The sequence below is a fragment of the Longimicrobiales bacterium genome, from assembly GCA_028823235.1.
GTDB lineage: Bacteria > Gemmatimonadota > Gemmatimonadetes > Longimicrobiales > Gaopeijiaceae > UBA2589.
In genome coordinates this window covers 1-57,671 of the sequence record JAPKBW010000008.1, presented here as the reverse complement: position 1 = coordinate 57,671, position 57,671 = coordinate 1, and the positions used below count along the sequence as shown (strand labels likewise).

Below are 57,671 nucleotides of genomic sequence, written 5' to 3'. Positions count from 1 at the left end.
AGCTATATACGGAACAGTGTGAAGGTCACCGTCGATGCGGTAACGGGTGATATCAACTTCTACCGCGTCCCGATTGAGGATCCGCTAGCGGACGCCTATGCCCAAGCCTATCCGGGATTGATGCAGGATATGTCAGCCATGCCGGCCAGACTCCGAGCCCACCTGAGATATCCCCGAAGCCTCATGGATCTGCAGAGTCGCGTGCTTCTGCAATACCATCAGGAGACGGCCGCCACATTCCATGGCCAGCAGGATGTGTGGGGCGCACCTCAGGAACTCTCGAGCACGGCGAACCCCGTGCCGTACGTGCCTGAGTACGGGATCTATCGCCTTCCCGGGGAGGAATCCGCCCGATTCCAGCTTTCGACCGTCTTCGTCCCGGCCGGTCGAGAGAACCTGACTGCGATCATGGTTGCGCGGACAGACGAAGACGGGGTACCGGAGACGATCCTCCTGGATGTACCTGTTGCGGACCAGGTCATGGGCCCACGCCAGGTCGAAGCGCTGGTGGAACAGGACCCCGTGATCTCCCAACAGTTCTCACTCTGGCGAAACGGCGGCAGTGAAGTCTGGACAGGGCATTTGCACGCAGTGCCTGTGGGGAACCGGCTCCTGTACATGGAACCCATTTTCCTCGCGGCCGAGGAAGATGCAATTCCCGACCTTGCTCGCTTCGTAGTGAGTGATGGGAGCGGAGTCGTAATGACGGAGTCGCTGTCGGCAGCGGTAGCGCAACTCGCTGGCAGGGAAATCTTCACGCAAGATTCGGCGACTCCTGTCGGGGCCGACTTTTCGGGCGATGCCGTGTCCGGCAACCCGGAAGCCTGGCCGGCCGAAGCGCTCACGCTTCTCGAGCGTGCCGAGGCCCGTGCCCGAGAAGGGGACTGGGAAGGGTACGGTCAGGCCCTGGAAGAACTGCGGTTGCTGTTGCAGCAGTTCCAAGGAGTGAACCGCTGAGACGCGACAGACGAACGGTTCTCCCGTTTCGCACGACCCTTCTGCTATAGAGCTTCCGCCTTGGGGCTGGCGTTGATCACCCCTCAGGCCTCTGGTAGCTTTTTGTGCTCTCCGGGCCAGGCCGCCGGCCGAACCGACCCTTTCTCGTATACTCACAGAGACCGCATGGATATCCACGAATATCAGGCGAAAGAGTGTTTCGCCCTGGCCGGCATCCCGGTGCCTCCCGGGCAGATCGCGACGACCCCCGACCAGGCCGAGTCTATCGCGAATGAGTACGCGTGCGCTGTGATGGTGAAGGCTCAGGTCCATTCTGGAGGCCGCGGTAAGGCCGGCGGAGTGAAGTACTGCAACAACGCCGCAGAAGCGCGTGAACATGCAACCAACATCCTCGGTATGGACATCAACGGCCTGACGGTGGAAAAGGTGCTCGTCACGCCAGCCGAGGATATCGAGTCGGAGGCCTACGTTGGTGTCTTGATCGACCGAAAGCGCCAGTCGGCCACGTTCATGGTGTCACCTGAAGGCGGAGTGGACATCGAGGAAGTCGCCCACACGAATCCCGATGCGATCCGTAAGCTCGCGGTCGACCCGAGATACGGGCTGCTTCCGCATCAGGCTTTCTGGCTGGCAAATTTCCTCTACGAAGATCCGGCGCACATCAAGAAGGCCACCAAGGTCATCGCGCAGCTCTATGACTCCTTCGTGGACTCCGGCGCCTCGATGACGGAAATCAACCCCCTCATCACAACACCCGCGGGTGATATCAAGGCCATCGATGCAAAGATGACCATCGACGGAAACGAGCTGTTTCGGCGTCCCGCGGTCGCTGCCATGCGTGATCTTTCAGCCGAGCCTGCGTCCGAACGGATCGCTCGCGAGGCGGGGCTGTCCTACGTGAAGCTCGACGGTGATGTAGGGTGTTGCGTAAACGGTGCAGGGCTGGCAATGGCGACGATGGATCTCGTGAAGTACTACGGGGGCGAACCGGCCAATTTTCTGGACATCGGCGGGTCATCGAATCCGGACAAGGTTGTCTCCGCGCTCGAGATCATCACGTCCGACCCGAACGTGAAGTCGATTCTCTTCAACATCTTCGGTGGGATCACCCGCTGCGACGATGTCGCCAACGGAATCGTGGCGGCCACGAAACGTATCGACATCAAGCCGCCCATCGTGATCCGTCTGACGGGAACGAACGAAGAGCTCGGCTTGAAAATCCTCGAAGAAGCAGGCTTTTCGGCCTACACGTCGATGGACGACGTCGTAGAAAAGGCCGTCGAGCTAGCGAAGGCATAGGCGAAACCATGGCCATCTTTATTGATTCCGATACCCGACTCGTCGTTCAGGGCATTACCGGCCGCGACGGCTCGTTCCACACCCGCCAGATGATGGAGTACGGGACGCAGGTCGTCGCTGGTGTCACCCCGGGGAAGGGCGGTCAGACGTTTGAAGGCCCGGGCGGCAAAACAGCTCCGATTTTCAACTCGATGGACGAGGCGGTTGCACAGACTGGTGCGAACACTTCGGTCATCTATGTGCCGCCGGCATTCGCGGCGAATGCCATTCTCGAAGCCGTCGACTCAGGCGTGGCACTCGTGGTCGCGATCACCGAGGGCGTGCCGGTGCTGGACATGGCACGCGCACACGCGTTCGCCCGGGACAAGGGAGTCCGAATTCTAGGGCCGAACTGCCCAGGCCTTTTGTCGCCAGGGAAGTCGAAGGTTGGCATCCTGCCGGCACAAATTACAGCCGAGGGACCGATAGGCGTGGTGTCGCGGTCGGGGACGCTGACGTACGAGGCAGTCTTTCAGTTGAGCAACGTCGGGCTGGGTCAGAGCACCTGTGTGGGTATTGGTGGTGATCCGCTGATTGGGACGAACTTCATAGATTGTCTCGAAGCCTTCGAAGCGGACGGGGACACGTCGGCGGTCGTAATGATCGGCGAGATTGGTGGCACCGACGAACAAGAGGCAGCTGCGTGGGTGAAGGCAAATATGTCCAAGCCGGTGGTCGGTTTTATTGCAGGTCAGACGGCACCTCCAGGCCGCCAGATGGGGCACGCCGGTGCGATCATCAGTGGATCCTCAGGAACCGCTGAAGAGAAAATGAAGGCTTTTGAGGACAACGGCATTTCGGTCGCGAAGCGGCCTGCCGATATCGTGGGCCTGATTCAGGAAGCCCTCGCATAGGTAAGGGCACGGGCACCCCGAGGATCGGTCGCACTAGGCGCTGGGGACTGAGGAAGGTCAGAATGGAAGCACTCATCAATGAAACGCTTCTCGTGGAGCATGCCGTGGAGCCGGCGCAGTTCCGGGTCTACGCGGACACACCGCTTTCCGAGGTAATCGGCCTCATGGTTCGAAGAGGAATTCGTGCGCTGCCGGTGGTCGGAGAGCGCTATGAGGTCTTGGGTGTCATCACGACGGGTGATGCCCTGAGTCACATACTCAAAGAGGCGCCAACCTATAAGATGGGGACAGACGGACCGATGGCGGCTCGTGATGTCATGACGCGCTCAGTGCTGTGCGTGTCAGAGACACAGACGCTCGGCGACGCCGCCCGGAAGATGGTGGACCGAAATGTCGAGCAGCTTCCCGTCGTTCGCGATGGAGAGCTCATTGGGCTGGTTACGCGTGATTCAATCCTGAAGGCGATGCACGCAGTATCATCTGACAACGACGAACCAACAGGTATTTCATGAGCCTTACATTGGCAATCATTAAGCCCGACGCCGTAGGCTCGGGCAAGGCGGGAAAGGTTCTCGCTCATCTGGAGGGCAGGGGCTTCACAGTTCGTGCACTCCGCCTGACGATACTGAGCCAGGCCCAGGCCGGGGCGTTTTACGCAGTCCACCAAGGCCGACCGTTCTACGACGAACTGGTTGAGTTCATGACCTCAGGTCCAGTCATTCCCATGGTGCTTGAGGCAGATGATGCGGTTACGAAGCTTCGCGGAGCGATCGGGGCAACGGATCCGGCTGAAGCGGAAGAGGGAACCGTCCGGAAACTCTACGCGGAATCGAAGGGGCGAAACGCGATCCACGCATCGGATTCCGATGAGAACGCTACAATTGAGATCGAATTCTTTTTCCCGACCCACGAACAGCTGGGGATCCAGGGCTCCTGACGCCCGGATTTCCCTAGACTTTCAACGGGTTATTACTAGCTTTTACGACTATGCTCAAAGTTGACCTTGGGCTGTTGGACCGAGAGGGGTCCGTTAGCTTTGCGGCCAGTGTCGCAGCGGATGACGGACTGTGGAGTGAGACGAGAATCCGTTGGGCGAGTGACGTTGATGTGCAGTTGGAGGCGACGCTCGCTGGAACGGGTCAGGTCGTGGTCAGAGGCAGGGTCCGAGGCGCGCTCCACCTAGAGTGCACGCGCTGTCTTCAGCCAGTGGAATCGCAGTTTGCGGGGGGGCTCACTCTCGTGTTTCAGAGCGAGGAGTCAGAAACTGATGACGAGGACACCGGAGCGTATTTGTTGGACCCGAAGGGCTCCGAACTTGATGTGAGTGAAGCGGTGCGAGAGGAAGTGATTCTCGCCATGAATCCATACGCAGTTTGCAAACCGGATTGCCAAGGGCTTTGTCCCATGTGCGGTACGAACCTGAACGAAGGTTCGTGCGACTGCACAGAGGAGAAGGTCGACCCTAGATGGGGTGCTCTCCGGAATTTGAAGAGCGAGTGAAACGATGGCCGTACCAAAGAAACGCACGTCGAAGCAGCGCAAGCGGAAGCGGCGCACCCATATCAAGGCCGAGGGCGTAACCGTCCACGCGTGCCCCAAGTGTGGTGATAACAAGATTCCGCACCGTGTCTGCCCGAGTTGTGGGCACTACAAGGGCGAACCCGTTCTCAAAATCGACCTGGACTGATTCGAGCTTCTTCGGAATGTCGGCAGGATGACCGACGCATTTCCTCCGAAGGATCATCGCTGAGCCCCGGACGCGGAGTACCGCCTTGCGTATAGCACTGGACGCGATGGGTACCGACCACGCCCCGCGACCTGAGGTCGCGGGGGCCATTCAGGCACTCCAGGAGTCAGCAGCTGACGCCGAAATCATACTCGTGGGCGACGAAGGACTGATCCGCGCAGAACTAGCAACGTACGACGACGTCCCGACGGGTATCCGTGTACATCATGCACCGGACCGCGTCTCACCCGAGGACTCGCCCGCATCAGTAATTCGCCGAAAGCCCGATTCGTCGATCGCGGTGGGCCTGAAATTGCACAAGGCCGGGGAAGCAGACGCTTTCGTCAGCGCAGGCTCCACCGGAGCGGTCATGGCAGCCTCGCTGTTTACACTTCGGCCTCTTCCTGGTGTGGATCGCCCACCCGTTGGTGCGCTACTACCAACCGCCGGCGAGCTCTGTCTTCTGCTGGATGCCGGTGCCAACATCGGGTGCAAATCCCACCATCTCGTGCAGTTTGCTCATCTCGGGAGCGTGTACGCCCGTGACGCGATGGGCTATACAAATCCAAGAGTGGGATTGCTCAATATCGGCGTGGAGCCCAGCAAGGGAAGTGTCCTGACGGTTGAGACATACCAGGCTCTTCTCAGTGTGGATGGCATCAATTTCATTGGGAACGTTGAAGGCCGAGACATCGTGCAGGGAGAGTGCGATGTGATCGTCTGTGACGGATTCGTTGGGAACATCCTGCTGAAGTTCTATGAATCGGTCGCCGAACACATCGTAGGTCTCTTGCGCGACGAGATTGGCGAGGCCAAAGATCAGAAACTGGACTTGGACCATGTCTTCCGGGTCCTCGATTATGCCGAGTATGGTGGAGCACCCCTACTAGGCTTGGGAGGCGTATCCATTATCTGTCACGGCAGTTCTCCGCCAAAAGCAATTCGGAACGCGCTGGCGGTCGCCGCACGAGCCGTCCGGGCCGGATTGGTCCAACACAGTGTTGAGGATTTGAAGCCATGAACACACCGACCCCAATCGTAGAAATCGTCGCCACCGGCCGTTTTCTCCCGGACAATGTGGTGACCAACGCTGACCTCGCGAAGCAAATGGATACGTCCGATGAATGGATCCGGACGCGCACCGGCATCAGCGAACGTCGAATCGCTCCGAAGGGGCTTACCACGGCGCAAATGGGGAGTGCTGCCGGCCGTCAGGCTATGGAACGGGCAGGCGTGCATCCGGGCGAGGTCGACCTACTCATCGTCTCGACTGCGACGCCCGATCGATGGCTGCCCTCCACCGCGTGTGACATGCAGCCCCTCCTCGAATGCAACAACGCCTTCGCTTTCGATATCCAAGCGGCCTGCACGGGACACATCTATGCGTTGAGCATGGCCGAAGGGTACCTCGCGGCGGGCCGCGGCGATGTCGCACTAGTCATCGCTGCGGAAAAGATGAGCGCGATCATCGACTGGACGGATCGTACGACAGCCGTGCTGTTCGGAGATGGCGCGGGCGCTGCGGTCGTCAAACGATCGAATGGCTCGGGGCGCGGAATTCTATCTTCCCATCTCCAATCTGATGGAAATCTGGCGGATCTACTATATCGACCCGGTGGAGGGGCCGTCGATCCGGTCAGTCAGAGTGTGCTCGACGAAGGCCGTCACCTCATGAAGATGCTGGGTCGTGAAATCTTCAAGAGTGCGGTCCGAAACATGGCGGAGGCATGCGATCTCGCGCTACAGAAGGCCGGCATGACGGCTGATGACATCGATCTACTGGTGCCGCATCAGGCCAACATCCGAATTATCGAAGCCACCGCAAAGTACTCGGGCATCCCGATGGAGAAGGTGTTCGTTAATGTGAACAAGTATGGCAACATGAGTTCTGCGACCGTCCCGATCGCGCTGGACGAAGCAATTGAGCAAGGCCGAGCCGGCCCTGGTTCGAATATCCTCACGGTCGCATTTGGGGCTGGGCTGACGTGGGGAGCAATGACGCTTCGCCTGTAGGCTCGTCCCGACATAATGTCTCTCGCACTGTTCTCACTTGGGCACGGACCTCTATACAACGTCATGACTCAGGCTCTTGCGCGAGGTCAGTCAAAGGCTGCCGCGGTCCTCGAGGAGGAAGCCACTGAAGCCAGTAGGGCCAAGCGGGCGATTCTGCTCAAGGGTTCGGGCGCCTTTCAATCGGCACTCATGACGCCGCCGGCAGATAGCCTTCGTGCTCATCTAGCTGAGCATAGACTTCCACACCCGAGCATTTTCGTTGGTCTCGAACGTCGCGACTGCACTCGTTGTGACTGGCGCCGCAGTAAGAGACATGCTCATCATGCTGCTAACCTCTCCCACTCAATGGAGCGGCTTGGTCGCGACTATGGTGGATGCCAGAGTCGATCGCGTTATGGAAATTGGACTACCAAGGTCCTGAGCGGACTGAATCGCAGAAACTCCGAGGGAATCCTCCGCATTGCACGACGGGAACCTGACGACTTCGACGGCCTGGAGGCCTGAACGTGAGCACAAGAGAACTTGAAGGGTCTGTCGCTCTAGTCACCGGCGGCTCGAGGGGCATCGGTCGGGCCATCGCACAGTCACTCGCTGAGGGTGGAGCTCGTGTGGCGGTCGTCGGACGAGGAGGCGCGAACGCGCAGGCGGCTGCGAAAGAGCTTCCCGGGGTCGGGCACGCCGGCTACGCATGTGATGTCGCGGACCCGGGGCAGGTCGGAGTTACACTCAAGGCTGTTGAGGAGTCACAAGGCGTCGTGGGGATTCTGGTGAACAACGCCGGAATAACACGAGACAACCTCCTCATGCGGATGAAGGATGAGGAATTCGATGAAGTAATCGCTGCCAACCTCAAGGGTTCCTTTAACTTCATTCGCGCGGTAACACGAGGAATGATGAAGAGGCGGGACGGCTCAATCATCAATATTACCTCCGTGGTCGGACTCACTGGCAACGCAGGCCAGGCAAACTACGCCGCTTCGAAGGCCGGAATGGTCGGGCTGACCAAGAGTGTCGCGAAGGAATTGGGCTCCCGGGGCGTGCGTTGCAACGCCATCGCACCGGGCTTCATCAAGACCAGCATGACCGATGAACTCACCGAGTCTCAGGTTGAAGCGCTTCTGGCGCAGATCCCACTGGGCGCCTTGGGTCAACCTGATGATATTGCTAGGGTTGTGCGGTTTCTCGTAGGGCCCGGTGCGCGCTACATTACCGGCCAAGTATTGGCGGTAGACGGCGGGATGGTGATGTAGTCTTGCGGCACCGTCATTTGTCATTACGCACCGCGCGAAATTCATATTGCCAGGAGGAAGCACACATGAGCGAGCCCAACGACGCGAGGGTCCGTGAGATCATCATCAATGAGCTCGGGGTCGAGGCCGAGAAGGTGACTGACGAGGCTGCATTCGTTGAGGATCTAGGGGCGGATTCGCTCGACACGGTCGAGCTGGTCATGGCGTTTGAGGAAGAGTTCGGCATCGATATCCCCGACGAGGACGCCGAGCAGATGCGTACCGTTGGCGATGCGATCAAGTACCTCAAGGAGAACGCACCGGAGTAGTTCTCCGGAGCAACAGTTCTCCAGGGTTTTCAAAAGCAGGACATGACGATGGGTAACGTATCCGCGAAGCGGGTCGTCATCACCGGGATGGGCGCGGTTTCTCCCGTCGGTGGCGACCTTGAGACTACGTGGTCGAACCTGCTCGCCGGAGTAAGTGGCGGGGGGCCGATCACACATTTTGATGCAACCGACGACTTCGCCTGTCGCATCGGGTGCGAGGTGAAGGGGTTTGACCCCCTCGACTACCTGGACCGGAAGGAGGTCAGGAGACACGATCGAGTGTCTCAGTTCGCCGTCGCAGCGTCGGCGCAGGCCCTGGAGGACGCAGGGCTTGAGACTCTGCCGTCCGGGACGGACCCAGAACGGTTTGGTGTGATTTTTGGCAGCGGCATTGGTGGTATTTCCACGTTTGAGCAGCAGCATCGGAAACTGATCGAGGGCGGCCCGGGTCGTGTCAGCCCGTTCTTCATTCCGATGTTCATCCCGGATATCTCTGCCGGGCTGATCTCGATTCGTTGGGGCCTCAAGGGTCCGAACTACGCCACCGTGTCAGCGTGTGCGTCCTCTGCGCACGCTATCGGAGACGCAATGCGGCACATACGCCATGGTGACGCGGACGCGATGATCGCGGGTGGAGCTGAGGCGACCATTACCCCCATGACCTTCGCCGGATTCTCCTCGATGAAGGCAATGTCTACTCGGAACGAAGATCCAGCCGGAGCCAGTCGACCCTTCTCAGGCGACCGGGACGGATTCGTCATGGGAGAGGGTGGGGGTGCCGTTGTGCTCGAGTCGCTAGACCACGCTGAGTCGCGCGGCGCGAACATCCTGGGTGAATTGGTTGGGTACGGACTGAGCGCGGATGCGCATCACATCACAGCGCCACCGCCGGGAGGGGATGGGGCTCAAGCTGCGATGCGAATGGCCCTCAAGTACGCAGGCGCCACGGCTGATGATGTTGATTACGTCAACGCCCACGGAACTTCGACGATGGCTGATGCGATTGAAACTGAGGCAATCAAGGCAGTTCTTGGGGACCACGCGTCCAACATCGTAGTCGGGTCGACGAAGTCCATGACAGGGCATCTTCTGGGCGCTGCAGGGGCCCTCGAGGCGATCGCTTCCTTGATGGTTTGCCGGACTGGAAAAATTCCACCGACGATCAACTTCTCTGAGCCGGACCCGGCATGTGACCTCGAGTACGCACACGGGGGCATGATCGAACGCCCTGTCGGACTGGCTCTGACGAATTCGTTCGGCTTTGGCGGGCACAACGTTTGCCTGGCGCTCCGAGCCTGGGAATAGGGGGGACTGGCTGCCGATGACGGATATCCGAGTCGGCACAGGCTACGATTCGCACCGGTTCGACGTTGCGCGCCCGCTCGTGCTTGGTGGAGTGACGATCCCTGATCACGCCGGCCTGGCTGGCCATTCGGACGGGGACGCTTTGGCGCACGCTTTGATTGATGCGATTCTGGGTGCGGCGGGAGCGGGTGACGTGGGGAGTCATTTCCCGCCCTCGGACGACACATGGAAGGGTGCCGACTCTATCGGGCTCCTGAGGCGCGCCAGCGAGGTTATCGCGCAGGCGGGGTGGTATGTCGTGAACGTGGACGCCACCGTCGTATGCGAGACACCGAAGATCGGCCCGCACCGGGAGCAGATGGCGGCCCGACTCGCGAAGGCGATTGGAATCGAGTCGACATGCATTTCGATCAAGGGCAAGACGAACGAAGGCATGGGGTGGATCGGTGCGAGCGAGGGCCTCGTGGTTCACGCGGTCGCTCTCGTTCAACGCTGATCGATACGCACCGGGAGGAACGGCGTGGCTGATTTCATCGCGTGGATGAATCAGCTGCCCGATGTACTCGTATACTTGGTCCTGTTCGGGGGGGCGGCGATCGAGAACATCCTACCGATGATTCCCGCAGACACCTTCGTAGCACTGGGGGGATTCCTCGCGGGAGCAGGCGACCTCGACGTGCGCTGGGTTGCAGGCGGGACGTGGGCGTTTAACGTAGCGGGCGCACTTGTTGTCTACCGCATCGCCCATTCGCACGGCCCGACGTTCTTCCAGCGCGGACCAGGGTGCCACATTTTTCGCCCCCACCAGATGGAGCGAATTGGCCGGTTTTACGAGCAGTGGGGGATGCTGGCCATCTTTGGGTCACGCTTCCTTCCCGGCGTCCGTGCCGTCGTTCCGGTATTCGCCGGGGCGACACATCAGCCGTGGATCCGCGTCGCCGTCCCCGTCGCTGCGGCATCCGCGATCTGGTATGGCGGACTCGTCTCGCTGGGCTCGATGGCGGGACAGAACCTGGACTCACTGGCAAGACAACTCGATGGAGTGAATCGAGTCCTGGCAGGCTTCGCCGTGATTATTTGTTTCCTGGGCGCGTGGTGGTGGATGCGGACCCGCAGGCATCCAGATGAGTGAATTGCGAGCCTTCCGAATGGAGCAATTCCACGACTATCTGACCTTTGAGCGGGGGCTGTCCGAGCGCACCGTCTCGGCGTATCGGCGAGACCTCAACCGGTGGCTCGCATCCATGACGGAGCAGGGGATCTCGGAGCCGGGGTCGGTCAGCGTTGCGGCGTTGCGAGCGTGGGTGTTCGCGTTGAAGGACGAAGGCCTTGCCGCTACGTCGATACGACGAGCCCAGTCTGCCGTGCGGACCTATTTCGGCTTCCTGTTGGCTGAAGGGGCGATCTCGGCGGACCCGACCGACCGACTCGATTCACCGAGGGTAGCCCGGTCATTACCGGACTTCCTGAGCCCGGAAGAGACGGACCGCCTTCTCGACGCACCGGATGAAACCAAGGCGGTGTACTGGAGAGATCGCGCGATCTTGGAATTCCTCTACGCCACCGGAGTTCGCGTCTCGGAACTCACGGAACTTCCGATCGCATCGGTCGACCTCGAGGAGGGGTTTGCAGTGGTATTCGGTAAGGGGTCCAAGGAACGCCTCGTGCCGATCGGTGGACCCGCACGTCGCGCCCTTGAGCGATACTTTGCTCTAGTTCGGCCGGGCCTCGATCAGGGGCAAGGGGCGGGGCTCGTATTCCTCAACGCCCGCGGACGTCCGATCCGACGAGAGTCTGTCTGGGCGATCGTACGAGACTCCGCTCGACGTGCGGGAATCACGCGGAAAGTCTCACCCCACACCTTGAGGCATACGTTCGCGACGCATCTGGTCGAGGGAGGCGCCGATCTCGCGGCCGTCCAAGAACTGCTGGGCCACGCAGACATCTCAACCACGCAGATCTACACCCACTTGAATCGCGCATATCTGCGTGATCTGCACCGCAGGTTTCACCCGCGAGCATAAAGAGTCCGGCGCTACCTGCCGCCTGACCCAGGGGCCTGTGTTGCACCCGGCGCGGCGTCAACGGCCTGGATTAGATCACTCTGCGACTGAGCATTGAGGAGCAGCTGGATCGCCTCGGTCAGCACAGGATCCCGCTCCGCGCGGAAGCGTGCCTCGACCGCGATGTCATCCATTCGCTGGGCGGTCGACATGTGCATGCGCCACCGCAAATAGGCATTAACGTCATCACTTTCTAGTAGTGAGCCTTCGAGCCCTTCATCGACAAGGGAAGTCAGAAAGTCCTCGAATTCTGAATCGGTAATTCCCGGCCCCTCGTTTGCTGCCCGGCGAACTGTCGCCGTCGCGAGTCCTGCCTCGGCAATCCTGAGCCCCAGTGGGAACTGGGCTTCGTTCGAGGCACGGATGAAGTCCTGTTCGGTGGTCTTTAGCGTGTCGTCCTGGATCTCGAGATCCGGAAAAACCCCGCCTGCGTTGATCAATTCACGACCCTCGCCGGACTGAATGCGTGGCGCGTTATCGAGATCCTCTTCGAGCGGGACCATCTGACGGTCTCGCGGACGCTGCAAAGACCGTCCGAGCGGCGTGAGCCATGATCCCGTAGTGAATCGCAGTTTCCGGCCGTACGGAAGATCCATTACGGTCTGAACAACGCCCTTTCCGAAGGTCCGCTGGCCTAGGACAATCGCACGATCATAGTCTTGGAGCGCACCGGCCAGAATTTCAGCACCGGAGGCTGTGAACTCATCAACGAGAATCACAATCGGGAGGTCAGGCACGAGTTGCGGCCAACGGTCTCCGTACGATTCCGTTTCGGGCGTTTCGGCACTGCCCCCAGGCGCGCGTTGGACGGTACTCGCCAGCGTAGAACCGGTCGGCAGAAAGAGATCTGCGAGCATGAGGGACTCGTTGAGGAAGCCCCCGGGATTCCGACGAAGATCGATAATCAGTCCCTTGCGGCCCTCGAGCTCCGCGAGCGCCTCGTTCATCTCCCGGGCGGCGTTGCGAGCCACTCGGTCCATGATGACGTACCCAATGTCCTCTTCAAGAATGCCCCAGGTCACAGCCGGCACGTGAACCGCGGCACGAGTGATGTCATAGGTGATCGGCTGCTCATACCCCAAGCGCTTGATGTGCACCTCAACACTGGTGCCAACAGGGCCACGGATGGTATCCGCGGCCATACCGGTATCCCAGTCAGTCGCGTCGTAGGCGTTGACCCCGACGATGACGTCGCCGACAGCCAGCCCGTGCTCACTCGCAGGGAACCCTCGGAAGACCGCTGTTACCGTGATCTCGTCGTTCAACAGCGTGATCTGAAGACCGATGCCCGAGTAATTCCCGGTGGTGTCCTCTTCCCATTCCTCTGCGTCCTGCGGCGTAAAGAGCTCCGCATACGGATCGTCGAGGGCCTCGATAAGGCCGTCGATTGCCCCCTCCCAAAGGAGGGAATCACTGAACGACTCCATGTGCATACTGGAGATCGCGTCGACCGCGCTCACGAGAACCTCCACCTCTGGCGGACCCTCGCCCATCGGGCGCGTAAAGTCAGGGACACTCTGCGCGGTGACGGCTCCCGTAGTGAATAAGAAGGCAAATGTGACGGATGCGGCGAGTCGCTTGATCATCCAGCGCCCTTCATGTCGACGATTTGTAGGCAAGTTTTTTAACCCCGCTTCGGCCGGGGTCGTTCCGTGACCTGCACTGACACGGACGAACTCGTATCTTTCACCTCCGTCGAACAGAGCGAAAGGACCGAATGCCAGCCCCGGCGATGAATCGAGACTTGGTGCGACCGCCATTGAGGCTCGCACTTGCGCAGTTCAAGCCCGACAAGGGCAATGTTGAGGGAAACCTCCGTCGTGTATCCGTTGTCGCGGGCAAGGCTCGTGCACGGGCGGACGTCGTAGTCTTTCCTGAGGCGGCCCTGTCCGGATACTTCCTCGAAGGAGGAGTGACCGAGGCTGCGATGACGATCGAGGAGCTCGTCACCGGGATAGGGCAGGCAAGGGATGGCGCGCCCGATATCGTGGTCGGCTTCTACGAACGCTGGAATCGGCGTCTGTATAACAGCGTCGCCTATCTCGAGCCCCGCGAGGGTGCCTATCAGGCTCGCCACGTTCACAGGAAGATGTTTCTGCCCACCTACGGCGTCTTCGATGAGGCGCGTTTCGTAGAACCAGGAACGGATATCCGGGCGTTCGACACGCGCTTCGGGCGTATGGGCATGCTGATCTGTGAGGACGCATGGCATGCGCTCCCCGCAACGATCCTCGCTGTCGGAGGGGCAGAACTGATCCTGGTTGTCAGTGCATCACCCGCTCGAGATTTCACGCCCACGAAGGGCGGGCGACCGCTCAACCTCGAGCAGTGGGACCGACTCGCCTCCGCGACTGCCATCGAGCACGGAGTGTTCGTAGCGGTTTCGCAACTTGCCGGGTCCGAAGGGGGCAAACTGTTTCCCGGCGGGTCAGTGGCGGTCGCGCCTGACGGCCGGAACCTCGCGCGAGGGCCGCTCTTCGAAGAGTCAGTCACGATTGCCGATCTCGATGCAACCGAGATCGATCGCACGCGCGCGGCTACTCCGCTCCTGTCCGACCTTGAGCAGATGTTACCCCACCTCGAACGCTCGCTTCGAACCGCGTGCGATCCTGAGCCACCACCTGAGGATTTTGAAAAGCCCGACAACCTCCCCACGGGCCCTAGGACTCTCAGCGGATCGGGCGCGAGCGCCCCCGACCACCCATCCCGTCGGGACCCGGCGATCCTGACTCTGGATACGGAACTCGTTGAACGCACGCTCATTGAGTTTATTCGGGAAGAGGTGCGCCGCCGCCGGGGTTTCGGGCGCGTCGTGGTGGGGGTGTCGGGTGGAGTGGACTCAGCGGTATCGCTCTATCTGGCCTGCGCCGCTCTTGGGCCTGAAAACGTGTACGGATTTCGGCTCCCGTACCGCACTTCAAGCAGCGACAGCCTGGATCACGCGGCTCTCGCGCTCGAGGCGACGGGAGCGCATGAGCGGACGATCGAGATTTCGGAGTCGATCGACAGGTATGTCCAGACATATGAACCCGATGTTTCGGCGCTTCGGAAAGGGAACCTCATGGCCCGCTTACGCGCCGTGATTCTCTTCGACCAGTCCGCGAAAATCGGCGCCCTGCCCCTCGGGACCGGGAACAAAAGCGAGCGCCTGCTCGGGTACTTCACTTGGCATGCCGACGATTCTCCGCCGATCAACCCGATCGGAGATCTCTTCAAGACACAGGTGTGGGCGCTCGCAAGACATCTTGGCGTCCCCGACCCGATCATAGACAAGCCTGCCACGGCGGATCTGGTAAAGGGGGTCAACGACGAAGACGAACTCGGGGTCTCGTATCGCGATGCTGATCCGATCCTGCACTGGATGGTGCGGGGCCATGAGGTTGAGGATCTGCTTCAGATGGGATTCGATGCGGAGGCCGTCGAATTGGTCCACAAGCGATTGGGGTCAACGCACTGGAAGAGAGAGCTTCCTACTGTCGCAGTGCTGTCCTCCAGCGCCATTGGAGAGTTCTATCTACGCCCGGTCGACTATTAAGGTCTCTAGCTTGAGGGATTGGCCGCGTGGAGCTAGCTGCCTGCCGAGACCATCCGACACAGCTGTTCGAGAATGGGGGCCGGCGTCAGTTCACCGTCGATGATCGACGCGAGTTCTTCTTCTCATCTCCAGTGCGCTTCGAGTTCCGCCAGCTCCAGTTCGAGCAGCTGCTGCTCATTGGCATCGTTGACGGCGATCTCGAGGGCGATGCCTTCCGTTCGGCGGAGATCTCCAAGTCCCTTTCCATCCCGCACCACGATACGCGCGAGGTCCTTCGGCGGACCACCTTCCTGAATCAGAATGGCGGTCTCAAAAATGTGGTTCTCGGTAACCTAGGGAGCTCGAAGCGACCGCATGCAGCGCTTCCCACGAGGATCGTGTCTAGATCCAGTCCATTCGATATGGAACGCTCGCGCTTTTGGGGGATTCAGTTTCATTCTGAGTCCTTGATCAGCACGCACAAAAGACCGCTCGTCAAACACTTTCTTCAGCTTTGATGCTGTCTGCCCACTGGTTGACCCTGCACCCTGCCTCACGATAGCTTTCCAGGCGTGATTTTTGTTTCTACGCTCCGCCTCTCCGGCCTCGGAAAAGTCAGATGAGCGGCCAGGTTCTCGGCATTGTGCCCGCCCGGCTCGCCTCTACTCGGCTCCCCAACAAACCGCTCTACCCGCTCCTCGGTCGACCTCTGATCGAATGGGCTTGGCGCTGTGTTGAGGCCATGTCTGTACTCGATCACGCGGTGATCGCTACGGACTCAATTGAGGTTGCGGATGTGTGTCGCGCCTTGGGCGCGCCCGTTGAAATGACCGACCCCGTCCATCCGTCGGGCACGGACCGAGTCGCCGAGGTTGCTACGCGTCCCAAATATCGGGACTTCGACTTCATCGCGAATGTTCAGGGTGATGAACCACTGTTGCAGGAGGCCCACCTGCGCCGAGCGATCGACCTGGTTCGGAACGACGGGTGGCAGATCGGCACCTGTGCAACGCCCATTCTCACTGAGGAAATGCGAACGGACGCCTCGGTGGTCAAGGTGGTTCGAGCGGCGAGTGGCGGAGCACTCTACTTTTCCCGTGCGGCGATCCCTCACAAACGAGACGACAATCCGACACAGACAGAGCTTAAGAGTGAGCCATTTCTGCGCCATATCGGTATCTACGCATATACCCGGGATGCCCTGGCGGATTGGGCTGCACTCGCACCGTCACAACTGGAACAAATTGAACTTCTCGAGCAGCTGCGACCGCTCGAAGCAGGGCTCCGCATCGGCGTAGCAATCGTCGGTGCAGCAGGGCATGGCGTGGACACACCGGCCGATGCACTGCGGATAGAGCACATACTGAATCCATTGAGCGCACCCACCACCGCATGACGGACACCATGACCGACACGCAGAACAGGCCAACCAAATACATCTTCGTCACAGGTGGCGTGGTATCCTCACTGGGCAAAGGGATCGCAGCCGCCTCGATCGGGCGCCTGCTCAAGGAACGGGGTCTGAGGGTGACCCTCCAGAAGTTTGATCCGTACATCAACGTCGACCCGGGCACGTTGTCGCCGTACCAGCACGGAGAGGTCTTCGTGACGGACGATGGCGCCGAGACGGACCTGGACCTCGGGCACTACGAGCGCTTTATCGACGAGTCGCTCTCGCAGGACAACAACATCACCACGGGCCGGATCTACCAGAACGTTATCAACAAGGAACGTCGGGGAGACTACCTAGGATCGACGGTTCAGGTAATTCCGCACATCACAGATGAGATCAAGGCTTCGATCAGCCGTCTGTCGGATGAACACGACGTTGTCATCACGGAGATCGGTGGAACGGTTGGTGACATCGAATCGCTCCCGTTTCTCGAAGCAATTCGGCAGTTCCGAGCCGACGTCGGCCGCGAGAATGCGATCTTCGTACATCTGACTCTCGTGCCCTACCTCGCCGCGGCCGGTGAGTTGAAGACCAAGCCGACCCAGCACTCAGTCCGTGAGTTAATGGAGATCGGAATTCAGCCACACATCCTGATCTGTCGTGCTGAACAGCCTCTCTCCAAAGAGATCAAACGAAAGATCGCCCTCTTCACCAACGTAGAAATTGATGCGGTGCTCGAGTCACCCGACCTTTCAACGATTTATGAGGTCCCACTGGCCCTGAAGCGCCAGAGAGCCGACGACGTGATCCTCGAGCGCCTCGGCCTCTCTCCCATGCCACAGCCCAATCTCGACAGCTGGACGGACATGGTGCGCCGGGTGCAGCACCCGGCCTCCGGGGAGGCACGCATCGCCGTGGTCGGGAAGTACACGGAGCTCGTCGACGCATATAAGTCGGTGCAGGAGGCTCTCATTCACGGCGGCATCGCTCACGATGTGAAAGTCACGATCGAGTGGCTCCTGTCCGAGACCTTCGAGGACGGAGAAGGACTGGAGCGTCTGGCCGACTTTGACGGCATCCTGATCCCAGGTGGCTTCGGCCCCCGCGGAGTCGAAGGCATGCTTCAGGCGATCTTGTATGCCAGAGAGCAGCGAGTGCCGTTCCTTGGAATCTGCCTCGGCCTCCAGTGCGCGGTCATCGAGTTCGCCAGAAACGTGTGCGGAGTTCTGGAAGCGAATTCCTCTGAATTCGCAATGGATGGACCCGACTCGGTGATCGCTCTATTGGACTCACAACTTCAGGTGACGACCAAGGGAGGCACGATGCGCCTGGGCGCGTACCCGTGCGCACTCACCGAAGGCAGCCGGGCCCGCGACATCTACGGAACGGAGGAGATTTCCGAGCGCCACCGTCATCGGTTTGAGGTTAATAACCACTACCGCGACCTACTGGCGGAAAAAGGCATGACCTTCAGTGGTACATCACCAGATGGAGGCCTCGTAGAGATGATCGAGATCACCGATCATCCTTGGTTTGTAGCGGGTCAGTTCCATCCGGAGCTGAAGAGTCGGCCCACGCGTCCACATCCTCTCTTCGCTTCGTTCATCGACGCGGCATCACGGCATGCCCGCCGAGACAGCACTGCACCGGTCGATCAACCGGTGGGCGCTTAGTCTCCCTCGGGGCGCGACGACATGTTCGACCGATTCCTACTCATCGCGGGGCCATGCACCCTCGAAGACGACGGACTCAACCTCGAAGTCGCGAGAGAACTTGTCGCTTTGGCCGCGAGCACGGGACTCGACATCGTTTTCAAAGGCTCTTTCGATAAGGCAAACCGGTCGACATTCGAGGCCCCGCGCGGACCAGGCCTTACCAACGGGCTGACTCGACTTGAGCGGGTACGAGCAGAGACTGGACTGGCCGTACTGACCGACATCCATGAACCCTATCAGGCGGAGCCCGCAGGTGAAGTGATGGACGTCCTGCAAATTCCGGCATTTCTCTGTCGACAGACAGATCTGTTGGTGGCTGCCGGGCGAACCGGAAAGGCGGTCAACATCAAGAAGGGTCAATGGATGGCACCAGAGGAAATGACAGCGGCCGCGCACAAGGTGCGCCAATCCGGTGCATTTGACATCGCAATCACCGAACGCGGGACGATTCACGGGTACGGGGATCTCGTCGTGGATATGCGCTCTTTCGCTCGCCTCAGGGCTGCGACAGGCGCGCCTGCCATCTTCGACGGCACGCACTCCGTTCAGCGTCCAGGAGCTGCTGATGGGGCCAGTGGGGGTGATCCGACCCATATCCCCGCGCTTGTCCGCGCCGCCGTTGCTGCTGGATGCGACGGACTCTTTCTCGAAACCCATCCCGATCCTGCCAGGGCGCCCTCGGACGGCACGAATATGCTACCGCTCACGGAGTTGCCTAGCCTAATCGAGGACGTCCTTCGCATTCGTGCTGCTCTGAGCCTTCCGGCGGTATCAACTGGAGGTGCACAGTCATGAGCGTGCAGGCGAACCCGATTGATGCGATCCTAGCTCAAAAGATCCGACTCGTGATCTTCGACGTAGATGGAGTGCTGACCGATGCAGGTTTATACCTGGGTGAGGCTAGCGACGGCTCAACTCTGGAACTGAAGCGCTTCGACATTCAGGACGGTGTCGGTATCAAGATGCTCGGCTGGGGCGGCATTGAAGTCGCGATCGTTTCGGGCCGCGTGTCGGAAGCGACCGCGCTGCGAGCGCGGGAACTCGGCATCGACGAATGTCACCAAGAGCCGGACGCTCACAAACTCAAGGTGGTCGAGAAGCTCCTGGAGCGAAAAGGCGTCAACTGGGACGAGGTCGCCATGATCGGTGACGATATTCCGGACCTGGCCGTCATGCGCCTAGTCGGACTCAAGGCGGCTGTCAGAAATGCGACCGCGCCGATCGTCGCTGTCGCGGACTGGCAGGCGACGCGGTCAGGTGGGCACGGGGCAGCACGTGAATTTTGCGATGCTCTGCTCGAAGCAAGGGGTGTACTGAGCGAGATCATTGAACGGTACGTCAAAGCGCGATCTGTCACATGACGAGCTCGGCCGAGATCGACGTCAGCCGCATGGTAGAAGAGGGTCGACGGGTACTGAAGCTGGAAGCCGCAGCGGTGGCTGCCTTGTCAGATCGACTCGACACAGACTTCGCCGACGCTTGTCGACTGATCGCAAGGGCAGGTGGACGTGTGATCACATGTGGCATCGGCAAAAGCGGTCACATCGCCCGGAAGTTGGCGGGGACGCTCACGTCGACTGGGTCGCCGGCGATTTTTCTTCACCCGGTCGAGGCCCTCCATGGCGACCTCGGCGTCGTAACTCGTGACGATGTGGCGCTCGTTGTATCGAAATCCGGCCGGGCAGGCGAAATGGATGGACTCCTCGGCTATTTCAGTCGACTCGGCGTGCCGATTGTCGCACTTGTCGGGGCAGCCGAGAGCCCACTCGCCGCGCAGGCAACCGTGGCCCTCGACTGTTCGGTAGAGGAGGAAGCCTGCCCAATGGACCTCGCACCGACCTCGTCCAGTACGGCCGCTCTCGCGATGGGCGATGCGCTGGCGATTGCCGTCCTGCAACTCAACGGCTTTAAGCCCGACGACTTCGCTGCGCTTCACCCCGGAGGCGCGCTGGGGCAGAAACTGTCCGTCCGGGTTACCGACGTGATGGTCTCCGATACCTACCCCTCACTCAGCGACTCATCGGTGATGCGAGATACGATCGGCCCCCTGGCCGAGATGCGCGGCACAGTGCCGATTGTCGATGAGACCGGAGCCGTATGCGGCGTAGTGACAGCCGGTGATCTGACTCGACTCATGGAGCGGAGTGCAGATTTTTTAACTTGCCCCGTACGAGACGTCATGACCCACGGGCCGAAGACGGCAAATCCAAATGAACTCGGGTCGGCTGCAGTGAGTAGGATGGAGGCGCACGGAATCATGGCTCTTCCAGTGGTGGGGGGTGACGGGAGGTTGGAGGGCATGATCCATCTGCATGACCTGATGAAAGCTGGAGCAGTGTGACCCAATGATGACGCGACGAATATCCGCCCCCTCGGCCGTACGCGGTCTTACCGTACTCGTTCTGGCAGGTGCACTCAGTGCCTGTGACCGAGACCTCGAGACGCCAGTGGCCGACGCAGAGTTACAGGCGATGGAGGCGGACTATGTGGTGTTTGGCATGCTCAGCTACGTAACCGACAACGGTGTACGTTCGGGTAGGATGGAAGCAGACACCGCCTTTGTGTACGAAGAGACATCAACCGCTCTATTGCGGCAGATGGCCCTCGTCTTCTATGACGAGTATGGAGCCGAACGTGCTACTGTCAGCGGGACCGATGGCGAGTGGAACCAGGCGACGAATCGCATGGTCGCCCGTGGTGGCGTCGTCCTGCTGATTCATTCCGACTCCAGTCGGATCGAGAGCGCCGAGATCTATTACGATCAGGCCATCGACAAAGTTTGGAGCGACTTGACGACGGTCCGGACAATGAAGGACGGATCGGTTTTCAGCGGCACGGCCTTTGAATCGGACATGACGTTTCAGAATCTGGCGATCCGCGGAATGCGTGGCGGGCTCCCGCGGAACCGGTAACACACTTACCTCGGCCTCTCTGATGATCATCCCATGCCGGCCGGCCTCGCGTCGCCTCCTCCTCTACGCATCGGTGCTGCTCGGCGCGCTGTTGGCAAGTGATGTCACCGTCGCCGCGGCTCAGATGGACGGATGCGAGTTCGGCTCTAAAGGTCGCAATGACGGCATCTTGCGGACGTTGCCGCAGATTGGACCGGTCTGGTATATCGGCGGGCCCCACTTCGTTTGTACCGACGGTGTCGAAATCTTTGCTGACTCTGTCGTCTCCTACGAGAACCGGGGGATGCAGGATCTCATTGGTCGGGTTCGCTACCTTGCCCCCGGGCGTGAGCTTCGAGCGGACGAGGCGCGGTACTTTCAGCGCGAAGGCCGCCTCCAGGCCAACGGCAATGTTTCGATTCGAGACGGTGAGGGCGGCTCCACAATCGATAATGGGGACCTGGTTCTCCTCCTGGTGACGGACTTCCGTGACGAAGAGGAGATGACCGTCTCGACCGCAGCCAACGGAATTCGCCCCGTGGCACGACTTGCTCCACCGCCCCTGATCACTGAGCTGCCCGAGGAAGTCGCAGAGGGTGACAGCTCGGCAATCACCGAGGTACGCCCCCCGGTTCCGGAGGAGACGGCCTCGACTGAGCCGTACCGGGTGGTCAGCGATCGAATGTTCCTTCGCGGGGGTGGATACTTCGCCGCGGCGGGTTCCGTCGAGATCCAGCGCGACTCGCTCTTTGCCTGGGCCGATTCTGCGGAGTACGACCAGGCCGGCAGCGGGTTGAATCTCGAGGGTGGTGGGCGAGTCGAGAGCTCGGCCTATCAGCTCGAAGGTCGATCCATTCTAATGGGGTCGCCAGGTGCTGCGACCAATGAAGTCCGGGCGACCCGTGACGCGAAGCTGATCGCTACCGACCTCGAGTTGACCGCGGCCCAGATCAGGATGTTCCTCCGGGAGGGCGCGCTCGAGCGCCTGGTGGCCACGTCGCTACGCCGCGTCGATGGCGAGCGCTCCTCCTCCGATGCCGAACGTCCGGAGGCGATCATCAAGACGTTTCGACTCACGGCTGACTCCCTGGAGGTCATCGCCCCGAACGAGCGTCAGGAACGAGTGTTTGCATCCGGATCAGCGCGCAGCGTCTCCTCGTCGGGGGACTCTCTGAACGTCCCATTGCTCCCCGATGTCGCGCTTCAGGACTGGCTCGAGGGGGACACTATTGTCGTCACTTTCGCACCTCGCGATGAAGGAGCCGACGACGGCCAGATGGACGTGCAGCACATCGTCGCGCTCGCTGGTGCTCGCAGTCTTTACCGACTTCCGCCCAACGATTCTAGTGCGGTAACTGGAACGGATCCCCCCGCAGTGCACTATGTCACCGGCACAGAGATCCGGATCGACATGGATGCGGGTCAAGTATCTGCGATGCAAGTGGTGGGGCAGACGCGCGGGGTTCATCTAGAGCCATTGATCCTCCCCCCTCCGCCGGCAGATACGGCTCTGGTGGGACCCGACTCCGCTGGCGCGGCAGCCGACACGTCAAGAGTCATCCAGGATACCACAGCGATCGACACTGTGAGTTCCGACGATGCGGTAGAGATTCAAAGCAGTGGGTCGGGCCAGGAGCCTCATCCGCGAGAAGAACGATCTGAACCAGCGAAAGAAACGCCCCCGCGCGAGGATGCACCGTGGACACAACGTTAGAGCCGAGTGATATGCACGAAGAAAACGCACCAGCGACTACGGACAGTCACGTCGACTCGACCCCGGTCGCCGGGGTGGAGCAACACGCCGGCTCCAGCCGGGTCTGGGCAAAGGGACTGACCAAGAGCTATCGCAATCGCAAGGTGGTGGACGACGTCTCAATCGAAGTGAATCAGGGTGAGATCGTCGGATTGCTCGGGCCCAACGGGGCGGGGAAGACAACGACCTTCTACATGATGGTCGGCCTGATTCCCCCACAGGCAGGGAGCGTGCACCTCGATGATGAGGACCTCACACGGACTCCCATGTTCAAGCGGGCCCGAAAAGGGCTCGGGTACCTGGCGCAGGAGCCCTCGATTTTCCGTAAGCTGAACGTCGAAGACAACGTGCTCGCGATTCTCGAAACACTTGGACTACCCAAGGCTGAGCAAAACGCGCGTCTCGATGAGCTACTTGGCGAACTCGGACTTTCCAATCTCAGGAAGAGCAAGGCGTACGCGCTCTCAGGAGGGGAGCGCCGCCGACTCGAGATTACCCGTGCGCTCGTCCAGCGGCCGAAGTTTATGCTGCTCGATGAACCCTTCGCGGGTATCGACCCAATCGCCGTGCATGACATCCAGGAAATCGTACGAGGCTTGAAGGATCGCCAAATCGGCGTCGTCATCTCAGACCACAACGTTGAACAAACATTGGAGATCGTGGACCGCGCATACATCATGTATGAAGGTCGAATTCGCGTGAGCGGTACAGTGAGCGAACTCGTGTGGAATGACGAGGTCGCAGAGATTTATCTTGGCCCCGCGCTGACCGCACGGATGAGAGGACGTTTCCCGCGTTCAGGAGGAGAACAGAGATAGGTCCAATCCGTGCATTAGGGAAAAACGGACGGCACAGCACTCGCACGTAGAATCGAATGAGCGGTTTCAACGCGAAGCTCTATCAGGGCACCCAACTCCGGCAAGAGATGCGGATTAACCCACGCCTTTATCAGGCGATGGAGTTGCTCTACATGCCCCTACTGGACCTGGAAGCACATCTGAAGGATCAGCTCGCGGAAAACCCACTTCTAGAGATGGTCGAGGCAGACGAAAGTCAGGAAGTCGAACTCAAGGAAGACACGCCCGACGAACCGATGAGCGACGATTCTGTCGACTGGGAAGAGATTCTCCTCGACGGATTCGATGTTGGCGGGCGACGCCAAGAGTATGAGCACCGCGAGTTCTTCGAGCCCACGCCAGTGGACGCGCAGGACCTGCACGACCATCTGCACGGTCAACTCCGGCTGCTCTCGCTGTCGGAGCGGGGCCTCAGGCTGGGGGAAGAGTTGATCGGTAACATCGATGACGCGGGGATGCTCGCTTGCACTCCCGCGGAAGCCGTCGTCGGCGTGAACGAGTGGCTGGAGGATTTTCGTGCCACCGCTCTCTCGCCCGCTTGGCAGATTTCGAATGAGGTCGCGAGATCGGACGAACTGGCTGAAATCGAGGCGAGATTCCGACCCTACGAAGTCGTCGAGGCCGAGCGGCTTCTCCTAGTCATTCAGACTCTTGACCCACCGGGGGTGGGCGCCAGGGATGTTCGTGAGTCAATTCTGATTCAACTGCGCCTGCGCGGCGAAGAGGATTCCCTCGCTTATCAGATCGTAGAGGACCATTTCGACGCCCTGATCAACCGCCACTTCGCAGAAGTCGCGAAAACGCTGGACGTCACCCACCTCGACGTCCAGGACGCAGCCGATTCGATCAGCAACCTCGATCCGAAACCCGGGCTCAAGTACTCGGTCGACCCGGACCAATGTGTGATACCTGATCTGATCGTTGAAAAGATCGATGGGGAGTATATGATTTTCGCCAACGACACGAGCCTGCCACGTCTTCGGATCTCACAGTCGTACCGGGACGTCGCAAAGGACCACCGCCAGTTCACAGGCGCGAACAAGGAGTTCATCTCGAGCAAGCTGAATGCGGCTACATGGATGATTCAGGCGATCGAACAACGACGACAAACCATGCTCAAGGTGATGACTTTCATCGTCGATCGGCAGCGCGAGTTCTTCGAGCGAGGGGTCCAGTACCTCAAGCCGCTGACATTGCGAGAAGTCGCGGACCACATCGAGATGCACGAATCGACCGTCTCAAGGGTCACCAACAAGAAGTTCGTTCAGACCCCGAGCGGCGTGTATTCACTGAAGTACTTCTTTTCGAGTGGTCTGACGACCGCGAGCGGTGAAGACATCTCAGCGCGTGGCGTCCGGGACAAGATTAAACACATGATCGCCAACGAGGACTCAAAGAAACCGCTCACCGACCAGGCGATCGTGGAATTGCTCAAGCACGAGGGCGTTAAGATCGCTCGGCGCACCGTCGCCAAGTACCGCGATCAGCTCAGTATCCTGCCGGCTCGCATGCGGAAGCGCATCTGACCATGAACGAGCACGCTGACGAGACATCGCTACGCCGGGACTTTACCGTCGTGGTACCCGCCTTCAACGAGACTCCGGTGATCCCTGACCTGGTCCGAGAGCTTCGGGCTACCTTCGAGCGTCATGGGCTCGAAGGCGAGGTCATCCTCGTGGACGACGGGTCTACGGACGGCACAGCTGACCTGGCCGAGGCCGAGGCGTTGGACTGGCCTGAATTCCATGTTCTCAGGCACCCGACGAATCTGGGGAAGACCGAAGCATTGGTCACGGCGGCAGAGGCGGCATCCGGTCGGTACATCGTACTCTTCGACGCGGACCTCCAGCACACTCCCGATGAGATCCCTCGCTTTCTCGAGAAGCTCGATGAGGGCTGGGACATCATAACCGGACGGAAGACCGGAAAGTACGGCAAGCGTGGCGTGTCCACGATCTACAACCGTCTATCTCGGCGCATCTTCGATGTACCGGTCTCGGACCTGAATTCCATGAAGGCATTCCGGGCCGAGGTGCTCGACGGAATTCTCCTGAGACACGACTGGCATCGGTTTTTTGTCGTGCTTGCCCACGCTCGCGGCGCATCCGTCTCAGAAATCGACATCGAACTGCACCCCCGTCGGGCCGGTGTGGCGAAGTATCAGGGCTCCTTCCGCATCCTCGTCGGACTGCTCGACCTCGTGGCCGTGTGGTTTCTGCTGCTCTTCTCCCGAAAGCCCCTGCTGTTGTTCGGAGGGTCGGGCATCGCACTGGCCGCGGCGGGGCTATTCGTCACCGCGGTAACCATGTATCTCAGATTCCTCCACCCGATGCTCGGGTTCGACGCATACATCCCACCCATGGGGTATCGACCACTGCTGTACCTGGTCATGCTCCTCGAGACCCTCGGCTTCCTCCTTTTCGGCTTCGGCCTTGTGTCCGAGCAGATCGCGCAACTGCGTGACGAGCTCGAAGCGGCACGAAAGAAGGTCCTCTGACAATCACTGAACACCGTGTCCTCGTGGTCGTCGGAACCCGCCCCGAGGCGATCAAGATGGCACCGGTAGCCGCGGCCCTCCGAACGTTTGCACCCTTGGTCGAGACCCGAGTAGCCCTCACAGGACAACACACGACGCTGGTCGACCAGGTGCTCACGGCGTTCGACCTCGAGCCGCAGTATGACCTGGGCATCATGAAGGAGGGGCAAAGCCTCTACGATGTCCTCCACGGCGCCATGGACGGCCTGCGGCGCGTGGTGCAGGAGTTCCGACCGAACGTGCTATTGGTGCAGGGAGACACGGCAACTGTGTTCAGCGCAGCTCTCGTGGGCTTCTTCGAAAATGTGCGAGTCGGGCACGTGGAAGCGGGCCTTCGGAGCGGGGACAAGCGCGCCCCGTTCCCTGAAGAGGCGCTCCGGCATATGACGGATGTGATCGCAGATTACCATTTCGCGCCAACTGCCCGGGCCCGGGAGCTTTTGCTCCAGGAGAACACGCCCCACGATCGCATTTCTGTGACTGGCAATACGGTTGTAGACGCGCTACGCGGTGTGTCGGCGATGAACCGACCGACCTCCAACGCGACACTGCGTGAGGTCTTGGCGGAGGAGACGCGGCTGATTCTCCTCACTGCGCATCGGCGTGAATCGTTTGGTGAGCCCCTCCGAGAGCTATTTGGAGCGGTTCGTGCCCTCGCGGACGAGTTCGAGGACGTTGCGATCGTCTACCCTGTGCATCCCAACCCGAACGTGCAGGGCCCGGCCCAGGATTTGCTCGCGGGACACCCCCGAATCCATCTGACTCCACCCCTGGACTACTTTGACCTCGTGGGTGCTCTTAAGGCAGCCGATTTGGTCCTGACCGACTCAGGGGGGATTCAAGAAGAGGCCCCCACCTTTGGCACACATGTGCTCGTCCTTCGGGAGGTGACCGAACGGCCAGAGGGAATCGAAGCGGGGGTCGCGGAGCTGGTGGGCACGAATCGAGACAAAATTTTGGAGCGCGCCCGGGCCGTCCTCGGTGGAGAAAGGCTAGCGCTGGCAGAGAACCCCTACGGCGATGGTCGGGCAGGGGAGCGAATCGCAGACATCATTGTTTCAGACCTGACGGGTCAACCCAGAAAGACCACCGACTGGAACCGGTAGGCAAAGCTTCGTAGGCCTAGCATCCGGCCCGCCGGATGCTAGGCAGGCAAGCGGTGAGTGCTAGAGCAACTTGAGATCTCCCTTATCCGGCGTGCCATAGAAGTCCGCAGACCCGTGCTCCTGCGGGATGCGAGACAAGAACTCCGGCGTGGGTCCAGCCTAGGGACGCGAAACCGAGCGGAGCGCTAACCCTCGGATACTTCCAAAAGCGTCACCAAGGGTCCATCGACTTCCTCGACGAACGGGGCCTCGCTCCGTTCGTCGGTTTCGACCTGCCACCGGGCAGCTTGATACCGCCGTGGAGCCCAACCTCCTGTCCACACGGAACGGCTCGGGCACAGTTCACGTGGTTGGGGTGGCCTCCCGCAAAGATCGCACCGCGCCGGAAGTGCAGCAGGGGCGTGGGATTACGCGTGTTGATCCGCTGCATGACGCCGGGTACACTTCAACCGACAGCGAGAGTTTTCCCCGGCGGCACCGTCGTGAAAATCCTGATGCATTGCGTGTACTATCCGCCCGAGGTTGGGGGCCTCGAGAGTCACGTCCATTTTCTCTGTCGTGCCCTGGTCGAGCGCGGGCATCAGGTCGACGTCGTGACCTCTCGTTCGATGCCCGAAACGGACCCGTTCGAAGAGCGAGACGGGGTCAGCGTTTGGCGCACCTGGTTTCCAGGAAAGTCGACCAGCGGCTGGATCGCGCACGCGGCGGGGTCACTGCCTAGAGCCATAGCGGCATCTCGAGGCGCAGATGTCCTACATGCCCAGGCATTTCAGTCTATCCCGCCACTCCAGACCGTCCGAGCGATACGTGGCACCCCCCTCGTTGCGACATGGCACACGTCGCATTTCTTGAAGCTCGCTATGCGCCCGGGATGGCGCGAACTACTCGGGCGCATGGTCTCGAGTGTCGACGTGAATTTGGCTGCTAGCCGCGAGATCGCGGACGTCGGAGAGCGCCTGGCCCCCGGCCATCGTGTCGAACCGGTGACCAATGGCGTCGAGACATCGATCTTCGCTCCGGTCGCCGCTTCGCTGCTACCGCCCATCGGTAGGCGACGACGTATCGTCGTCCCCCGTCGTCTGTTCGAGAAGAACGGCGTGGAGTATGCCGTCCGAGCGCTACCGCTGATCGCAGAGCGCTTCGATGTTGAGATGGTCCTAGTTGGTGACGGGCCGGAGAGAGACGCCCTGGAGAGGCTCGGTGGCGAACTCGGGGTAGGGGAACGGTTGCGATTTCTGGGTGTCCAGGCCCACCGAGACATGCCGGGAATCCTGTGCTCGGCAGAGCTCGCGATCTTCCCCTCCCTAATGGAGGCCACCTCCGTCGCCGCACTCGAGTGCATGGCGTGTGAGGTGCCCGTCGCGGCGTCTAACGTTGGAGGTCTTCCCGAAATCGTGGATGCTCAGGTGGGGACACTGTTCGAGCCTGCGAATCCTGAGGACCTCGCTCGCGAAGTGTCGGTACTCTTAGGGCGAACCGACCTTCCCAGCCTCGGCAAGCAGGCCAGGCAACGTGTAGTCGAGAAGTGGAGCAACGCCCGGCTCGCTGAACTTCACATCGAGATCTACGAAGAACTCATTCGTCGCCGGCGGACGGCCTAGGCAAGATGGCGAAAAAGAAAGGCACCTCAGAGAAGGCCTCCGACCGCCGACAGGGTGGAATCGAGCCTCAGCCGATTCCCAGTATTCCGAGATGGGTCCCGGTGGCAGCCTACGCGGCCATCGCGGTCTTTCTCTTCCGGGCGTTCATCTTCAGCGATGAGATGCTGTTTGGCTCTGACACCGTTGTCGGGATGGGCTATGTCGTGCGGGATCTTTATGCGCAGGCGTTGCATTCACTTGGGAGGATACCGGGGTGGGCTCCGCATATTTTGGGCGGGATGCCGTTCCTGGAATCCTTGAGTGCCGGAGACTCACTCTATCCGCCGTCACTCCTTCTTCTCCTAATTTCTGCTCCCCATCGTGCTCTCGGGTGGAAGCTGGTCCTACACATTTTTCTTGCGGGATTGTTTTTCTTCGGATGGGTCCGGGCGATTGGGGGCACGCGGGCGGCGGCGTTCCTGGGTGGCGCTGCCTATATGCTGGCGCCGTTCATGGTGAGTTTCGTCCAGCCTGGGCATGACGGCAAAATTTTTGTCACGGCGCTGACTCCGCTGCTCTTCTGGGCAACAGAGCGCCACTTCGCAAAGCCAGGCCTGGGATCGATCGGCGGTATCGGGCTCCTAGTCGCGTTGATTCTGTATACCACCCACTTCCAAATGGCCTACTTCCTGTTTGGAGGTGTGGGACTGTTCGGGATGTTTCGATCTTTCCAGATCGCCCGCGGCGCGGATGACCTTGGCAACGCTCCCGGATCGAAACTGCCCGGGGAAGCCGGAACGTCGAGGCGCAAGGCGGGCGCAATGAGGTTCGCCCTCTTTCTCGTTGCCGCTGTTCTCGGTGCGACCGGGGCAGCCTATCAATTTTTCCCGGCCGTGGACTACGTTACCACCTACTCACGCCGTATTCAGACGACGGACGAGACCGCCGGGAGAAGTGGAAAGACCTGGTCGAGTTCGTACTCCATGAATCCGGAAGAGGCGATGTCTCTCATCGTCCCCGAATTCGCTGGCAATATGGCTGGTGGTAACGCCTGGACTACTGGTACCTACTGGGGGCGTAATGGACTGAAGGACAACCACGAGTACGCCGGGCTGGTCGTGCTGTTGCTGGCAGCGGTCTCTTTCTTCGGCGGGGCTCGGCGACACCTCAGATTCTTCTTCGTGGGGTTAGGCCTTCTTTCCTTCACCTTTGCACTCGGGGCGAACACCCCCGTGTGGGGCATCCTGTACGCATTGCTCCCGGGGATCTCCCTATTCCGCGCCCCGGGGATGGCGATCTTCCTCTTCGGCTTCGGGACGATCACGCTGGCATCGCTGGGCGTCGACCGCATCCTGCAGGTCACTGCGGCGGGCGACAACCACGAACTCGCTCGCATCCAGAGGGTTCTCTGGGTAGGAGCCGGCAGCGTAACCGTCATTGCCTTCCTGATCGCGAGCGGCGTTTTCACGACGGCCTGGACCACGATGGTATACAGCTCCATCGGGGAACGGCAGCTGCAGGTGCTGTCTGCTCACCTTCCCAACATTGTACTGGGGGCCTCGATCGCTGCGCTGCTTGCAGGCGCCACAGCCGGAGCAGTTTGGGCACTCGGATCGGGCCGTGTGCCGGTCCGCGTTGCCTTCGCGATTCTGGTCGCCCTCGTCGTCGTCGACGAGGCGCGGGTGGACTCCCCTTTTATCGGGACGATGGATTACTACGGGTGGTCACAGCCGGACCCGAACATCCAGGCGATGGTAGAGCGGGAGGAAGGCGGGGAACCCTACAGACTGTGGTCTCTGTCGAGGTCGAGCCAAGACGTAAATCCCGCCATGCACGGGGTGGAGTTGGCGGCCGGCAACCACCCGAATAACCTATCCAGGTACCATGAGTTGATCGGCATGGTGGGGACGAGCGCTCCGGCGAATCTCGGCAACCTCAACATTCGGAAGATCCTCAATGTTCGCTACATCCTGTGGCCTGATAACGAACGCGGGCCGGCTCCACAGGGGACTGTGGTATCGCGAACACAGTATTCGGACGGCCGTACCTACAACACCCTCCTAGCCGATGGAGGACTGCCGCGTGCACGTCTTGTCGGAAGTGCAGTTGTGAAGAACGACGCGAATGCGATTCCCTATATGCTGAGCAAGGATCACGACCCATCGCTCGAAGCCGTCCTGGTAGAGGAGCCGGGTGTCGAGCTCAGCGGTGGCGCGGTAGAGGGAAGTGTCGTGTGGGCTCAGCGTGACGCCGACGTGCACCGCCTGGTGGTCGTCTCTGACCAGCCCGCCCTCCTCATCGTTGCCGACAACTGGTTCCCAGCATGGAGAGCGACCGTAAACGGGGAGAACACCGAGGTCCTCCGTGCCTACCACTCTCTCCGCGCCGTACCGGTGCCGGCAGGTACGAGTACCGTCGAAATGTGGTACGAATCCAAGATTCTGGATCGCAGTCTCATCTTGAGCCTGATCGTCATGACAACGCTATTCGGGGCTTGGGCTTTCAGCCTCTGGAAGGTGAGGGCGCATAAGGTTCCGGCAACATCATCCGAGCCGACGTCCGCGGGGTCACTTTCCTGAAGACGATTGCACGCCGCCTCGCCCAGCTTGGGGCAACGGTCCTCGTTACTTGGTTCGTGCTGAGTCGGGCCGGGCTTTCGTTCGTCGAACTCCAAGCCTTCGACCTCTCCAGCTGGACCCTGCGGTGGGGCATGATCGCCACAAGTTGTGCCGCGCTGCTGGGCGGATACTTCACGACCGGGTTCTTGTGGGGCATGATCGTTCACGGCCTGGGTGGCCCCCCGCTACCCCCTGCCGTGCGTGTCCGGCTCTTCATGATCGCAAACCTAGGGCGTTATGTCCCAGGAAAGGTCTGGCAGATCGCAGGGTTGGTCGCACTTTCCCGAAAGTGGGGTATTCCCGCGCAGACAGCGACCGCAGCGGCCATCCTGGGACAAGGCCTCGCGCTCGTATCGGCCCTCTTTATTGGACTTGGCTCGGTCTGGACGCTCGCGGATGGGGCGAGTTGGAAATGGGTAGTGCCGATCTGCCTCATCAGCGGGATCGCCTTCGGACTCCTCCCTCCGGTTTTCTCCGCGGTCACACGTGCATGGTTTCGGGTGGCCGGCACACCAGAGCCCGAGGGTCTCGCGCCGAGCGATGCCATCAGGTGGCTTACCGTCGCCTTTCTGAACTGGTGTACCTACAGTCTCGCTTTCGGGATGCTCGTGTCCGGTCTGGGCCTTCAGGCTCCTCTCCTCAGCGCGGCGTCAGCCTTCGCCGCTGCCTACGTTCTAGGGTACGTTGCAGTGTTCGCACCCGCTGGGCTGGGTGTTCGGGAGGCCACGCTGACGCTGCTCCTGACCCCTCACTTCGGTGTGACAACGGCCGGAGCTGTGGCGGTGACCGCTCGCTTGTGGACGACGGTCATCGAGGTTATTCCCGCAGCGGCATTCTGGGTCCGGCATCTTACATCCGAAGGAGCAGCGCAGTCCGGTGAGTAACCCCCGCATCCTGGTCATCATTCCCACGTACGATGAGGCAGAAAACCTGCCCCGGATCGTGCCGTGCGTGTTGGAGCAGGATTCCCGTGTCGACGTGCTCGTGGTTGATGACGGGTCCCCGGACGGAACGGGGACGATTGCTGACGCCATGGCCGAGGAGAATGATCGGATCTCGGTTCTACATCGCCCGGGAAAGGAAGGGCTCGGTCGCGCCTACCTAGCAGGCTTCAAACAGGGCCTGGACCTCGGCTACGACATCCTTTTCGAGATGGATGCCGACTTTTCACACCCTCCAGAAGCACTCCCCGCTCTGATCGCCGGATTCGAAGAGGCCGATGTTATGATCGGGTCACGTTATGTGGACGGCAGGGTCACGGTATCGAACTGGCCCATGAGTCGATTGCTGGTGAGCTACTTCGGGAGCCACTATGCCCGGATCATCACCGGCATGCCGGTTCGGGACGGGACAGGCGGCTTCAACGGGTGGAAACGTGAAGTGCTTGAGAAGGTCGGCCTCGACCGGGTGCAGTCTAACGGATACGCCTTTCAGATCGAGCTAAAGTTCCGGGCTTGGCGCGCTGGGTTTACGCTCGCGGAGACCCCCATTCTGTTCACAGAAAGGGATACCGGCGAGTCAAAGATGTCACCAGCGATCGTGCGCGAAGCCGTCTGGCGGGTCTGGTGGCTACGCATCCAAGACCTTTTCGGGAAGCTCTGACGGTGACGACAGAGCGCATCGGGAAGGACTTTTATGACTCAAGTGACTATTTCGAGAATCAAGGCACGTTACATCTCAACGATCACGACAGCCCGTTCCAGCGGTACCGAATCCAGAAGGTCCGTGAGATCCACGTGCCGGGGCCGGACGACCGTATGGTCGACCTTGGCTGCGGGTGGGGCACCTTCGGATTCGCACTCGCTTCCGGTGTCGCCGAGATCACCGGCGTCGACTTCAGCGAGCGCTCCATCGCGATCTGCGAGGAGAGACTCGCCGAGAAGCCGACGGAGAATTTGCGCTTCCTTTGCGTGGACGCGGGAGCAACTGGATTACCGAGTGACAGCTTCGACCTCGTGCTCGCCGCGGACCTGTTCGAGCACATCTATCCTGAGGATTCGCAACGCATTGCGGCGGAGGCATACCGGATTCTGGCGCCTGGTGGACGGTTCGCCACGTGGACGCCACATCGCGGACACATTCTGGAAGTACTGAAGAATCACGATATCATCCTCAAAAGGGACATATCGCACGTGGACTACAAGTCGATGGATGCCATGCGGGGCCTCCTCGCTAATGCTGGATTTAAGATTGAACGCGCCTATTACGCGGAATCGCACTTGCCCGGCTTCCGGGCGATTGAGCGCGCGACTCAGTGGTTTCTCCCCTTCATGCGGCGCAGGATCGCAGTTCTGGGTAGAAAACCAGTTGGAGAAAACTGATAGGTGGCATGGGAAATTGAGCGGCGTTTCCTCGTGAGGGTGGACGAGGCGGCCTGGTTCCGCCTGGGCCATGCGAGTTAGATCGTTTTATGGGCACCCTGGATGGCCTCGCGCTTCTAGAGATCGAGTTGCAGCACGATGAGGAGCAGGTTCCTGGGCCGCCGGCCGGTGTATTGATGTTACGTTAAGTAACCGACGACAAACGCTTTATTAACAAGATGTTAACTAACACGCCCGCAAGGGTGCAGCACAAGCCCGTTAAGAAGGCCTACAAGGAGGTTCGGGGATGGAGAGGTCTCAACGCAGGGGGTTAGCTCTCGTGGCCGCGCTCGCCTTCGGTGCTTGTACCATGATTGGCTCACCAAAGCTCGAGAGCCCGCTACCCCCTCCTCAGGGCATTCCAGAGAGCCTACCGACGGCGGAGCCTCCCAGTCGAGGTGGAAACATGATCGAGTACGAACAAAGTGGGCGCACGTACCGCGTCCTCGATTCGTCCTACGGCTATGATGAGCGCGGCATCGCATCCTGGTATGGGGAGCAGTTTCAGGGACGGCCCACCAGTAGCGGGGAACCTTTCGAAATGAACGAGCTGTCCGCTGCGCACAGAACACTTCCGCTTCCGGCCTGGGTACGGGTCACGAACCTGGCCAACGGGCGCAGCCTCCTCCTCAGGGTGAACGATCGAGGACCGTTCGCTGATCCTGACCGGAGGATAGTCGACGTCTCCTACGCGGCCGCGATACGGCTCGGTATGGTCGAGACCGGCACCGTGTCAGTGCGCGTTGAGGCTGTGGAGCCGTGGCAGTCTCGGACAGCGCGCTAGGCGCAATTAGGGCTAGCGGGGTTGTTTAGTGGACCAAGGCACCACCTTCGCTTCACCAAGGCAACTTAACATAATATGTATTATACGAAGTCCCCTTAAATGAAGAAAGGGTCACACTAAGCCAAATATTGACCCCGTGCCCCGATCTCATGCTCTGAGGACCGTCCTGCGCCAGGGAATATTCCCGGCAGCTCTAGTTCAGGAGTCCCTTTGGATCTCGGCGATGCGCATCTCATACATCCCGCGCTCCGGGGCGTTCTCATCGAGTTCAGCGAGCAACTGCTCGTACAACTCGATAGCTCCGGCGACGTCGCCCTGATCGGTGCTGATCCTGGCGGCGGCGGTTCGAGCATCCCGAATCTGGAAGTCGAGATCTGAGCGCGAGGCAATCGTCAGATACACGTCGATCGCGTCGCCCCACCGGCCATCCTGTTCGTAGGCAGCACCGAGTAGCGCAGCCCCTTGGAACTCGATCGGCTCGCGAGGAGTCAACGAAAGTGGCTCGAGGACCGCCACAGCCTGCTGTGGATCATTCGACTCGAGGTAAATCTCGCCTAGTATCAACCGGGCTTCGCCTTCGAACACCGTACCGCCAAATCGATCCAGGAAGGTCGCAAGGTCGATCTTCGCGCCCTCGGTGTCCCGAATGGAAATTGACTGGTGGATGACCTCGAGTTGCTGTGCGGCCTGTGTATTCAGTTGGCCCCGGTAGCTGTTGTAGTAGAGGCCACCGGCGACCATAATCGCGGCCACGACTGCCGCGACGGTCAGGACTTGTTGGTTGCCTTTGGCCCAAGTGGTGAATTCAAAAATCCCGGCGATGAACTTGTCTTCGGGATCATTGGGCGAGTTGTGAGAAGCTCTATGAGCTCCGGGATGGCGCTGCGACATGACGTTTGATTCCAACCTAGGGTTTCAGCGGCATGCCGCCGCATCCTGAACAGCGTGGAAAGCTAGACAGCGCGGGGATTTGGGTCAACGAACACCTGCCCCCGTCCCCAAGCTAGTCGGGGGCCTGATATCCAGCCAGAACCCAGAGGTCCTTGGGCCGGACCACTGTGAGACGGTTTTTGTCAGTGAATTCGAGCACTCCATCGTACAACCAGTCGTTGACGAGTGTCGTCACCGTCGCGCGATGCGCGCCCGCGAGATCCGCTAGCACCTGATGCGTGAGGCGCTCAGAGAATCGGACGGCACGTCCCGAGGGCTCGCCGCAGCGCGCGCCGAGATCGATCAATACTTCAGCGAGGCGCTGTGCCGCCTTCGGTCCGTGCGAACCACCCTGAGCGTGCCGGAGCCGATGCAGTTCACGTTCCTGACTCTCCAGATACGCAGAGTGGCTGCTCTTCGCGGTCTTCAATCCCTGCAATACACCGGTTTTCGGTAGTAGACTGACCGTGCACGACGACCCGGCGATGGCTCCGTACCGTCGGTGGCCGTCGGTCAGTGCCTCGTCGCCAAAGGTCTCCCATGGGAGCGCCACGGAGGACGGTCCGCTCTCTTTGCCCACGTTCCATACCAGGCAGCACGAGTCGCATGAGGCCCTCTCGGACGAGATAGATCCAGGGCGATTCATCGCCCGGCGCTTAGAGTGTTCGCCCCTTCGCCAACTCTACCGACTCGGACCTCTTCACCAGTCGATACAGCTTCCGATCTCTGGGCGGGCTCAGGCGAAACGGCATCGACTCAGTCTCCGCCCGCCGTGACCACAGTATCTCCCTCGCCAGGCCCTGGCGCAGAGCCACTGCCGCCGAGGGCGGGATGGAGCGCCAATCCCACGGCAACCAACGCCACAGGAATCACCGCCATGGTGGCGGCCTGGGGCCCAATCACGTCCGCGAGCGCGCCTGTCCCAAGCACGGCAAAGGAACCGGTCGCCCAGGCGAGCCCCATGACGATGCCGGAACTGACAGCCGTGCCCGAGGGCACCAACTCCTGAGCCATGACTACGATCGGTGGCAACGTCGCCATCCCGAGGAATCCGGCAACCGATAACGCAGTCAGCCCAAGTGCGCCTTCGGGTCCGATCCACACAGCCACCAAGTGGGTCGGCACAGCCCAGAAGCAAAGTTGAGCCAACAGACGTCGACGATCCACTCGGTCTGCGAGTACCCCACCGGCAACCGTACCCAAAGACTGGGCACCGAGGTAGAAGGTGAGTGCGACGGCCCCGAGCGTCTCGGACCCACCCGACTGGGCTATGATGATCGGCTCCATGGTGAGGAATGAGCGCTGGACAAACGCCATGATCGCGCTGACGCCGAAAATGAGTCCCAGTGGCCCACGAAGTTGACGAAGAACGACCGCTGCCGGTGGCGGTGGCGTCCTACGGGTATCCCGAGCTTCTGCGCGTCCGCTGGGCAGTGAAAAGAATATGAGAGGCGCCAGAGCGACTGCGGGCAACATTGCGATCCAGAGGCCATCGAGTCCTCTTGCTTGGACGAGCCCCACCGCGATCAGCGGACCGAGGGCAAACCCGATCGCGCCGCCGAAGGAGAACACCGAGTAGCGAGCTCCACCCCCCTTCCCTGCGCCCACTCGCACTGCGTAGGACGCACCCGGCGGGTGGAAAGCAGCGCTGCCGATCCCTCCAATGATCAGAAAGATGACGAGCGTCCAGAATCCATTCGCCCAGCCGATTGTCGAGACGAAGACGGCGGACAGCACGGGTCCGAGTACCGCAAAGATTCTCCGGCCATACCGATCTGCCAGATATCCGAACAACGGCTGCGGCAAGGATGCCGCAATCGAGAACGCGACGGCCAAAGTGGCCGCGAGGGCGATCGAGAGCCCCAACTCGTCCATGATCCTGGGCAGCAGCGGTGGGATGAACGACGCGTAGGCATCGTTCACCGCATGGGCGGCTGCAATGACCAGCGCGAGCCGGAGCGCCGACCGTCGATCCCGCAGCGACGCAGCGGGTTGTGGCGCGGCCTGCAAGATGTGCGGCTCCAACGACGTACGGGAGAAAAGGGGCGCTAATCGAAGCCCAAGAATAACCGAATCGAGAGGTCTTCCGCACCTCTACTGGCGCCGGCCATCACCGCGTCGCAACGTACCGAAGCCACGACGGCCACGGTCGGCGTCATCCTAGAGCTTCCCCCGCAGTCGAACGCGCGAAACCATGCAGATTTTCAAGATCCCAGCACCGACCGCCACCCGCATCAGACGTACGGTTGCCGCACTGTCGATGGCCGCTCTATCGGCTTGTGGTACGGCTGACTCCGTCGGAGACGCGGTCGCTGAAGTCACGACCACGGTATACGCGCCTCAGAACCGACCGGATGTGCGCGGCACCACCGGTGCGGTTTCCGCAGGGCACCCTCTCGCTGCCCAGGCTGGGCTCGCAGTCCTCAAGGACGGGGGCACGGCCACCGACGCGATCGTCGCGATGGCCAGCGTGTTGGCGGTCACCAGACCACACATGAACGGCGTCGGTGGCGATGCGTTTGGCATCTTTTATGATGGCGCGACTGGACAGGTCACGGCTTTGAACGCGAGTGGCCGGTCTGGAGCGCTCGCCACACCGGACTTCTTCGCGGCGGCCGGTGTCGATGCGGTCCCACAGGAGGGTGGCCTATCAGTGAGCGTGCCGGGTGCCGTCGCGGGGTGGGTCGATGCTCATGAGCGCTTCGGGACAAAGCCCTTTCCCGCGTTGTTGCAACCCGCCATCCACTTTGCGCGCGACGGATTTGCTGTTTCGACTCGTCTTGCCATGGACTTCGAAGATCAGGGTGGAAGCCTGAATGAATTCGGGCGTGCGCTGTACCTCCCGAACGGCTCAGCGCCGCCGGTCGGATCGCTCCTCAAGAATCCGGAACTCGCGGCCTCGCTCGAGACGATCGCCAGGCGGGGAAAGGCCGGTTACTACACCGGGGATATTGGACGGAAGCTGGCTGCCTTCGTGGAGTCCGAGGGTGGTCACCTGCGGGCCGCAGACTTTGAGGCTCACACTTCGACCTGGGTCGAACCACTTCGTGGGGACTATCTCGACCACACGATGATCGTCATGCCGCCCAACACTCAAGGTCCGGCGCAGCTCGCCTATATGCAGATGGCAAAAGAGCACGAACTGCCGTCTATGGGCCACAACAGCGACGCCTATCTCCACACTTTGATTGAGTTGAAGAAGCTGGCCTTTGCTGACCGGGACCGATGGATTGCGGACCCCGAGAAGGCGGACGTCCCGATCGCCCGCCTGCTGGACACTGAGTATTTGCAAGATCGCGCCACCCTAGTGGACGCGGACCACGCGGCGGAGGAAGTGGGGCCAGGGTTTGGCGACGATCACGCCGGCTTGGAAGAGGACATGGACGATGCCGGGGATACCGTGTACCTGACGGCCGTCGACCAGTGGGGCAACGCAGTGAGTTGGATCCAGAGCAACTTTGCGGGTTTCGGATCAGGTCTCCTCGAACCAGAGACGGGTATTCTGCTCCACAATCGCGGCGCCCTGTACACTTTGGCCGACGGCCATCCTAACCAGGTGGCTCCAGGGAAACGGCCCTATCACACACTCTCCCCGATGATGGCACTCGACACGGACGGAGGCTTCGCGTTCACTCTGGGAACTCCAGGCGGAGACAGCCAGCCGCAGTCCCTGATTCAGATCGTGAACAACATGCTGATCTTTGACATGACGCCTCAGCAGGCCATAGAGGCTCCCCGGTTCCGCTCGATGTCTGGCCTCCAGGTTTCGTTGGAGGATCGCGTGACCGAGGAGGCGGCGAAGGGTCTCATGGCTCGAGGGCACTCGCTGCGACTGATCCAGGGATGGACGTCCACGTTCGGTGGCGCTCAGATGATCGTCTTCGACCCGACGACCGGAGTCCTCACAGCAGCAGCGGACCCGAGACGCGAAGCGTACGCTCTCGCCTACTGAGGACTGACTCCATGAGGCTCTTCTTCGTACTCGGGTCGGTCTTCGCCGGCCTGGCTGTGCTCTTCGGGGCGTTCGGGGCGCATGCCCTCCGGACTGCGCTTTCACCCGCTGACCTAGCGACGTTCGAAATCGGGGTGAGGTACCAGTTGGCGCACGCACTTGCACTGTTCGTCGTCGCGTGGGCCTCGACTCAATGGGAAGCACCAACCGTCGCCTGGGCTGGCTGGGCCTTCGTCGTCGGGATCATCATTTTCTCGGGGAGTCTCTATGTGCTCGTATTGTCAGGAATGCGGTGGCTCGGAGCTATCACCCCGATCGGCGGGGTCGCCCTCATTATCGGATGGGTACTCCTGGCATGGACGGCGATACGAAATTGATCGAGCGGGCGAGGGGGCTTCTCCTCGACGCCCCTCGCATTCTCGTCATGACGGGCGCGGGTATCTCGGCAGAGTCAGGCGTGCCGACCTTTCGCGGCCCGGATGGATTTTGGAAGTCACTGAGTCCGCAGGGTCTCGCCACGCCCGAGGCCTTTGCGAAAGACGCGAGACTCGTGTGGGAGTGGTACGAGTGGCGCCGCGAGCTCATCAGGGACTGCACGCCAAACGCAGCTCATATCGCTCTCGCCCGACTGGCGCTCCGACATCCCGGGCGTACCACGCTGGTCACGCAAAACGTGGACGGGCTGCACCATAAGGGTGCAAGGATCGCGGCCGGCCCCGGCAACCCGACCCGTGCCTATCCGCTGGAGGTGCACGGAGCGATCCACCGAGACAAATGCAGTGGGTGCGGGGGACTGGACCATGAACCACCACCGGTCGACGCGACCTCACCCGACACCCTGCCGCATTGCGACACATGTGACTCGCTGATGAGACCGGACGTGGTCTGGTTCGGCGAGATGCTTGACCCCGCTGTGATCGGCGCCTCTTTCGAGGCCGCGCGGGAAGCTGATGTGTGCCTCGTGGTTGGAACGAGCGCGCTCGTCCATCCTGCGGCGTCCTTGCCGGACGTCACGGCCAGCAAGGGCGGAGCCATAATCGAGCTCAACCTCGAACAGACCCAGCTCTCTAGCCGAGCGAATGTGAGTCTAATGGGGCTGGCCGGGGATATCCTGCCAACGCTCCTCCTCGACATCTAGCTGGACCACCCTTCTGGTCCTAGCGATCACCCCTGCGAAGGATCTCGAGAAGTGTGTCAGTTGCGACATTCCCTCCGCTCAGGACGATCACGATGGGGCCGGGACCGAGGTCGCTCGGAGGTAACCAGGCTCCGCTGAGGACAGCCGCGAGCCCAACAGCACCACCGCCTTCGACGACCAAATGCAGTCGTTCTACTGTGTACCGCATGGCATCAGCGATCGCAGCTTCGTCGACCACGGGATAGTCATCGACCAAGTCACGAACGAGGTCGAAAGAGAATCGATTCTGCAACCCGATGCCCCCTGCCAGTGCGTTCGCCAACGTGTCCTGCTCCGGCAGCTCTACCGGCTGACCCTGCTGCACACTAGCCAACATGACAGCGGCATTGGCGGCAGAACAACCGACGGTGCGAACCGGTGACTGCCGTCCTGCCTCGTTCCTGCTGTGGCCTTTCGAGTTTCCATCCACCGCCGCTCGTTCCTCACTGAAGGCGCCAGCGATTCCAGCAAGAAGCCCGCCGCCAGAAAGCGCCGCGATGATCGCAGAAGGCCTTTCGCCAAGCGCACTTTCGACTTCGAACGCGATTGTCCCCTGGCCAGCGATCACCCAGGGATCATCGTACGCCGAGACATACGTGCGGCCCGTCTCCGCCGCTTCCGCCACAGCAGCGGACTCGGACTCATCGAAGGTGCTCCCTATGGTCCGGGCCTCGGCTCCGGCTGCCTGAATACCCGCGAGCTTCACCGGGTCGACCCACTCGGGCACGAAGATCGTGGCAGGAATCCCCATCCGATCGGCGACGAATGCCACGGCCCGACCGTGATTCCCGCTGGAGCACGCGACTACGCCCTCCAGTCTCTCGTTCTCGGAGAGTGCTTCGAGGCGCGCCGAGGCCCCACGGACCTTGAATGACCCCGTATTCTGAAGGCACTCGGCCTTCAGGTAGACCTCACGCCCCAACTGTTCAGTGAGTCCGGGCGCGGGCAACAACGGTGTCACACGGCCGTGCCTGGCCACTGCCCTGCGGGCGTGGTCGAAGTCGAGAGTCACCATGTCGTGGGGAACGTCGAGACGGGCCGGTACATGCGCAGAGTCTCAGCGACTAGAAGACGACCCGTGCGCGTTCTTTCAATTCAGTAATCCAGAGCCCTGAATTCAGATCGGATGAGTAGATCCGGCCCTTGAACACCTGTGCTCCCCAGGCCATCGACCAGTTCGGCGTCATGGTCTCGGAATCGGTCGTCATGATCGTCGCGATTTCACGGCCCTGTTTGTACAGGTCCCCGCGGAGTTCGCCCGAAATATCCACCACGCGCAGCCCGGCCTGGTAGTAACCGACGTACATCTTGTCGTCTTCGATCCAGATATTATGGGCTCCGGCCTCAGGCACCTCGTACTTTGCGACTTCGACCGGATTCTCGATGTCGGTCATGTCGAGCACGTGGATGTAACCCCGCGCATGGATTGCCTGATCGGCGTCCCACCCGGCGGGAAAAATTTCATCTCCCACGAACATGTATTTTCCGTAACGCCATACTACGTGGGTGTTTCCGATCGGATACTTAAACTGACTTACGAAGGTCGGAGTGGTCGGCGTCCCACCGTGCGTCCCAGCCCCGACATCCAGGACCACGGCCCCGTCGTCCCAGTACGACAGGTAGGCATATCCGTCCTGAACCATGATGTCATGTAGCGAACGCTGCTGATTGTCGATGCCCCAACGCCCTACTTCGTGCGGCGCCTCGGGGTTCGAGATGTCGATCACATGAACGGCTCGAGTCCCGTTATGGACTGCGTAAACGAGCTCATGCTCTCCGGAAATCCATACGTTGTGCACACCACCGGTCACCGTTTCCGTGTACTCCGAAAGAATCGTGGGATGCGCCGGGATCGAAAGATCGAGAAACACCATGCCGTTCCGTCGACTCGACGCACCTTCGCGCGTCACGATGCCCAGACGGTTGTTGGGGTGAATCTTCACGTCATTGATGCGACGTGCGTCGAGCTGAATCGAATCGGTCAGAATCGGATTCGACGCATCCGTGACGTCGAAGATCTTCATCCAATCCCACATGAATGTCCCGATGTACGCGTAGTCACGTCCGTCTATACCCTCGAACACCCAGACGTCACCGGAGTGATGCTCGCCGATGCCTCCACGGCCCACCTGGATCAATTCGGCATCGGCCCCTCGAGCCTCGACGCGGACGACTCCACTCACGACATCCTTCTCACCCATTCGCGCGGTCACTCGGTAGGTGCCCGGCTCCTCTGCGACGAACACGCCCTGCCCCGCGTCATCCTCGAGCTGTGCGCCAACCCCATTGAGCGACCATTCAGGAAACGCCTGGACGTCTGTACCATTCCCGGTCTGGGCAGTCGCGGTGAAGCGAACCACATCGCCGGTCCGGATCCGACTATCGATCGGAGCGAGGGTGTAGCTGACCCCAGGATCTGGGCGCACGGTCACAGACGCCTCGGTGCTGACCCCCGCGCCGGAGATCTGAATCGTCGCGTTGCCCACGGCACGCGCGAAAATGAGTCCGGCACCGTCTACGTCGGCGACCGAGGGATCACTACTCGTGTAGGTCAATTCCGGGTCATCTACGGACTCACCCAGCCGGTTGAAGGCCTGAACGCGTGCTGGAACCACTTGCCCCGAGTAGGGCTCGGAGCTGCCCAGCGAAACCCGCAGCTCTGCGGCAGGAAGAGCCCGGATCACAACCGACACCGACGTGGGCTGCCCCCCGATGACAGCAGTAATTTTGGCCATCCCGGCGTTCAACGCCGTGACCGTACCGTCCTGATCGACGGTGGCCAGCTCCGGCGTTGAGGCGATCCATCGGATATCGACCCCGTCAATGACACGTCCGGCCCCATCGAGGGCGCGGGCTTCAAGTTGAGTGGTTGAGGCCACCTCGATTTCAGCTCGTTCGGGTGTAATCTCGACCTGAGCCGGGACGGCCTGGAAGGCCGCAATCATGAAGAGCGTCGCGATTCCGTTGCCCATAAGCAGTGACGTCTGATGTCTGAAGGGTAGAAATACGTGGTGTGTACGATGTTACGAGTTGGTCACTTCACCGAACGGCGGATCGACTTAGCTCGCCCTCGGCCGCGACAAAACCAAACGCGGACCACTGGTTCGGCGATGTCATCATTTTCTCCCACATTGCATGTGCTTCCGCGGCTCGACCGTTCACCAGGTGCCAGACACCCAAGCCGTATGAGGTCGTCGTACTCTGAAGCGTGGCGGCATCTCCCGAAGGGCCGACGAGATCTTCCAAGGTGCGTTCGCCCTTGAACAGCAGGAGAAGGTCGAGATACGCGATGGACTCGATGATCTCCATGTCTTCGTTAATACCAGCGAGTACTTCGGCTGCCTCCTCGTCGCGACCGAGTTGCACCAGCGTCATGTAGAGCCAGTACGAAGTGGCCACCACGGAGTCGGGATGCTCAGAGACCTCAAGGCAGGCCTTTTGCGCCGCAAGCGCCTGTTCAAGGTGGCCCTGGACGTAGTGCCCGAGAGCGAGGTGGTACCAGATATTGAACTGGAGGGTGCTCGTCGGGGTGTTCATCACGTTGGGCAACCCGTCGGGTTCGACCTGATCCGGCTCGCCTTCGGTCAGTTCCGCAGCCCGCGCGAAATCAGCGATCGCGAGATCCGGTTCACGGACTGTGAGGTACCGGTGACCTCGGTGTCGGTAGATCCGCGCGTCGTCGGGATGAAGGTCGATGGCATGGGAAAAGATGTCGATCGCGGCCCGGTACTGACCGAGATATGCCGTCCGGCGTCCCATCCAGATGAGCGCGTCGACGTCCGCGGGGGCGGCAACCAGAGCATCTTCAGCTTCTGCATACCGTTCGAGGTAGATCGCCCGAACAGCCTCAGACTGCTCAGGCGGATAGAGCGGTTCGCCCAGGAACGAAAACGCTTCCGCCCCGTCGGGAAGGACTGTGCTTTCTCCCGGCGACGCCGCACCGTCTGCGACCTCACCCCCACAGGCAGCCAGCGCGAGTAGAAGCAGCCACAAACGAGAGCTACCGGACCGAGTCTGGTCAGGATGGGACATGCGGTTGTCCACCGGGAAGTGAAGTAACGGAAGGGTCTGCGCACGCGAGCACCGGTGCGAGCGCCACGGAGTGGAATAGAGCCCGCTCGGCATCGGTCGGCAACGTGGCGCCCCCGACGCCGACGAAGTAGTTCGACTCGTTTTCCGTGGCCTGAGCCCTACATTGACTCGAAGAAGGCCGCCTGTCGCGACCGTTCCCTCCTGCCACCTGATTGCAACGCATGACGTGTCCTGCCCGAGTCCAGTTCTCGACGGTTTCGCTCTCTCGATATGTGGCCTTCGTCGCAGCTTTCCTTTGCACCCTCCCTCAATCGGCTGAGGCGCAGGCACGCGAGACGGTGGACGTCTTCTTCGTCGGGAACAGCTACATCTACTACAACAACCTCCCGGGCCAGCTGGAGGCGATGTCGGAATCCCTTACCGAGGGGCCTCTTCTCCGAACCGCACATCATCTGCACGGAGGCTTCACACTGCGTCGACACCTGGAAGATGGACACCTTCCCGATGCCCTCGCGCAGCCCACGCAAGATGGAGCGCCCTGGGACGTCGTCGTCCTTCAGGAACAGAGTAGAATCGGAGCGCCCTATGAGAACGAGGAGTTCGGTACCATCGGTGACACCGAGCCGTTTTTCGAGGCCGCCGCCGAGGTTGTCGATCTGATCCTAGGCCTTGGAGCAAGGCCGGTCTTTTACATGACATGGGCTAAGGAAGTGTTCCCGGGACAGGCCGACCCAATTGCCGACGCGTACGAATCTGCGGGGGACGCACACGGCGCGGACGTTGCGGCCGCCGGCATCGCGTGGGCTCGAGTGCGCGAGGAGCGGCCTGATATTCAGCTGTTCCACCCCGACGGTTCACACCCGTCGCCGGCGGGAACGTACCTCGTGACTTCCGTGATGTACTCGACACTGACTGGACGATCGGCCGTCGGGGCTCCCCGCGAGTTGCACGGTCGCCAGATGCAAACCCCGGGCGCATTCGTATCCGACGACATCGTGCCCCTGGTGCGGCTGCCTCACGAGACAGCTCGGTACCTGCAGTCCGTTGCGTGGGAGACCGTTGAGGCCCGTCGCCGGCCCTAGTTCGGTGTCTGTGCCTCGACAGCGGCCTCCGCCTGGGCCTGGTTTCCATCTGTTCGCTCAGGTGGAAGGCTGAGGTGGGCAACCCGACTCGTTCGTTGCTGGATAGCTAGGTGTGGCTGGGTGCCACGGAGGGGCTAGTTGCCGTCTTCTAGGCCGGGCGGACGGTATCTGCTTGCCACCACGAACGGTAAGGAACCATCTTTTCCGCCATGGTCAACGGTCCATTCAAGCGCCTCGTACGTGAAATCCATCGCAAAAGTCTCTGGCAAGTACTGGGGATCTATGCGGTTGCGTCTTGGGCCGTACTCAGCGGTGTCGGTACGCTGGGAGACGCGCTCAACCTGCCGGACTGGTTTCCTTCCCTCGCGCTCGCACTCCTCATCGTCGGGTTGCCCGTCGTTCTCGCCGCGGCGTTCATCCAGGATGGCGGACAGGACCGAGTCGATGGGGACTTGGACCTGCTTCCTGATCCCACGGACGCTGCCAAGGGTAGCGTCTCTGGCCTTTTCACCCGGCGGAACGCTCTAGGATTCGTCGGTGCCTTTGTGTTGCTAGGGTTCGTCGGGATCGGATGGGTTTTGTTCGGCGGCGGCATCAGCGGCACAACGGATGACGAACCGACAATCGAACGGTCGGTCGCGGTCCTCCCCTTTGTGAACATGAGCGGCGACTCCAACAACGAATACTTCTCGGACGGGATTACCGAGGAGCTGCTCAACGCGCTCGCGCAGTTACCAGACCTTCGCGTTCCGGGGCGCACATCCTCATTCGCATTCAAGGACGGGGGGCTCACGATCCGGCAAATCGCCGACACCCTCGACGTTGCGCACATTCTAGAGGGAAGCGTTCGTCGCCAAGGAAACACGGTGCTGATCACCGCACAGCTCATCGATGCACAGACCGACGCCCATCTATGGTCGGACACGTTCGAGAGGGAGCTCACCGACATCTTCGCCATCCAGCGCGAGATTGCCTCGGCCATCGCCGATCAACTTCAGGTAAGTCTCTCGGGAGCCGAGCAGGCGCGACTCGTGGGTGAGGGGACCGCGAGCACCGAGGCCTACGAGGCTTATTTACGAGGGCGTTACTTCTGGAACCAACGCACCGAAAAGAGTATCCGAACCGCGATCAGCGAGTTTCAGCGCGCTGTAGATCTGGACTCAAACTACGCCGAGGCATACTCCGGACTCGCGGACTCCTACCTGATTCTAGACAATTACGTATTCCGGACGATGCCGGACTATGGGACGAACTCAGAGCTGGGACTCGCCGCAGCGCAAAGAGCCACCTCTCTCCGTCCCGACCTCGGCATGGCTCACGCCTCACTTGGGTTTGGCCTTTGGATGGTCGGCGACTGGGAGAACGCGATTCGGGAGCTTGAAAGGGCGATCGAGTTGAATCCAGGTTATGCTATCGGCCACATGTGGCGGGCATGGGTGCTGTCCTCCACCGGAAGGGCCGGCGAGGCGGTGGGCTCCGCACAGCGTGCGCTTGAACTCGATCCGGTCTCTCGGGTGATCTCTCTCGTCTTGGGCGAGGTATTCTTGTTTGCGACCCAAATGGAAGAAGCGATCGAACAGCTCCAGAAGACCGTAGACCTCGCACCGGAGTGGGCAACCCCCTGGTACGACCTAGGGCATGCACTGTTGATCGAGGGTCGATACGAGGAGGGCCTGGAGGCATGGCTCAACTATGCGCGGCTTGCCAACTTGGACGTCGCCATTCAGACGGCGGCGTATCAAGCGATGGTTCGCTATCGTGAGACCGGGAACCCGAATACGTTTCCGGACCACGACGAGAATCCGAGGGGGCAGATCATTATGTACGCCGAGAGCGGCCAGCCCGACCGAGCTATCGAGCTGTTCGAAGTCCTTATCCGGTCGGGGGCATACGGATGGGCGGGCAGCACCCATTCATTGCCCTTCGGAGACCTTCTCAGCGACGACTCCCGATACCAAGCGTTGCTCGAAGAAGCTGGGATTACTTGGTGAGCGAGCACACGTAGCGCAATGCTTGCTCAGGGAGCCTCCTCGCCTGCGTCCGCATCGGCGAAACTTCGAAATTGAGCAATGGGGAAACAATGAGAACAAAACTGCGAAGGTCGACTCTTTTTTTTACCGCAGTGTCGTCGGTTCTTGCGACGGCTTGCGCGCCAGCAGAGTCACCGCTCACGCTGCATGAGTTCGACTGTGGTGTCATTCGCTTCGAAAGCGTTGCGATGTTCGGCATCGGTGACGACGAGACCGATGTCCGTGACATGATCGTTCCCTGTTACGTAGTGGAACATCCCGCAGGCAGTTTACTGTGGGAGGGGGGCTTGCCAGTAGGCCTTGCCGAAGCCGGGGACTGGGTGGAATCACCGCCGGTGTTGCTACGATTGAATCAGACGCTCGCTGACCAACTCCCCGCCATTGGCCACGCTATCGACGCTTTTGACTACGTGGCTTTCTCTCACATGCATTTCGACCATGTCGGAGTGGCAAGTGAGGTACAAGGCGCAACGCTCCTTATCCAGCAAGCTGAGTTTGACGCGGCCTTCGCGGACAGCGTAACCGTGCCATTCTATGATCCGGCTGTATACGAGAGTCTCCGAAATGTGCCGCGGGAACTGCTCGACGGAGAGCACGACGTGTTTGGAGATGGCAGGGTGAGAATTATTCCTGCACCAGGCCATACGCCCGGGCATCAAGTGCTCTTCGTGGATCTGGATGAAGAGGGGCCTGTTGTTCTGGCTGGCGACCTCTACCACTTCCGCGAGAGTCGGTCAGACAGACGGGTCCCAAGCATAAACGTAGATTCGGCGCTCACTGTTGCGACCATGGAGCGCATCGAACAACTGGTGGTCGACCAAGGTGCCCAGCTGTGGATCGAGCACGACATGGCAGCGTTCCTAGAGAGACAGTCACGTTCCACTGTCCACCGTTGAGACGGTGTAAACATGTACCCTCGTGACGACTTATAAAATCGAGAAGTATCGAAGGCCTCTAAGCTGTCACTCGATTTCTGTACTCACCATCTCCACGAGAGCATCGAAGTGAGGTAGCAGTCGAGCGTACTCCGTCCATCCCACGTCGAACCAATTAAGTCACGGCGACAAGGTATTTCGGACTGCGTCATTCGTTAGGTCTGGTAAGCGAGTCGGACACGTCATTCGCGACTCGTTTCAGGCAGCTAGGTGTGGCTGGGTGCCACGGAGGGGCTAGTTGCCGGGAGGACAGGGGTCGTAGGTGACCGTCTCAGCGTACTCAATCCACTCACCACACTGCGCACCCATGTTAAGGGGGCCCTTCGCCTGCACCTGACCGTTCTCGTAGTAGGACTCATACAGTCCGTCTGGCTTACCAGCCACGTAGGTGGACTTCCCCCGCAACTGACCGTTCTCGTGGTAGGTCTCTAGTAGTCCGTCTACCTCACCAGCCGCGTAGGTGGTCTTCTCCTCCAACTGACCGTTCTCGTAGTAGCCCTCAGCCGGTCCGTCTACCGCACCAGCCAGGTGGGTGATCCTACTTCTTGGCTCACCACTCTCGAACCATGACTCGTAAGGCCCCTCTTCTAGACCGTTCTCGTATGTGCCACGGCCCCTGATGACGCCACTTGGATAGAGGTACTCATAAGGACCTTCTCGTTGGCCGTCCCGGTAGGTGCCTTTTTGGTATAGCCCCAGACCGCGTGCGGCATTTTCAGGCTCGAAGTCCTCAAAGTCACCGTGGAATCTTCCATCTCTGAGATTGACCCTCAGCGCGATCACCGTTGAGTCGTACACAGACATCCGGTGGGCTGAACCGCTGTACGGCTCTAGCGTCTCCGAGTCCAGGTACTGTGGTCCCTGCATAGGCAGGTCATCCAGATTCCTTGGAATGGGGTCAGCACACCCAGACGCTATCAGGCCGAGCACGAACAACAGGGTTTTCTTCATGCCTTCATTCTGCCCCTGCCCCACTCTTACCCGCAACCAAGGACGCGCAGAACGCTGCTGGACAGTTAGATCCGGCTGGGTGCCACGGAGGAGAGGGCGAGTTACACAATAGACTGGCGCGCATACATTTACAGCGCATGGCTAAACAGGTCTCGGAAGTGAATGGATATCGCCATTCCAGGACATCCGAGTGGTTAAGAAGACACCCGGTGACCTAGCTCCCGTGAGCGTCCACAAAGTGTGTGATTTCAAGATGTCGGGCGCCTCGGTGTTCTCCCTAACGCGCCACCCTTAAACAAAATCGAGCCGAGCGATGCTTGGCGACGGACGGGCACCGGACACTGGGGGGCAGTACCTTGATCACCCGGACCTGCCAACCTCGAACAGAGTTCGCCGCGGGGACGTATCACTTCTTACAAATCATAGGACCACGGGAAGAGAAATGGATCTATCACAACCAGATGGCACGGGCTCAGTCGCAATTACTAACATTACGATAGACCAGTCGGGCACTACCTATAATTTTGAAGGTCCGGTTGAGGGCTACGGCACCGTTTACTCGACCCAATATTGGGAAGCGGTAGACGAGGGAAGAACAAGAGGAACGATGGAGGGAGAGGCTCGAGTATTGGGCAACGATGGAACTCTTATCTCATCACCGCTAAGAGGAACATTTCGCCGCAATGGAACAAGAGCGGAACTCTTTTTCACTGACTGTGTCAGCAACGGCGACATGAACTTTGTACGGTGGGAAGTTGATTTAATCACCAAACAGGTTTCGGTGAGCTATTATTCCCTCAACGACTAGGCCGTTATTGGGGTTGTGGCACAGATAGACAGCAGGTGCCCCCCCCCCACTAAATTTTCGGTAACACACCATTAACCGAAACTGCCCCAACAATGGGGAGACCAAACTAGTGACTCGGACGCAGGCGATATGCTTGATCGTCATGGCGATCGGGGTAGGCATACTGCCCGCGTCATCCGCTTCGGCCCAGTCACGGCCAGGCGCAACCTCCGAAGGGGCGCTCGTCACAGAAAGACCAGTCGAGGGCTTCCCGAACAGCGTCCTGTATCTGGTTTCAGGCGAGCGACCGCGGCCGGTCGTCGTCATTCTTGGAGGCGCCGAGGGCGGGAATGGAGCGGGACGCAGGTTTGGTCCTATTCTCGCCCGACTCGGATATGGGGCTGTGAGCCTCACATACTACTCGCCAGACTGGGGCGATCTCCAACCGCCGCCGGAGTTTCCCGACGTACCGGGCAGTTTCATAGACATCCGAGTCGATCAGCTCAGCGACTTGAGAGACGCGCTGAGTGTTCTGCCAGGCCTAGACGTTGAGCGTTTTGGGCTATTCGCGGGATCCAAGGGCTCGGAGTTCGCACTCCTCGCGGCGAGCCGCTATCCATGGATCTCATCTGTTGTCGCGTATGCCCCTTCCGATCTGGTCTGGGAGGGATGGGGTCTGGAGATGCTCGAGGCAGAAGGCACACGTTCTTCCTTCTCGTTCGAGGGTGAGCCCCTAGTGTTCATGCCCTACCGAGGCTTCGTAGAAGGACTAAAAACTGGTCCCTCGGCCGATCTCCGGGCCATCCACGAGAACGGGCGTCATGACCACCCGGAACTTGAGGAAGGCGCTCGGATTCCCATCGAGAATTTCCGCGGTTCACTGATGTTGGTCGCTGGGGAACGCGATGCCCTCTGGAACTCAGCGCAAATGGCGCGGAATATCCAAAAAACGCGCGCGGCTGCAGGACTGACGACCGATGTGCTCAACTACGTGGAAGCTGGGCACAACATCGCAGGTGGACAGCCGGAGCCGATCGTCGATCCTCGAAGTGGTGGCACACCAGAGGCCGACGCGCAGGCCCGCGTCGATGCTTGGCCGAGGGTACTCGGCTTCTTGGATCGTACACTCAGTCGCTGAACAGTGCACCTCGACGAAGCGTCCTCAGCGGAGTTGTTGCAAAGAGAAAGATGAAACTCGCGGGCCCGTCAGCTTGGGCTAACAAGAGGTGAGCGCCTACCCGGCGTCGCAGGGGTGTTAGACGCGCAGCGATTGGTGCGATATGTGGAGTACACTTGCCGCAGTGGATTCGTGGTCACTATTACAGTTCCTCAGTTCAACTGATCGGAGGCTCGCCATGCGGATTCGCGCCCTAGTCGTCCTGATGCTGGCACTGTCGCTCGCCTCGTGTGCGACCACTCCCATCACGGGACGCAGCCGCCTAAAGCCGCTGATCCCGTTAGAGATCGAACTACAGCTCGGCGTCGATGCCTACGCTGAGGCGAAGTCGATGTCCGAACTGATTTCGAGCGGGCTCGCCTTTGAGATGGTGCAACTCATCGGTCAGCGGATCGCCGTCGCGGCCGAGCAGATGATCCCCGAGCCCACGTCGGCCTTCGATTGGGAGTTCATCCTGATCGACGAGCCCGAGACAGCGAACGCATGGGCGTTGCCGGGAGGCAAGACGGCCGTCTACACGGGTCTGCTGCCGATCACCAGGGACGAGAACGGTTTCGCAGTCATCATGGGGCACGAGATCGCCCACGCAGTGTTGCAGCACGGCCTCGAGCGGATAACGCAGAGCCTCCTCCTGGAGGGTACGCTTGGGCTTGCGTCGATGGCCCTAGGCGATATGTCAGCATCGGAACGTGACGCCACGTTGCAGGCACTGTCAGGACTCAGTTCGATCGGCATCGCGCTGCCGTTCAGCCGACTGCACGAGTCGGAGGCTGACGAGGTGGGTCTATACTTCGCGGCGGCAGCGGGCTACGACCCCCGTGCGGCGATCGGTTTTTGGGAACGCATGGTGGATAGCAATGGCGACGGCGCACCACCCGAGATCCTCAGCACCCACCCGAGCCACGACACGCGCATCGCCGATCTCCAACGGTGGATGCCCACCGCACTCGAATTATACAGAGCAGGCGATAAAGAACTGGCCACGTGCTCGCGAAGGCTGCTGAGATCGGAGAAGAGGAACTGCGAGACCTGAACCCCCTCCTGGGTGATCGGATCTGAGCAGGGACTTCTAGAGGATTTGAAAAACAAAAAGCCCCTGAGTAGAACACAGTTTATAGTGTTCTGAGTCAGTGGCAGTGGAATCGAGGAGGGGCTGCTAGAGCATCACGGCGTCTCGATACAAAGGCGCACGTGCGAACAGACGACCTCACTATCATGTTGTCCGCCTGCGAGATGAGCCACCACCCCGCCACGAAGGGACCGCGTGAGCAAGAGGAACAGTGAGGAGCGGAAAGGTAGCCCCGGTATCGCGACAGCAGTCGCGGGTGCAGGGGGCGACATGACGATCGATCGCAGACAGTTCACGAAGGTCGCCGGCGCAGGTGCGGCCGCGATGGCCGTCGCGTGGCAACTGGCGTGTACTCAGTTCTCCGAAACGGGAGAGGTCTCGGCGGAGACGGTCAGAACGCTGCTCGACGCTCAGGGCCCTCGCGGGATCTACGACAACGCCGAAGAGTTCGACCGTCTTCGCAGGGCCATCGCGAACAGTGCGCGCATAGCGAACGAGCTCAGAGCGTTCCCGCTGAGTGAGGACGAGCAGCCGCTGACGATCTTCCGGAGAGGCTGATGCAGTCGACACCGATTCACTTCATGACGATTCGGGAGCAGGCGGACCTTCTCTCCTCGGGTGAGATCACCTCCGTCGAGTTGACGCGACACTTTCTGGACCGCGCCGACGAGCTCGACCCCCCTCCCTTCGAGCTTCCGAGCGAACCCCGCTCCGATCACGACGGGATGCTCTCGACCATGGTGACGATCGCGCGTGAGCACGCGCTCGAAGCCGCCGAGCGTGCCGACGACGAACTCCGTGCAGGCCGGCGACGCAGCATCCTCCACGGGATTCCCTACGGCGTGAAGGATCTACTCGACACCGACGGCATCCGCACGACGTGGGGATCGAGGATCTTCCACGACCGTGTTCCGACGCGGAACGCGGCGGTCATCGACCGGTTGGCCGCGTCCGGGGCGGTCCTGATGGCGAAGATGTCACTCGGCGAGTTCGCCGGGGGCAACACCAGCTCGGCACTGAATCCATGGAAGCTGGATCGCACCAGCTTCGGGTCGTCGAGCGGTACCGTCGCGGCTGCGGTCGCGGGACTGATCGGTTTCGGGATCGGGACGGAGACCGGCGGGTCCATCGTCTTCCCGGCCTCCTCGGTCGGGGCCTCCGGACTCCGGCCCACCTTCAGCCGCGTGAGTCGATTCGGATGCATGCCGCTTTCCTGGAGTCTGGACAAGATCGGGCCGGTGGGTCGGTCGGCGGAGGATTGTGGATACGTCCTCGAGCAGATCAACGGCTTTGATGCGCGCGACAATTCGTCGAGCGATCGTCCCTTCGCGTTCCGGGCCGATCCCGGATCAATGAGGGGCCGGCGGCTCGGTGTTCACCGGCGCGAGTTCCTGCTGACGCAATCCGACCACAACCGTCAGGTCTTCCAGGAAGCACTCGACGTGTGGGCGTCGATGGGGGTGACCGTGGAGGACATCGATCTGCCCCTGTACCCGACCGGCCCCCTATTCTCCACGATCGTGACGGTCGAGAGCGGAACCATCTTCGAGCCACTCTTCGCCGACGGCAGCGCCGCCGGAATGTTCTCGTTCAACGAGGAACGGGCTGCCGGGTGGATGGCCGGACGGATGATGTCCGCGTCGGACTACCTGACCGCACAGCGGATTCGAAGCCAGCTCACCCGTGAATCCGACGAGATCCTCTCACGGTACGATGCGGTCATCGCCCCGACCTGGCCGAATGGAGCCGGCCTGCGGGAAGTGAGCGACGGCTGGCCGATTCCTGCCCGTCACGAATGGGAGCCCCCGAGCGACTTCGACGTCGGCACACCGCGGCTCAACTACATCGCCAATCTGGTGGGGCACCCCGGCCTGAACATCCCGTGTGGCTTCGATCCAGACGGGATGCCGCTGTGCCTACAGATCGTCGCCTCACCCTTCGACGATCAGGCTACGCTCGACTTCGGCATGTCCTTCCAGAACGAGACGGACTGGCACCTCAGGAGACCGGAGTACCCCTGGCGGACGTAGGTCCACGTCGAACCCGGAAGCGGACGAGGGATGGGAGCACGGCGTCCTGGCCCCACCGCTCACTCATCCGTCAGACGGGACTAACTCCTTGCGATAGGAGCCCATCGTCCCCGAACCACCGGAGTGTCCGAATCGCCATCAGGCACCCGCGTACCAGTGCCAATCGTTGTCCGAATTGATGCCGCCGGTGCCAGCGCGAATGCCGGCCATGGACGAGACGACATTGATGGACTTTAGAAACTTGAGGTTCTTGTAACCACAGGCCCGCTCCACTCGGAGTCGAACCGGCGCGCCGTTGCCCACAGGCAGGTCCGTCCCGTTCAGACCATACGCGAGTATCGTCTGGGGATGGACGACGTCGAACATGTCGTACCCCTCGTACCAGCCGTCGTACGTTTCCACCACGACGTAGCGCGCCTCATCGGTGACGTCTCCCGCCGCGCGGAGCACTTCCAGAAGAGGTGTGCCCGTCCACTGGCCAATCGCGGACCATCCCTGCTCACAGATGTGCATCGTAATCTGTGTCCGCTGAGGAAGACGCTTGAGTTCCTCGAGCGAAAAAGACATCGGCCGATTGACAAGCCCGCCGACGGTAAGGCGCCAATCGACAAATTGGCCGCTGAGCAGGTCTTGATAGTCTTCTTGTCGCGGGTTGGTGTTCCCCCAGGTCGGGAAGTCTCTGGTGATCTCGCTGACGTCGTGCTCCTGGGCCAGAGGCTGGCCGGACAACAGCAGCCTCTGGGTCGCCATGGTCAGCACGTCGGCTGCACCCATCAGTCCGCCCCTCACATCGGGCGGCAAATAGGTCGTGGGGTCGCGGCCCAGGAGTGCCATGCTGGCAGCCGCACCTGATCCGGCCAGAAATGTTCGACGGGAGACGAGCTTTTTCATTCCGTGTCCTCCCCTTGGACTGCGTACTTTCCGGTAATCATAGAACGCACCTCATTCACCACCCCGGCCACGAACACCTCGAACACGTGTACGAGCACAAAAAGGATCATCCACAGCATACCGATTACGTGAAGCGTGCGCGCCGTTTGACGCCCACCGAATAGATCGATCAGTTCCGGAGAAATCGCCGTGAAGGCAGGCATTTGGGCAAGTCCGCTCAGGATCATGAACGGGGACACAATGAAGATCACAATGAAGTAGGAGATCTTCTGCAGGACGCTGTAGCGGCCTGCCGCCTTGGCCACGGGCGAACGAAGCCGGAGGTGGTCCACCAGGTCAGTCTTGAGGCTTTGACGGGTCAGCTCGTCACGGCTGGGAAGTAGATTCCGCCGAAAGTGTTTGTTCCACACGTTCCAGGAGACGTAGACCAGGCCATTGATGACGGAGATCCAGGCAAAGAGGAAATGGTAGTTTCTCCCCCACTTGCGGTCGCCCATCGCCCCGGCTTGATCCCAGGAAATCCCCCAGTCCGAGAGCCTGAACACGGCTGGATGGCCTCGAAATCCCACTTTCCCCCAGTACAACTCCGGGAAATCGAGAAAGACGTGTACGCCGCTTACCACGAGATAGCAGAAGGCGATCACATTGATCCAATGGCAGATTCGCACGTTGCGGTTGTGCCGATACACGCTGTTCGCCGTCTCCATCCGGGGCCGGTCCTCGATCCTTGGCTCGTATATAACGGTCGACAGGTCTGGCAAGCGAGTCGGGCACGTCATTCGCGACTCGTTTCAGGCAGTTCGTGTGGCTGGGTGCCACGGATGGACTAGGTGAGGATTAGGGTTTCAAAACAGGTGCCCTAAAGTGAAGGGGGACATCCGCCAGGCGATCATTGCGACTGCCTCTGAAGTCGACGGCGAACTCTCATTCGTAAATGGGGTGTCCGCGGAGGGAGCAATCCTAGGCCATGCCTGGATCCCCTCTATCGGTTCAGGCCTCGCTAACCCTGGGGCGAATCTCCACGCCCCGTGCGAGAACATCCACGTAGACAAGTACATCCAGGGGATCAACGACGCGGCGGCCATCATGGACCACGACGTCAGAGCCTAGTCACTAGCACCCACCAACACTGTTTTGCACGCACGGTGACGGGACCCTCGACCAAGTTGCGGATCCTCTGAGGGCAGGCGCATGTTTCGACTCAGCCTTACCAGACTTGGCGAAGGATCATCCGAATGAAGAAAGCCCTGTTATTTGCTCTCGCTCTTCTCGCCCCTCTGCCAGTGGTTGCCCAATCGGTGGCGGACGACACACACGTTGCCGAGGCTCTGGAGGTTGCACGCATCTGGCTAGACGCGCAGAAAGACTACGAACGATTGCCATCCGTCGCTGCTGCGATTGTGCACGACCAGGAGCTTGTTTGGAGTGGTGCGGTCGGCATGGCTGATATCGACGCGGGCAGGCCCGCGAGTTCGAGCACGCTCTATTCGATCTGTTCGATCTCCAAGCTCTTCACGAGCATAGCGGTCATGCAGCTCAGGGACGAAGGACGCCTTGACCTGCGAGACCCCGTCCAAAAACACTTGTCGTTTTACGACCTTGAGCAGGGGTATGACGAGTCGACACCTGTCACTTTAGAAGGACTGCTTACCCACTCGGCAGGCCTGCCTCGGGAGTCGGACTATCCGTATTGGAGTGGACCAGAAT

At 60.6% G+C, this 57,671-nt stretch carries 57 protein-coding genes (1 of these 57 running past the window's edge); 46 read left to right on the top strand and 11 right to left on the bottom strand.

Features of this window, described 5'->3' with window-relative positions:
• From OSA81_06465 to xerD, 15 genes are all read left to right on the top strand, one after another.
• On the top strand, nt 1-957 hold the final stretch of the coding sequence (locus tag OSA81_06465) for a UPF0182 family protein (protein ID MDE0898641.1). The gene continues 1,836 nt to the left of window position 1, outside the view; the window shows 957 of its 2,793 coding nt (coding positions 1,837-2,793); the start codon falls outside the window, past its left edge; the stop codon is at nt 955-957.
• Nucleotides 958-1,122: 165 nt separating this feature from the next.
• Complete coding sequence (gene sucC, locus OSA81_06460; protein ID MDE0898640.1) at nt 1,123-2,256, top strand: ADP-forming succinate--CoA ligase subunit beta; 1,134 nt, start codon at nt 1,123-1,125, stop codon at nt 2,254-2,256.
• Nucleotides 2,257-2,264: 8 nt separating this feature from the next.
• Complete coding sequence (gene sucD / locus OSA81_06455; protein MDE0898639.1) at nt 2,265-3,149, top strand: succinate--CoA ligase subunit alpha; 885 nt, start codon at nt 2,265-2,267, stop codon at nt 3,147-3,149.
• 62 nt (nt 3,150-3,211) lie between these two features.
• Nucleotides 3,212-3,661, top strand: a complete 450-nt coding sequence (locus OSA81_06450) for a CBS domain-containing protein (GenBank protein ID MDE0898638.1) — start codon at nt 3,212-3,214, stop codon at nt 3,659-3,661.
• A complete protein-coding gene (gene ndk / locus OSA81_06445; GenBank protein ID MDE0898637.1) occupies nt 3,658-4,086 on the top strand; it encodes a nucleoside-diphosphate kinase in 429 nt (142 codons plus the stop codon). The genes OSA81_06450 and ndk overlap by 4 nt, the downstream gene beginning before the upstream one ends.
• Nucleotides 4,087-4,136: 50 nt before the next feature.
• The gene (locus OSA81_06440; GenBank protein MDE0898636.1) at nt 4,137-4,649 is read left to right on the top strand and encodes a DUF177 domain-containing protein; all 513 of its coding nucleotides are present in this window, start codon (nt 4,137-4,139) and stop codon (nt 4,647-4,649) included.
• 4 nt (nt 4,650-4,653) lie between these two features.
• On the top strand, nt 4,654-4,836 hold the full coding sequence (rpmF, locus tag OSA81_06435) for a 50S ribosomal protein L32 (GenBank protein ID MDE0898635.1): 183 nt from the start codon (nt 4,654-4,656) through the stop codon (nt 4,834-4,836).
• 85 nt (nt 4,837-4,921) lie between these two features.
• On the top strand, nt 4,922-5,896 hold the full coding sequence (gene plsX / locus OSA81_06430) for a phosphate acyltransferase PlsX (protein ID MDE0898634.1): 975 nt from the start codon (nt 4,922-4,924) through the stop codon (nt 5,894-5,896).
• On the top strand, nt 5,893-6,888 hold the full coding sequence (locus OSA81_06425; GenBank protein MDE0898633.1) for a ketoacyl-ACP synthase III: 996 nt from the start codon (nt 5,893-5,895) through the stop codon (nt 6,886-6,888). The genes plsX and OSA81_06425 overlap by 4 nt, the downstream gene beginning before the upstream one ends.
• Before the next feature lie 506 nt (nt 6,889-7,394).
• Nucleotides 7,395-8,138 carry a 3-oxoacyl-[acyl-carrier-protein] reductase gene (fabG, locus tag OSA81_06420; GenBank protein MDE0898632.1) on the top strand — a complete coding sequence of 248 codons (744 nt, stop codon included), beginning with the start codon at nt 7,395-7,397 and terminating at the stop codon, nt 8,136-8,138.
• Between the two features lie 65 nt (nt 8,139-8,203).
• On the top strand, nt 8,204-8,446 hold the full coding sequence (locus tag OSA81_06415; protein MDE0898631.1) for an acyl carrier protein: 243 nt from the start codon (nt 8,204-8,206) through the stop codon (nt 8,444-8,446).
• A 48-nt stretch (nt 8,447-8,494) separates the two neighbouring features.
• Nucleotides 8,495-9,751, top strand: a complete 1,257-nt coding sequence (fabF, locus tag OSA81_06410; protein MDE0898630.1) for a beta-ketoacyl-ACP synthase II — start codon at nt 8,495-8,497, stop codon at nt 9,749-9,751.
• A gap of 16 nt (nt 9,752-9,767) precedes the next feature.
• Nucleotides 9,768-10,247, top strand: coding sequence for a 2-C-methyl-D-erythritol 2,4-cyclodiphosphate synthase (gene ispF, locus OSA81_06405; GenBank protein MDE0898629.1), 480 nt, complete (start codon nt 9,768-9,770; stop codon nt 10,245-10,247).
• 24 nt (nt 10,248-10,271) lie between these two features.
• A complete protein-coding gene (locus tag OSA81_06400) occupies nt 10,272-10,883 on the top strand; it encodes a DedA family protein (protein MDE0898628.1) in 612 nt (203 codons plus the stop codon).
• The gene (gene xerD, locus OSA81_06395; protein MDE0898627.1) at nt 10,876-11,775 is read left to right on the top strand and encodes a site-specific tyrosine recombinase XerD; all 900 of its coding nucleotides are present in this window, start codon (nt 10,876-10,878) and stop codon (nt 11,773-11,775) included. The genes OSA81_06400 and xerD overlap by 8 nt, the downstream gene beginning before the upstream one ends.
• An 11-nt stretch (nt 11,776-11,786) precedes the next feature.
• On the opposite strand, the gene OSA81_06390 is transcribed toward xerD, so the two are convergent.
• Entirely contained in the window at nt 11,787-13,400 is a 1,614-nt protein-coding gene (locus OSA81_06390) for a S41 family peptidase (GenBank protein ID MDE0898626.1), read from the bottom strand.
• 146 nt (nt 13,401-13,546) lie between these two features.
• Here OSA81_06390 and OSA81_06385 point away from each other — a divergent pair, with 146 nt between their 5' ends.
• Nucleotides 13,547-15,349, top strand: a complete 1,803-nt coding sequence (locus tag OSA81_06385; protein ID MDE0898625.1) for an NAD+ synthase — start codon at nt 13,547-13,549, stop codon at nt 15,347-15,349.
• Between the two features lie 122 nt (nt 15,350-15,471).
• Here OSA81_06385 and OSA81_06380 read toward each other — a convergent pair whose 3' ends face one another.
• Nucleotides 15,472-15,603, bottom strand: a complete 132-nt coding sequence (locus OSA81_06380) for a hypothetical protein (GenBank protein MDE0898624.1) — start codon at nt 15,601-15,603, stop codon at nt 15,472-15,474.
• A gap of 344 nt (nt 15,604-15,947) precedes the next feature.
• Between OSA81_06380 and kdsB the strand changes: the two genes are divergently transcribed.
• From kdsB to OSA81_06295, 17 genes are all read left to right on the top strand, one after another.
• Nucleotides 15,948-16,724: a 3-deoxy-manno-octulosonate cytidylyltransferase gene (kdsB, locus tag OSA81_06375; GenBank protein ID MDE0898623.1), complete on the top strand. Its 777-nt coding sequence runs from the start codon at nt 15,948-15,950 to the stop codon at nt 16,722-16,724.
• Nucleotides 16,721-18,394 (top strand): CTP synthase, encoded by a 1,674-nt coding sequence (locus tag OSA81_06370; protein MDE0898622.1) that lies wholly within the window; start codon nt 16,721-16,723, stop codon nt 18,392-18,394. The genes kdsB and OSA81_06370 overlap by 4 nt, the downstream gene beginning before the upstream one ends.
• A 21-nt stretch (nt 18,395-18,415) precedes the next feature.
• The gene (gene kdsA, locus OSA81_06365; protein ID MDE0898621.1) at nt 18,416-19,231 is read left to right on the top strand and encodes a 3-deoxy-8-phosphooctulonate synthase; all 816 of its coding nucleotides are present in this window, start codon (nt 18,416-18,418) and stop codon (nt 19,229-19,231) included.
• A complete protein-coding gene (locus OSA81_06360; GenBank protein MDE0898620.1) occupies nt 19,228-19,797 on the top strand; it encodes an HAD hydrolase family protein in 570 nt (189 codons plus the stop codon). The genes kdsA and OSA81_06360 overlap by 4 nt, the downstream gene beginning before the upstream one ends.
• Nucleotides 19,794-20,777, top strand: a complete 984-nt coding sequence (locus OSA81_06355) for a KpsF/GutQ family sugar-phosphate isomerase (protein MDE0898619.1) — start codon at nt 19,794-19,796, stop codon at nt 20,775-20,777. Before OSA81_06360 ends, OSA81_06355 begins: the two co-directional genes overlap by 4 nt.
• A 4-nt stretch (nt 20,778-20,781) precedes the next feature.
• Nucleotides 20,782-21,348: an LPS export ABC transporter periplasmic protein LptC gene (gene lptC, locus OSA81_06350; protein ID MDE0898618.1), complete on the top strand. Its 567-nt coding sequence runs from the start codon at nt 20,782-20,784 to the stop codon at nt 21,346-21,348.
• 22 nt (nt 21,349-21,370) lie between these two features.
• Nucleotides 21,371-23,041, top strand: coding sequence for a hypothetical protein (locus OSA81_06345; protein MDE0898617.1), 1,671 nt, complete (start codon nt 21,371-21,373; stop codon nt 23,039-23,041).
• Between the two features lie 11 nt (nt 23,042-23,052).
• Nucleotides 23,053-23,898 (top strand): LPS export ABC transporter ATP-binding protein, encoded by an 846-nt coding sequence (gene lptB / locus OSA81_06340; GenBank protein MDE0898616.1) that lies wholly within the window; start codon nt 23,053-23,055, stop codon nt 23,896-23,898.
• A gap of 56 nt (nt 23,899-23,954) precedes the next feature.
• Nucleotides 23,955-25,463, top strand: a complete 1,509-nt coding sequence (gene rpoN / locus OSA81_06335) for an RNA polymerase factor sigma-54 (GenBank protein ID MDE0898615.1) — start codon at nt 23,955-23,957, stop codon at nt 25,461-25,463.
• 2 nt (nt 25,464-25,465) lie between these two features.
• Nucleotides 25,466-26,434: a glycosyltransferase family 2 protein gene (locus tag OSA81_06330; GenBank protein ID MDE0898614.1), complete on the top strand. Its 969-nt coding sequence runs from the start codon at nt 25,466-25,468 to the stop codon at nt 26,432-26,434.
• Nucleotides 26,435-26,457: 23 nt separating this feature from the next.
• Complete coding sequence (gene wecB / locus OSA81_06325) at nt 26,458-27,579, top strand: UDP-N-acetylglucosamine 2-epimerase (non-hydrolyzing) (GenBank protein ID MDE0898613.1); 1,122 nt, start codon at nt 26,458-26,460, stop codon at nt 27,577-27,579.
• Nucleotides 27,580-28,073: 494 nt separating this feature from the next.
• Nucleotides 28,074-29,180: a glycosyltransferase family 4 protein gene (locus OSA81_06320; GenBank protein ID MDE0898612.1), complete on the top strand. Its 1,107-nt coding sequence runs from the start codon at nt 28,074-28,076 to the stop codon at nt 29,178-29,180.
• 5 nt (nt 29,181-29,185) lie between these two features.
• Nucleotides 29,186-31,738, top strand: a complete 2,553-nt coding sequence (locus OSA81_06315) for a hypothetical protein (GenBank protein ID MDE0898611.1) — start codon at nt 29,186-29,188, stop codon at nt 31,736-31,738.
• A gap of 5 nt (nt 31,739-31,743) precedes the next feature.
• On the top strand, nt 31,744-32,661 hold the full coding sequence (locus OSA81_06310) for a lysylphosphatidylglycerol synthase domain-containing protein (GenBank protein ID MDE0898610.1): 918 nt from the start codon (nt 31,744-31,746) through the stop codon (nt 32,659-32,661).
• Nucleotides 32,654-33,379, top strand: coding sequence for a polyprenol monophosphomannose synthase (locus OSA81_06305; protein MDE0898609.1), 726 nt, complete (start codon nt 32,654-32,656; stop codon nt 33,377-33,379). Before OSA81_06310 ends, OSA81_06305 begins: the two co-directional genes overlap by 8 nt.
• Nucleotides 33,380-33,381: 2 nt before the next feature.
• A complete protein-coding gene (locus OSA81_06300; protein ID MDE0898608.1) occupies nt 33,382-34,098 on the top strand; it encodes a class I SAM-dependent methyltransferase in 717 nt (238 codons plus the stop codon).
• Nucleotides 34,099-34,543: 445 nt separating this feature from the next.
• Nucleotides 34,544-34,921 (top strand): septal ring lytic transglycosylase RlpA family protein, encoded by a 378-nt coding sequence (locus OSA81_06295; GenBank protein MDE0898607.1) that lies wholly within the window; start codon nt 34,544-34,546, stop codon nt 34,919-34,921.
• A gap of 198 nt (nt 34,922-35,119) precedes the next feature.
• Here OSA81_06295 and OSA81_06290 read toward each other — a convergent pair whose 3' ends face one another.
• The 3 genes from OSA81_06290 to OSA81_06280 form a co-directional block, all read right to left on the bottom strand.
• Nucleotides 35,120-35,812 (bottom strand): tetratricopeptide repeat protein, encoded by a 693-nt coding sequence (locus OSA81_06290; protein MDE0898606.1) that lies wholly within the window; start codon nt 35,810-35,812, stop codon nt 35,120-35,122.
• A gap of 112 nt (nt 35,813-35,924) precedes the next feature.
• The gene (locus tag OSA81_06285; GenBank protein MDE0898605.1) at nt 35,925-36,404 is read right to left on the bottom strand and encodes a helix-turn-helix domain-containing protein; all 480 of its coding nucleotides are present in this window, start codon (nt 36,402-36,404) and stop codon (nt 35,925-35,927) included.
• Nucleotides 36,405-36,607: 203 nt separating this feature from the next.
• Nucleotides 36,608-37,861 carry an MFS transporter gene (locus tag OSA81_06280; protein ID MDE0898604.1) on the bottom strand — a complete coding sequence of 418 codons (1,254 nt, stop codon included), beginning with the start codon at nt 37,859-37,861 and terminating at the stop codon, nt 36,608-36,610.
• A gap of 184 nt (nt 37,862-38,045) precedes the next feature.
• Here OSA81_06280 and ggt point away from each other — a divergent pair, with 184 nt between their 5' ends.
• From ggt to OSA81_06265, 3 genes are read left to right on the top strand one after another with little or no spacing between them, the layout of a single operon-like run.
• Nucleotides 38,046-39,803: a gamma-glutamyltransferase gene (gene ggt, locus OSA81_06275; GenBank protein ID MDE0898603.1), complete on the top strand. Its 1,758-nt coding sequence runs from the start codon at nt 38,046-38,048 to the stop codon at nt 39,801-39,803.
• 11 nt (nt 39,804-39,814) lie between these two features.
• Complete coding sequence (locus tag OSA81_06270; GenBank protein ID MDE0898602.1) at nt 39,815-40,180, top strand: DUF423 domain-containing protein; 366 nt, start codon at nt 39,815-39,817, stop codon at nt 40,178-40,180.
• A complete protein-coding gene (locus OSA81_06265) occupies nt 40,159-40,941 on the top strand; it encodes an NAD-dependent protein deacylase (protein ID MDE0898601.1) in 783 nt (260 codons plus the stop codon). Before OSA81_06270 ends, OSA81_06265 begins: the two co-directional genes overlap by 22 nt.
• A 19-nt stretch (nt 40,942-40,960) precedes the next feature.
• On the opposite strand, the gene OSA81_06260 is transcribed toward OSA81_06265, so the two are convergent.
• The 3 genes from OSA81_06260 to OSA81_06250 all read right to left on the bottom strand — a co-directional run bounded on the left by OSA81_06260 (nt 40,961) and on the right by OSA81_06250 (nt 45,012).
• Nucleotides 40,961-41,995, bottom strand: coding sequence for a pyridoxal-phosphate dependent enzyme (locus OSA81_06260; GenBank protein MDE0898600.1), 1,035 nt, complete (start codon nt 41,993-41,995; stop codon nt 40,961-40,963).
• 49 nt (nt 41,996-42,044) lie between these two features.
• A complete protein-coding gene (locus OSA81_06255; GenBank protein MDE0898599.1) occupies nt 42,045-43,952 on the bottom strand; it encodes an Ig-like domain-containing protein in 1,908 nt (635 codons plus the stop codon).
• A gap of 67 nt (nt 43,953-44,019) precedes the next feature.
• Nucleotides 44,020-45,012, bottom strand: a complete 993-nt coding sequence (locus OSA81_06250) for a tetratricopeptide repeat protein (GenBank protein MDE0898598.1) — start codon at nt 45,010-45,012, stop codon at nt 44,020-44,022.
• 221 nt (nt 45,013-45,233) lie between these two features.
• Here OSA81_06250 and OSA81_06245 point away from each other — a divergent pair, with 221 nt between their 5' ends.
• The 3 genes from OSA81_06245 (at nt 45,234) to OSA81_06235 (ending at nt 49,020) form a co-directional block, all read left to right on the top strand.
• Nucleotides 45,234-46,094, top strand: coding sequence for a hypothetical protein (locus tag OSA81_06245; protein ID MDE0898597.1), 861 nt, complete (start codon nt 45,234-45,236; stop codon nt 46,092-46,094).
• 209 nt (nt 46,095-46,303) lie between these two features.
• The gene (locus OSA81_06240) at nt 46,304-48,085 is read left to right on the top strand and encodes a tetratricopeptide repeat protein (protein ID MDE0898596.1); all 1,782 of its coding nucleotides are present in this window, start codon (nt 46,304-46,306) and stop codon (nt 48,083-48,085) included.
• Nucleotides 48,086-48,174: 89 nt separating this feature from the next.
• Nucleotides 48,175-49,020, top strand: coding sequence for an N-acyl homoserine lactonase family protein (locus OSA81_06235; protein MDE0898595.1), 846 nt, complete (start codon nt 48,175-48,177; stop codon nt 49,018-49,020).
• Between the two features lie 273 nt (nt 49,021-49,293).
• Here OSA81_06235 and OSA81_06230 read toward each other — a convergent pair whose 3' ends face one another.
• Complete coding sequence (locus tag OSA81_06230; protein ID MDE0898594.1) at nt 49,294-50,010, bottom strand: toxin-antitoxin system YwqK family antitoxin; 717 nt, start codon at nt 50,008-50,010, stop codon at nt 49,294-49,296.
• A 442-nt stretch (nt 50,011-50,452) separates the two neighbouring features.
• Between OSA81_06230 and OSA81_06225 the strand changes: the two genes are divergently transcribed.
• The 5 genes from OSA81_06225 to OSA81_06205 all read left to right on the top strand — a co-directional run bounded on the left by OSA81_06225 (nt 50,453) and on the right by OSA81_06205 (nt 55,073).
• Nucleotides 50,453-50,818 carry a hypothetical protein gene (locus OSA81_06225; protein ID MDE0898593.1) on the top strand — a complete coding sequence of 122 codons (366 nt, stop codon included), beginning with the start codon at nt 50,453-50,455 and terminating at the stop codon, nt 50,816-50,818.
• Between the two features lie 109 nt (nt 50,819-50,927).
• Nucleotides 50,928-51,935 (top strand): hypothetical protein, encoded by a 1,008-nt coding sequence (locus OSA81_06220; protein MDE0898592.1) that lies wholly within the window; start codon nt 50,928-50,930, stop codon nt 51,933-51,935.
• Between the two features lie 217 nt (nt 51,936-52,152).
• Nucleotides 52,153-53,007, top strand: coding sequence for a M48 family metallopeptidase (locus OSA81_06215; GenBank protein MDE0898591.1), 855 nt, complete (start codon nt 52,153-52,155; stop codon nt 53,005-53,007).
• 231 nt (nt 53,008-53,238) lie between these two features.
• Nucleotides 53,239-53,601 (top strand): hypothetical protein, encoded by a 363-nt coding sequence (locus OSA81_06210; GenBank protein MDE0898590.1) that lies wholly within the window; start codon nt 53,239-53,241, stop codon nt 53,599-53,601.
• Nucleotides 53,601-55,073 (top strand): amidase, encoded by a 1,473-nt coding sequence (locus OSA81_06205; GenBank protein ID MDE0898589.1) that lies wholly within the window; start codon nt 53,601-53,603, stop codon nt 55,071-55,073. The genes OSA81_06210 and OSA81_06205 overlap by 1 nt, the downstream gene beginning before the upstream one ends.
• A gap of 138 nt (nt 55,074-55,211) precedes the next feature.
• Here the strand turns inward: OSA81_06205 and OSA81_06200 are convergent, their stop codons facing one another.
• Entirely contained in the window at nt 55,212-55,964 is a 753-nt protein-coding gene (locus tag OSA81_06200) for a molybdopterin-dependent oxidoreductase (GenBank protein ID MDE0898588.1), read from the bottom strand.
• A complete protein-coding gene (locus OSA81_06195) occupies nt 55,961-56,743 on the bottom strand; it encodes a cytochrome b/b6 domain-containing protein (GenBank protein MDE0898587.1) in 783 nt (260 codons plus the stop codon). The genes OSA81_06200 and OSA81_06195 overlap by 4 nt, the downstream gene beginning before the upstream one ends.
• An 85-nt stretch (nt 56,744-56,828) precedes the next feature.
• Here OSA81_06195 and OSA81_06190 point away from each other — a divergent pair, with 85 nt between their 5' ends.
• Complete coding sequence (locus tag OSA81_06190) at nt 56,829-57,074, top strand: hypothetical protein (protein MDE0898586.1); 246 nt, start codon at nt 56,829-56,831, stop codon at nt 57,072-57,074.
• Between the two features lie 125 nt (nt 57,075-57,199).
• Nucleotides 57,200-57,671 (top strand): serine hydrolase (locus OSA81_06185; protein MDE0898585.1); only part of this gene is annotated, 472 nt, incomplete at its 3' end.

Excerpts from the sequence above, each read along its gene's own strand:
- ispF (MDE0898629.1), top strand. The coding sequence starts at position 9,768 with ATGACGGATATCCGAGTCGGCACAGGCTACGATTCGCACCGGTTCGAC.
- OSA81_06265 (MDE0898601.1), top strand. The coding sequence starts at position 40,159 with ATGGACGGCGATACGAAATTGATCGAGCGGGCGAGGGGGCTTCTCCTC.
- kdsA (MDE0898621.1), top strand. The coding sequence starts at position 18,416 with ATGTTCGACCGATTCCTACTCATCGCGGGGCCATGCACCCTCGAAGAC.
- ggt (MDE0898603.1), top strand. The coding sequence starts at position 38,046 with ATGCAGATTTTCAAGATCCCAGCACCGACCGCCACCCGCATCAGACGT.
- xerD (MDE0898627.1), top strand. The coding sequence starts at position 10,876 with ATGAGTGAATTGCGAGCCTTCCGAATGGAGCAATTCCACGACTATCTG.
- OSA81_06270 (MDE0898602.1), top strand. The coding sequence starts at position 39,815 with ATGAGGCTCTTCTTCGTACTCGGGTCGGTCTTCGCCGGCCTGGCTGTG.
- lptC (MDE0898618.1), top strand. The coding sequence starts at position 20,782 with ATGATGACGCGACGAATATCCGCCCCCTCGGCCGTACGCGGTCTTACC.
- OSA81_06315 (MDE0898611.1), top strand. The coding sequence starts at position 29,186 with ATGGCGAAAAAGAAAGGCACCTCAGAGAAGGCCTCCGACCGCCGACAG.
- OSA81_06260 (MDE0898600.1), bottom strand. The coding sequence starts at position 41,995 with ATGGTGACTCTCGACTTCGACCACGCCCGCAGGGCAGTGGCCAGGCAC.
- OSA81_06205 (MDE0898589.1), top strand. The coding sequence starts at position 53,601 with ATGCAGTCGACACCGATTCACTTCATGACGATTCGGGAGCAGGCGGAC.
- rpmF (MDE0898635.1), top strand. The coding sequence starts at position 4,654 with ATGGCCGTACCAAAGAAACGCACGTCGAAGCAGCGCAAGCGGAAGCGG.
- OSA81_06370 (MDE0898622.1), top strand. The coding sequence starts at position 16,721 with ATGACGGACACCATGACCGACACGCAGAACAGGCCAACCAAATACATC.
- OSA81_06225 (MDE0898593.1), top strand. The coding sequence starts at position 50,453 with ATGGATCTATCACAACCAGATGGCACGGGCTCAGTCGCAATTACTAAC.
- lptB (MDE0898616.1), top strand. The coding sequence starts at position 23,053 with ATGCACGAAGAAAACGCACCAGCGACTACGGACAGTCACGTCGACTCG.
- OSA81_06390 (MDE0898626.1), bottom strand. The coding sequence starts at position 13,400 with ATGATCAAGCGACTCGCCGCATCCGTCACATTTGCCTTCTTATTCACT.
- OSA81_06330 (MDE0898614.1), top strand. The coding sequence starts at position 25,466 with ATGAACGAGCACGCTGACGAGACATCGCTACGCCGGGACTTTACCGTC.
- OSA81_06345 (MDE0898617.1), top strand. The coding sequence starts at position 21,371 with ATGATCATCCCATGCCGGCCGGCCTCGCGTCGCCTCCTCCTCTACGCA.
- OSA81_06215 (MDE0898591.1), top strand. The coding sequence starts at position 52,153 with ATGCGGATTCGCGCCCTAGTCGTCCTGATGCTGGCACTGTCGCTCGCC.
- OSA81_06295 (MDE0898607.1), top strand. The coding sequence starts at position 34,544 with ATGATCGAGTACGAACAAAGTGGGCGCACGTACCGCGTCCTCGATTCG.
- OSA81_06425 (MDE0898633.1), top strand. The coding sequence starts at position 5,893 with ATGAACACACCGACCCCAATCGTAGAAATCGTCGCCACCGGCCGTTTT.
- OSA81_06440 (MDE0898636.1), top strand. The coding sequence starts at position 4,137 with ATGCTCAAAGTTGACCTTGGGCTGTTGGACCGAGAGGGGTCCGTTAGC.
- OSA81_06235 (MDE0898595.1), top strand. The coding sequence starts at position 48,175 with ATGAGAACAAAACTGCGAAGGTCGACTCTTTTTTTTACCGCAGTGTCG.
- OSA81_06355 (MDE0898619.1), top strand. The coding sequence starts at position 19,794 with ATGACGAGCTCGGCCGAGATCGACGTCAGCCGCATGGTAGAAGAGGGT.
- OSA81_06415 (MDE0898631.1), top strand. The coding sequence starts at position 8,204 with ATGAGCGAGCCCAACGACGCGAGGGTCCGTGAGATCATCATCAATGAG.
- ndk (MDE0898637.1), top strand. The coding sequence starts at position 3,658 with ATGAGCCTTACATTGGCAATCATTAAGCCCGACGCCGTAGGCTCGGGC.
- kdsB (MDE0898623.1), top strand. The coding sequence starts at position 15,948 with ATGAGCGGCCAGGTTCTCGGCATTGTGCCCGCCCGGCTCGCCTCTACT.
- OSA81_06250 (MDE0898598.1), bottom strand. The coding sequence starts at position 45,012 with ATGTCCCATCCTGACCAGACTCGGTCCGGTAGCTCTCGTTTGTGGCTG.
- OSA81_06360 (MDE0898620.1), top strand. The coding sequence starts at position 19,228 with ATGAGCGTGCAGGCGAACCCGATTGATGCGATCCTAGCTCAAAAGATC.
- OSA81_06290 (MDE0898606.1), bottom strand. The coding sequence starts at position 35,812 with ATGTCGCAGCGCCATCCCGGAGCTCATAGAGCTTCTCACAACTCGCCC.
- fabF (MDE0898630.1), top strand. The coding sequence starts at position 8,495 with ATGGGTAACGTATCCGCGAAGCGGGTCGTCATCACCGGGATGGGCGCG.
- sucC (MDE0898640.1), top strand. The coding sequence starts at position 1,123 with ATGGATATCCACGAATATCAGGCGAAAGAGTGTTTCGCCCTGGCCGGC.
- OSA81_06240 (MDE0898596.1), top strand. The coding sequence starts at position 46,304 with ATGGTCAACGGTCCATTCAAGCGCCTCGTACGTGAAATCCATCGCAAA.
- OSA81_06255 (MDE0898599.1), bottom strand. The coding sequence starts at position 43,952 with ATGGGCAACGGAATCGCGACGCTCTTCATGATTGCGGCCTTCCAGGCC.
- sucD (MDE0898639.1), top strand. The coding sequence starts at position 2,265 with ATGGCCATCTTTATTGATTCCGATACCCGACTCGTCGTTCAGGGCATT.
- OSA81_06385 (MDE0898625.1), top strand. The coding sequence starts at position 13,547 with ATGAATCGAGACTTGGTGCGACCGCCATTGAGGCTCGCACTTGCGCAG.
- OSA81_06245 (MDE0898597.1), top strand. The coding sequence starts at position 45,234 with ATGACGTGTCCTGCCCGAGTCCAGTTCTCGACGGTTTCGCTCTCTCGA.
- OSA81_06450 (MDE0898638.1), top strand. The coding sequence starts at position 3,212 with ATGGAAGCACTCATCAATGAAACGCTTCTCGTGGAGCATGCCGTGGAG.
- OSA81_06320 (MDE0898612.1), top strand. The coding sequence starts at position 28,074 with ATGCATTGCGTGTACTATCCGCCCGAGGTTGGGGGCCTCGAGAGTCAC.
- rpoN (MDE0898615.1), top strand. The coding sequence starts at position 23,955 with ATGAGCGGTTTCAACGCGAAGCTCTATCAGGGCACCCAACTCCGGCAA.
- OSA81_06200 (MDE0898588.1), bottom strand. The coding sequence starts at position 55,964 with ATGAAAAAGCTCGTCTCCCGTCGAACATTTCTGGCCGGATCAGGTGCG.
- OSA81_06230 (MDE0898594.1), bottom strand. The coding sequence starts at position 50,010 with ATGAAGAAAACCCTGTTGTTCGTGCTCGGCCTGATAGCGTCTGGGTGT.
- OSA81_06195 (MDE0898587.1), bottom strand. The coding sequence starts at position 56,743 with ATGACGTGCCCGACTCGCTTGCCAGACCTGTCGACCGTTATATACGAG.